At 70.2% G+C, this 57,671-nt stretch carries 46 protein-coding genes (2 of these 46 running past the window's edge); 9 read left to right on the top strand and 37 right to left on the bottom strand.

Annotated elements, in window-relative coordinates:
• The 12 genes from murC to ABYF38_RS08430 all read right to left on the bottom strand — a co-directional run.
• Nucleotides 1-2,248, bottom strand: the 5' portion of a protein-coding gene (murC, locus tag ABYF38_RS08485) for a UDP-N-acetylmuramate--L-alanine ligase (protein WP_371151951.1). 269 nt of this gene lie to the left of the window's left edge; only the first 2,248 of its 2,517 coding nucleotides appear in the window; its start codon is at nt 2,246-2,248; the stop codon falls past the left edge of the window.
• Nucleotides 2,249-2,253: 5 nt separating this feature from the next.
• Nucleotides 2,254-3,768, bottom strand: coding sequence for an FtsW/RodA/SpoVE family cell cycle protein (locus ABYF38_RS08480; protein ID WP_371151950.1), 1,515 nt, complete (start codon nt 3,766-3,768; stop codon nt 2,254-2,256).
• Complete coding sequence (gene murD / locus ABYF38_RS08475; protein WP_371151949.1) at nt 3,765-5,234, bottom strand: UDP-N-acetylmuramoyl-L-alanine--D-glutamate ligase; 1,470 nt, start codon at nt 5,232-5,234, stop codon at nt 3,765-3,767. The genes ABYF38_RS08480 and murD overlap by 4 nt, the downstream gene beginning before the upstream one ends.
• Nucleotides 5,231-6,322: a phospho-N-acetylmuramoyl-pentapeptide-transferase gene (mraY, locus tag ABYF38_RS08470; RefSeq protein WP_371151948.1), complete on the bottom strand. Its 1,092-nt coding sequence runs from the start codon at nt 6,320-6,322 to the stop codon at nt 5,231-5,233. Before mraY ends, murD begins: the two co-directional genes overlap by 4 nt.
• A 16-nt stretch (nt 6,323-6,338) precedes the next feature.
• Nucleotides 6,339-7,739, bottom strand: a complete 1,401-nt coding sequence (locus ABYF38_RS08465) for a UDP-N-acetylmuramoyl-tripeptide--D-alanyl-D-alanine ligase (RefSeq protein WP_371151947.1) — start codon at nt 7,737-7,739, stop codon at nt 6,339-6,341.
• On the bottom strand, nt 7,736-9,298 hold the full coding sequence (locus ABYF38_RS08460; protein ID WP_371151946.1) for a UDP-N-acetylmuramoyl-L-alanyl-D-glutamate--2,6-diaminopimelate ligase: 1,563 nt from the start codon (nt 9,296-9,298) through the stop codon (nt 7,736-7,738). The genes ABYF38_RS08465 and ABYF38_RS08460 overlap by 4 nt, the downstream gene beginning before the upstream one ends.
• A gap of 3 nt (nt 9,299-9,301) precedes the next feature.
• Nucleotides 9,302-11,179, bottom strand: coding sequence for a peptidoglycan D,D-transpeptidase FtsI family protein (locus ABYF38_RS08455; protein WP_371151945.1), 1,878 nt, complete (start codon nt 11,177-11,179; stop codon nt 9,302-9,304).
• Nucleotides 11,180-11,226: 47 nt separating this feature from the next.
• Nucleotides 11,227-11,613, bottom strand: a complete 387-nt coding sequence (locus ABYF38_RS08450) for a hypothetical protein (RefSeq protein ID WP_371151944.1) — start codon at nt 11,611-11,613, stop codon at nt 11,227-11,229.
• Nucleotides 11,613-12,698, bottom strand: a complete 1,086-nt coding sequence (gene rsmH, locus ABYF38_RS08445; protein WP_371151943.1) for a 16S rRNA (cytosine(1402)-N(4))-methyltransferase RsmH — start codon at nt 12,696-12,698, stop codon at nt 11,613-11,615. Before rsmH ends, ABYF38_RS08450 begins: the two co-directional genes overlap by 1 nt.
• Nucleotides 12,699-12,829: 131 nt before the next feature.
• Nucleotides 12,830-13,264 carry a division/cell wall cluster transcriptional repressor MraZ gene (gene mraZ / locus ABYF38_RS08440; protein ID WP_371151942.1) on the bottom strand — a complete coding sequence of 145 codons (435 nt, stop codon included), beginning with the start codon at nt 13,262-13,264 and terminating at the stop codon, nt 12,830-12,832.
• A 657-nt stretch (nt 13,265-13,921) separates the two neighbouring features.
• Nucleotides 13,922-14,413, bottom strand: coding sequence for a hypothetical protein (locus tag ABYF38_RS08435; protein ID WP_371151941.1), 492 nt, complete (start codon nt 14,411-14,413; stop codon nt 13,922-13,924).
• 210 nt (nt 14,414-14,623) lie between these two features.
• The gene (locus ABYF38_RS08430) at nt 14,624-16,012 is read right to left on the bottom strand and encodes a Y-family DNA polymerase (RefSeq protein WP_371151940.1); all 1,389 of its coding nucleotides are present in this window, start codon (nt 16,010-16,012) and stop codon (nt 14,624-14,626) included.
• 37 nt (nt 16,013-16,049) lie between these two features.
• Here ABYF38_RS08430 and ABYF38_RS08425 point away from each other — a divergent pair, with 37 nt between their 5' ends.
• The gene (locus tag ABYF38_RS08425; protein ID WP_371151939.1) at nt 16,050-16,907 is read left to right on the top strand and encodes a spermidine synthase; all 858 of its coding nucleotides are present in this window, start codon (nt 16,050-16,052) and stop codon (nt 16,905-16,907) included.
• Between the two features lie 36 nt (nt 16,908-16,943).
• On the opposite strand, the gene ABYF38_RS08420 is transcribed toward ABYF38_RS08425, so the two are convergent.
• Nucleotides 16,944-17,150, bottom strand: a complete 207-nt coding sequence (locus ABYF38_RS08420; RefSeq protein WP_371151938.1) for a cold-shock protein — start codon at nt 17,148-17,150, stop codon at nt 16,944-16,946.
• 263 nt (nt 17,151-17,413) lie between these two features.
• Entirely contained in the window at nt 17,414-18,553 is a 1,140-nt protein-coding gene (locus tag ABYF38_RS08415) for a PAC2 family protein (RefSeq protein WP_371151937.1), read from the bottom strand.
• Nucleotides 18,554-18,719: 166 nt separating this feature from the next.
• Between ABYF38_RS08415 and ABYF38_RS08410 the strand changes: the two genes are divergently transcribed.
• From ABYF38_RS08410 to ABYF38_RS08395, 4 genes are all read left to right on the top strand, one after another.
• Entirely contained in the window at nt 18,720-21,086 is a 2,367-nt protein-coding gene (locus tag ABYF38_RS08410) for a HelD family protein (RefSeq protein ID WP_371151936.1), read from the top strand.
• Nucleotides 21,087-21,282: 196 nt separating this feature from the next.
• Complete coding sequence (serA, locus tag ABYF38_RS08405) at nt 21,283-22,488, top strand: phosphoglycerate dehydrogenase (RefSeq protein WP_371151935.1); 1,206 nt, start codon at nt 21,283-21,285, stop codon at nt 22,486-22,488.
• A 263-nt stretch (nt 22,489-22,751) separates the two neighbouring features.
• A complete protein-coding gene (locus ABYF38_RS08400) occupies nt 22,752-24,581 on the top strand; it encodes an AMP-binding protein (protein WP_371151934.1) in 1,830 nt (609 codons plus the stop codon).
• A 274-nt stretch (nt 24,582-24,855) separates the two neighbouring features.
• Entirely contained in the window at nt 24,856-27,693 is a 2,838-nt protein-coding gene (locus ABYF38_RS08395) for a glycoside hydrolase family 3 N-terminal domain-containing protein (RefSeq protein WP_371151933.1), read from the top strand.
• A gap of 163 nt (nt 27,694-27,856) precedes the next feature.
• On the opposite strand, the gene nrdR is transcribed toward ABYF38_RS08395, so the two are convergent.
• Entirely contained in the window at nt 27,857-28,309 is a 453-nt protein-coding gene (nrdR, locus tag ABYF38_RS08390; RefSeq protein ID WP_371151932.1) for a transcriptional regulator NrdR, read from the bottom strand.
• A gap of 134 nt (nt 28,310-28,443) precedes the next feature.
• On the bottom strand, nt 28,444-28,935 hold the full coding sequence (locus ABYF38_RS08385; RefSeq protein WP_371151931.1) for a hypothetical protein: 492 nt from the start codon (nt 28,933-28,935) through the stop codon (nt 28,444-28,446).
• Between the two features lie 158 nt (nt 28,936-29,093).
• Here ABYF38_RS08385 and lexA point away from each other — a divergent pair, with 158 nt between their 5' ends.
• Entirely contained in the window at nt 29,094-29,960 is an 867-nt protein-coding gene (gene lexA, locus ABYF38_RS08380) for a transcriptional repressor LexA (protein WP_371151930.1), read from the top strand.
• A gap of 78 nt (nt 29,961-30,038) precedes the next feature.
• Here lexA and ABYF38_RS08375 read toward each other — a convergent pair whose 3' ends face one another.
• The 3 genes from ABYF38_RS08375 to hflX all read right to left on the bottom strand — a co-directional run bounded on the left by ABYF38_RS08375 (nt 30,039) and on the right by hflX (nt 34,691).
• A complete protein-coding gene (locus tag ABYF38_RS08375; protein ID WP_371151929.1) occupies nt 30,039-31,037 on the bottom strand; it encodes an L-lactate dehydrogenase in 999 nt (332 codons plus the stop codon).
• A 106-nt stretch (nt 31,038-31,143) separates the two neighbouring features.
• Complete coding sequence (locus ABYF38_RS08370; RefSeq protein ID WP_371151928.1) at nt 31,144-33,153, bottom strand: ATP-dependent DNA helicase; 2,010 nt, start codon at nt 33,151-33,153, stop codon at nt 31,144-31,146.
• On the bottom strand, nt 33,153-34,691 hold the full coding sequence (gene hflX / locus ABYF38_RS08365; RefSeq protein ID WP_371151927.1) for a GTPase HflX: 1,539 nt from the start codon (nt 34,689-34,691) through the stop codon (nt 33,153-33,155). The genes ABYF38_RS08370 and hflX overlap by 1 nt, the downstream gene beginning before the upstream one ends.
• 102 nt (nt 34,692-34,793) lie before the next feature.
• Here hflX and ABYF38_RS08360 point away from each other — a divergent pair, with 102 nt between their 5' ends.
• Nucleotides 34,794-35,408: a class I SAM-dependent methyltransferase gene (locus ABYF38_RS08360; protein ID WP_371151926.1), complete on the top strand. Its 615-nt coding sequence runs from the start codon at nt 34,794-34,796 to the stop codon at nt 35,406-35,408.
• A 96-nt stretch (nt 35,409-35,504) separates the two neighbouring features.
• On the opposite strand, the gene miaA is transcribed toward ABYF38_RS08360, so the two are convergent.
• A complete protein-coding gene (gene miaA, locus ABYF38_RS08355) occupies nt 35,505-36,461 on the bottom strand; it encodes a tRNA (adenosine(37)-N6)-dimethylallyltransferase MiaA (protein ID WP_371151925.1) in 957 nt (318 codons plus the stop codon).
• A 32-nt stretch (nt 36,462-36,493) separates the two neighbouring features.
• Between miaA and ABYF38_RS08350 the strand changes: the two genes are divergently transcribed.
• Nucleotides 36,494-37,522: a hypothetical protein gene (locus ABYF38_RS08350; RefSeq protein WP_371151924.1), complete on the top strand. Its 1,029-nt coding sequence runs from the start codon at nt 36,494-36,496 to the stop codon at nt 37,520-37,522.
• Nucleotides 37,523-37,550: 28 nt separating this feature from the next.
• Here the strand turns inward: ABYF38_RS08350 and miaB are convergent, their stop codons facing one another.
• From miaB to pgsA, 13 genes are all read right to left on the bottom strand, one after another.
• On the bottom strand, nt 37,551-39,068 hold the full coding sequence (miaB, locus tag ABYF38_RS08345; protein WP_371151923.1) for a tRNA (N6-isopentenyl adenosine(37)-C2)-methylthiotransferase MiaB: 1,518 nt from the start codon (nt 39,066-39,068) through the stop codon (nt 37,551-37,553).
• Entirely contained in the window at nt 39,065-39,601 is a 537-nt protein-coding gene (locus tag ABYF38_RS08340) for a CinA family protein (RefSeq protein ID WP_371151922.1), read from the bottom strand. The genes miaB and ABYF38_RS08340 overlap by 4 nt, the downstream gene beginning before the upstream one ends.
• Nucleotides 39,591-40,370 (bottom strand): regulatory protein RecX, encoded by a 780-nt coding sequence (locus ABYF38_RS08335; RefSeq protein ID WP_371151921.1) that lies wholly within the window; start codon nt 40,368-40,370, stop codon nt 39,591-39,593. Before ABYF38_RS08335 ends, ABYF38_RS08340 begins: the two co-directional genes overlap by 11 nt.
• Entirely contained in the window at nt 40,370-41,539 is a 1,170-nt protein-coding gene (gene recA / locus ABYF38_RS08330) for a recombinase RecA (protein ID WP_371151920.1), read from the bottom strand. The genes ABYF38_RS08335 and recA overlap by 1 nt, the downstream gene beginning before the upstream one ends.
• A 179-nt stretch (nt 41,540-41,718) precedes the next feature.
• Nucleotides 41,719-42,183, bottom strand: a complete 465-nt coding sequence (locus ABYF38_RS08325; RefSeq protein WP_371151919.1) for a MarR family winged helix-turn-helix transcriptional regulator — start codon at nt 42,181-42,183, stop codon at nt 41,719-41,721.
• On the bottom strand, nt 42,180-42,998 hold the full coding sequence (locus ABYF38_RS08320; RefSeq protein ID WP_371151918.1) for a CE1759 family FMN reductase: 819 nt from the start codon (nt 42,996-42,998) through the stop codon (nt 42,180-42,182). Before ABYF38_RS08320 ends, ABYF38_RS08325 begins: the two co-directional genes overlap by 4 nt.
• Nucleotides 42,995-44,293 (bottom strand): LLM class flavin-dependent oxidoreductase, encoded by a 1,299-nt coding sequence (locus ABYF38_RS08315; protein WP_371151917.1) that lies wholly within the window; start codon nt 44,291-44,293, stop codon nt 42,995-42,997. Before ABYF38_RS08315 ends, ABYF38_RS08320 begins: the two co-directional genes overlap by 4 nt.
• A 1,302-nt stretch (nt 44,294-45,595) precedes the next feature.
• Entirely contained in the window at nt 45,596-45,799 is a 204-nt protein-coding gene (locus tag ABYF38_RS08310; RefSeq protein ID WP_371151916.1) for a hypothetical protein, read from the bottom strand.
• Nucleotides 45,800-45,834: 35 nt separating this feature from the next.
• Nucleotides 45,835-46,794 (bottom strand): BsuBI/PstI family type II restriction endonuclease, encoded by a 960-nt coding sequence (locus ABYF38_RS08305; RefSeq protein ID WP_371151915.1) that lies wholly within the window; start codon nt 46,792-46,794, stop codon nt 45,835-45,837.
• Nucleotides 46,791-48,272 (bottom strand): Eco57I restriction-modification methylase domain-containing protein, encoded by a 1,482-nt coding sequence (locus tag ABYF38_RS08300; RefSeq protein WP_371151914.1) that lies wholly within the window; start codon nt 48,270-48,272, stop codon nt 46,791-46,793. The genes ABYF38_RS08305 and ABYF38_RS08300 overlap by 4 nt, the downstream gene beginning before the upstream one ends.
• Nucleotides 48,273-48,445: 173 nt before the next feature.
• Nucleotides 48,446-48,661: a DUF3046 domain-containing protein gene (locus tag ABYF38_RS08295; protein WP_371151913.1), complete on the bottom strand. Its 216-nt coding sequence runs from the start codon at nt 48,659-48,661 to the stop codon at nt 48,446-48,448.
• A 79-nt stretch (nt 48,662-48,740) separates the two neighbouring features.
• Complete coding sequence (locus tag ABYF38_RS08290) at nt 48,741-49,175, bottom strand: helix-turn-helix domain-containing protein (protein ID WP_371151912.1); 435 nt, start codon at nt 49,173-49,175, stop codon at nt 48,741-48,743.
• Between the two features lie 130 nt (nt 49,176-49,305).
• Complete coding sequence (gene pgsA / locus ABYF38_RS08285) at nt 49,306-49,890, bottom strand: CDP-diacylglycerol--glycerol-3-phosphate 3-phosphatidyltransferase (RefSeq protein WP_371151911.1); 585 nt, start codon at nt 49,888-49,890, stop codon at nt 49,306-49,308.
• 115 nt (nt 49,891-50,005) lie between these two features.
• Here pgsA and ABYF38_RS08280 point away from each other — a divergent pair, with 115 nt between their 5' ends.
• A complete protein-coding gene (locus tag ABYF38_RS08280; protein WP_371151910.1) occupies nt 50,006-51,292 on the top strand; it encodes a CapA family protein in 1,287 nt (428 codons plus the stop codon).
• Between the two features lie 20 nt (nt 51,293-51,312).
• Here ABYF38_RS08280 and ABYF38_RS08275 read toward each other — a convergent pair whose 3' ends face one another.
• From ABYF38_RS08275 to dapA, 4 genes are all read right to left on the bottom strand, one after another.
• A complete protein-coding gene (locus ABYF38_RS08275) occupies nt 51,313-53,919 on the bottom strand; it encodes a DNA translocase FtsK (protein ID WP_371151909.1) in 2,607 nt (868 codons plus the stop codon).
• Nucleotides 53,920-54,005: 86 nt separating this feature from the next.
• The gene (locus ABYF38_RS08270) at nt 54,006-55,016 is read right to left on the bottom strand and encodes a PfkB family carbohydrate kinase (RefSeq protein WP_371151908.1); all 1,011 of its coding nucleotides are present in this window, start codon (nt 55,014-55,016) and stop codon (nt 54,006-54,008) included.
• Nucleotides 55,017-55,182: 166 nt separating this feature from the next.
• A complete protein-coding gene (locus ABYF38_RS08265) occupies nt 55,183-56,817 on the bottom strand; it encodes a ribonuclease J (RefSeq protein WP_371153021.1) in 1,635 nt (544 codons plus the stop codon).
• Nucleotides 56,818-57,062: 245 nt separating this feature from the next.
• A protein-coding gene (dapA, locus tag ABYF38_RS08260) for a 4-hydroxy-tetrahydrodipicolinate synthase (protein WP_371151907.1) crosses the window boundary here: on the bottom strand, nt 57,063-57,671 show its 3' portion. It continues 285 nt past the right edge of the window; the window shows 609 of its 894 coding nt (coding positions 286-894); its start codon lies beyond the right edge, outside the window; it ends in the stop codon at nt 57,063-57,065.

Genomic DNA, 57,671 nt, shown 5'->3' with positions numbered 1-57,671 from the left:
TAACGGTGCGGGAGTACAGGTGGGGCTGGAACAGCACGCCCACCCGGCCCCGCGTGGCGCTGCGCGCCGCGCGCAAGGTGGCCTCCACCTCCGTGGGGTGGTGGGCGTAGTCGTCCACCACCTGCACGCCGCGCTCCTGCCCCCGCAGCTCGAAGCGGCGCCCGGTCCCGGCAAATCCGCTCAGCGACGCCGCCGCCCGCTCCAACGGCACCCCCAGCGCGCCCAGCGCCGCCACGGCGCCAGCGGCGTTCAGCTCCACGTGGTCGCCCGGCACCGCCAGGCGCAACTGCGCGCCCTGGCCGGCGAACTCCACGCGCGCCTGTTCGCCGTGCCCCGAGAGCAGCACGTGCTCCCCCGCCTGCGGGGTGCGCCCGTAGGTGACCACCCGCAGCTCGGGCGAGACGCGCTGGCGCAGCGCCACGCAGCCGGGGTCGTCTCCGCACAGCACCAACGTGCCGCCCGGCACCACCCGCGCCGCGAAGTCCACGAATGCCTGCTCGAACTTCTCCCTGGTGCCGTAGTGGTCCAGGTGGTCGGGCTCGATGTTAGTCACCAGCGCCACCGTGGGGGCGTAGTTCAGGAACGAGGCGTCGGACTCGTCTGCCTCGGCAACGAACACTCCCCCCTGCCCCAGGTGCGCCCCCGAGCCCACCCCGGCGATGCTCGAGCCCACCGCCCAGGAGGGGTCCAGCCCCGCCGCGCGCCCGGCCACCGCCAGCATCGCGGAGGTGGTGGTCTTGCCGTGCGCTCCGGCCACGGCCACGAAACGGTCCTGGCGGGCCGCGAAGGCCAGCGCCTGGGAGCGGTGCCACACGCGCTGGGCGCGCTCGCGCGCCACTGCCAGCTCCGGGTTGGACTCGCGCACCGCAGTGGAGACCACCACGGTCGCCTCGGCAGGCACCTGACCGGCCGCGTGGCCCACGTGCACCGTGGCCCCCAGGGCCCGCAGGTGGGCCAAGACCGCAGAATCGGCGCGGTCGGAGCCGCTGACAACAAAACCCTGGGCCAAAAGCAGCTCGGCGATCACGCTCATCCCGGCCCCGCCGATCCCGATGAAGTGGAACACGGGGCGGCCCTCCTCTTTGCCCGCCGGGGCGGCAGCGTCGTCCACCCGGGCGTCCTCAGCGGGGGCGGCAGCGGGGGCGCTCACCAGCGCCAGGCTCCGGGCGGCCATCTGCTCGGCGGCGTCGATGCGGCCCACGCTCGCGGCGGCGGCGCCCATCGCCTCCAGGCGGGCCGCATCCCGCACCAGCTCCTGCGCGCGCAGCACGAAGTCGACCCCCACCTGGGAGTCCTCCACCAGCAGGGCACCGCCCGCCTTGACGGCGTCGGCCGCGTTCAGCCGCTGCTCGCCGTTGCCGATCGGCAGCGGCACGTAGATCGCCGGCAGCCCCAGGGCGCACAGCTCGCTCACCGTGCCCGCTCCCGCCCGGCACACCACCAGGTCCGCCGCCGCCAGGGCCAGCTCCATCTGGGGCAGGTAGTCCAACACGTGGTAGTTCGCCCGGTCCGCAGCGGCCTGCCGCACCGGCGCGTCCTTGCCCTTGCCGGTCAGGTGCAGCACCTGCACCTCCAGCCGCGCGGCGGCGGCCGCGAAGGCGTCGTTGATGCTCTTGGCCCCCAGCGAGCCGCCGGTGACCAGGATGGTCGGCAGGGCGGGGTCCAGCCCCAGCTGCTCGGCCGCGCGCCGTCGCACCTGGGCCGCGCGACCGTGGGCGCGGTCCTCGGCCAGCTCCCTGATGGCGGGGCGCAGCGGCAGGCCGATGCACTGCGTCCCTCCCTTCCGGGCGCGCAGCGGCGTGGACGGGAAGGTGATCGCCACGAACTGCGCAAAGCGAGCCCCCCACTTGTTGGCCCAGCCCGGGCGGGCGTTCTGCTCGTGGATCGCCACCGGGATCCCGGCGCGCTTGGCCGCCAGGTAGGCGGGGGTGGAGACGTAGCCGCCCATGCCGATCACCAGGTCGATCCGCTCGCGCCGCAGCAGGGACTGCACGTCCCGGATGGCCCCGAGGAAGCGGGAGGGGAAGCGCAGCGCGTCCAGGTTGGGCCTGCGCGGGGCGGGCACCTTGGCGATGGTCTCCAGCCGCAGCCCGGCGGCGGGCACCAGCGTGGTCTCTAGGCCCTGGGCGGTGCCCAGCGCCACCATGTCCTGCCTGGGCACGCCCAGTTCCTCCAGGGCGCTGGCAACCGCCAGCATCGGGTTGACGTGCCCAGCGGTACCGCCACCGGCCAACAAAACGCGCACCATTTTCCCTAACTCCCCTTTCGGGCCACCACGGCACCGGACTTGCGGCGCGTCCACCTGCTTGCGCCCCCGGCGCCTTGCTGCTGGCTGCTAGCCCGGTTGATCGCGAAGAAGAAGCCCACCGCCCACAGTGATGAAACCAGAGAGGATCCGCCCTCGCTGATGAACGGCAGCGGCACGCCGATCACCGGCAGGACGCCGGTGGCCATGCCCATGTTGATGAAGCCCTGCACCCCCAGGTAGGTGGCCACGCAGGCGCCGAACACCTGGGCCGAGCGGTGGGGTGCGCGCGCCGCGATCCGGAACAGCGCGTAGATGAACAGGACGAAGAGGAACAGGAAGATGAGGGCACCGATGAGACCGTACTCCTCCCCCAGGATCGCGAATATGTAGTCGCTGCGGAAGTGTTCCAGGTAGCCCCACTTGAAGCGGGACTGGCCCGGCCCGGTGCCCTGCACCCCGCCGGTGGCCAGGGCCCACACGGCCTTGTCCTCCTGCTCCGGGTAGGTCCCCTCCGGGAACCCCACCCGCCCCCGGAACGAGCGGGCGAAGCGGGAGGCGCGTTCCGAGTCGAAGTAGACCACCAGGCCCATGACGGTGCCCGCCACGGCGCCCACGGCGGCAACAATGCTCATCCTCAGCCCGGACAGCCACATCCCCACCGCAGCTATCGCCACGAACATGAGGGAGGTGCCCACGTCCTTGCCGATCAAGACCGAGCCGATCGAGAGCAGCACCGGGCCGAACATGGCGGCCCTGCCCTGCCAGGTCTTCAGACTGAACCAGGGCTGGGTGATCAGCCAGCCGATGTATAGGGCGAAGACCACCTTGTGGAACTCAGAGGGCTGCACTAGGACGCTCCCGATGCGCAACCAAGCCCTGTTTCCGTTGATGTTGACGCCGAAGAACGAGGTGAACAGCTGCACCCCGATCGCCAGGGCCATGAACGCCGGCACCACGAACTTGTTGTTCCAGGTGCGCCACGGGATGGCCGCGGCCAAGAGCAGCAGGACCATGCCCGCGCCCTGGAACATGAAGTACTTGGGCACCCACTTGAACGGGCCCAGCTCCTCGTCTGGGGTGGGAACGGCGTTGACGGAGGTGCTCAGCAGCACCCCGACGATGAGGAATCCGACCAACGTGACCACCAGCAGCACCCGGTCGGTGCTGGGGCTGGAGGACGGCCGCGCCAGCAGCGCGCAGATCCTCTCCCACGTGGGCATGAGCCGGTCGCGCAGCCACACGAAGGGCGCGCTCAGCCACCTGCCCAGGGTTCGCAGGGCGTGCCTGTCGCTCGCCTGCCTGGTGGTACCGGCCTGCGGCGCCCCGCCTCCGTGTTCTTGCTCGGCCGCCCGGCGCGCATACCCGCCGTGGCCGACGTTGCCGCCCACCGCCCCGTAGCCGCCGGCGCGCGTGCTGCCCGCGCCCTGGGGCCGGGTGGCGCGCGCGGGGGCGGAGGCATGCCCGCGTCCCTGCCTGCGGCCCTGCCCGGGGCGCGGCGGCCTGGAGTTGGAGGGGTTCATCGCGTTTCGCCCATCTCGTGAACTGCGGCGGCGAACAGGTCGCCGCGCTGGCCGTAGGAGGAGAACTGGTCCCAGGACGCCGCCGCCGGGGCCAGCAGCACCGTGTCTCCGGGCTGGGCCATGCGCGCGGCCCGGGCCGCCGCCTCGCGGGAGACTGCCTCCGGTGAGCCGTGCGGCACCGCCTGGCAGTCAACGCCGTTGCGTTCCAGGGCGCCCACCAGGGCGGTGGTTTCCTTGCCGATCACCACGGCGCCGCGCAGGCGCCCGGCTACCTCGGCCACCAGGGGCGTGAGGTCCGTGCCCTTGGTGTCGCCCCCGACGATCCACACTGCGGTGCCCGGGGCCACCCCTGCCAGTGCGGCGCGCGCCGCGTGGGGGTTGGTGGCCTTGGAGTTGTCCACGTAGGTCACCCCGCCGCTGACCGCGACCACCTGGCCCCGGTGGGAGTCCAGCTGGAAGGAGCGCAGCACCGGGGCCACACTTTGCGGATCCAGCCCGGCGCTGAGCGCCAGGGCGGTGGCAGCGAGCACGTCCACCACCAGGTGGCCGGCGGGAACCTCCCCGCCGCTGAGCCCCGAAAGGTCTGCGAAGGTCGCCAGCTGGCGCGCCTCGCGGTGGCGGGCGTCCAGGAAGGCCCTGTCCACCAGGATGTCCTCCACCACGCCCAGCTCGGAGGGGCCGGGCACGCCCAGGGTGACGCCGATGGCGCGGGCCCCCTCGGTGACGTCGGCCTCCTCCACCATCGCGCGGGTGGCGGGGTCGGGGGTGTAGATCGCGGCGGCCCGGGTGCCCTCGTATACGCGCGCCTTGGCCGCCCGGTAGTGCTCAAGGCTGCCGTGCCAGTCCAGGTGATCTGGGGCCAGGTTCAGGCACACCGAACCCAGCGCCCCCAGGCGGCCGGTGTCCTGCAGCTGGAAGGAGGACAGCTCGAGCGCCAGCGCCTGCGCGCCGGTGGCGGAACCTAGCTCTGCGGCCACCCGGATCAGCGGGGTGCCGACGTTGCCGACGGCCACGGTGCGCAGCCCGGCCGCCTCCAGCAGGGCCGCAGTGAGCCTGACCGTGGTGGTCTTGCCGTTGGTGCCGGTGATGGCCAGCCAGGGGGTGTCCGGGCGCGAACCCGCCTCTTGGAGCCGGCGGGCCAGCTCGATCTCGGAGATCACGGGCACCCCGGCCTCGGCCAGGGCCAGGCGCACCGGCGTGTGCGGGGCGATCCCCGGGGAGGTGATGACAAGGCGGGGGGCGGCCGCGATGGCGCGGGCGGCCAGGTCTGCAGCGTCGGACGCCAACTGCACCTGGGCACGCGGGGCGGCGGCGCGGGCGCGCTCCACCGCCTCCTCAGAGGTGTCTAGGCCGATCGGGTGGGCTCCCAGGGTTGAGAGCACCTCCAGCACGGCCACGCCGGTGGTGCCCAGTCCAAGGACCAGGGGGCGGGACAGGCTGGAGACGTATTCGGCTAGCTCACTCACTCTCCAAATGCTGCCTTCACCCACTCGGCGTAGAAAACAACCACGCCGAGGCCCGCGAAGATTCCGGCGATGAGCCAGAAGCGAATCACTACCGTGATCTCCTTCCAGCCCTTCTGCTCGAAGTGGTGGTGCAGCGGCGCCATGCGGAATATGCGCTTGCCGGTGAGCTTGAACGAGCCCACCTGCAGCACCACCGAGATGGTGGTGAGCACGAACAGGCCGCCGATGATCGCGGCCAGCAGCTCGGTCTGGGTCAGGATCGACAGGCCGGCCACGGCGCCACCGAGGGCCAGGGAGCCGGTGTCGCCCATGAAGATGATGGCCGGCGGGGCGTTCCACCACAGGAAGCCCACCAGCGCGCCCACCAGGGCGGCGGAGACCACGGCCAGGTCGCGCGAGTCACGCACCTCGTAGCAGCCGGGCACCAGTCCGGTCTCGCAGGCCTGCGAGCCCTGCCAGAACGCGATGAGGGTGTAGGCGCCGAACACGAAGATAGAGGCGCCGGTGGCCAGGCCGTCCAGGCCGTCGGTGAGGTTGACGCCGTTGGACCAGGCGGAGATCAGGAAGTTGGCCCACAGCATGAACAGGACCATGCCGATTCCCGCTCCCCACGCGCTCAGGTCCAGGCCGGGCAGGTCCCGCGTGAAGGAGATGGCCATGGAGGCCGGGGTCTGCCCGCTGGCGTCCGGGAAGTAGAGCACCATGACGGAGAAGGCGATCCCGACCAGGGCCTGGCCGATCAGCTTGGCACGCGCGTTCAGCCCCAGCGAGCGCTGGTGGGAGATCTTGATGTAGTCGTCCAGGAAGCCGATGAAGCCGAGCCCGCAGACCAGGAAGAACAGCATCAGCGCCGACGCGCTGGGCAGCCTGCCCGCGTAGGCCAGCGCGATCCCGTAGCCCACCAGCGTGGCAACGATGAAGACCACCCCGCCCATGGTGGGGGTGCCTCGCTTAGTGAAGTGGGAGGTGGGACCGTCCTGCCGGATGAACTGGCCGTACTGGTTGCGCACCAGCAGCTTGGCGAACACACGGGTGCCCACAACCGACAAGGCCAGGGCCGCGCCAAAGGCCACGAGGATGGAAATCACTGCTGTCCTCCGAGCTTTAGTTCAGAGCTTCCGCAAGCCTATACGCGCCAGAGCCGTGCGAGCCCTTAATGAGAACAACGTCTCCAGGGCGCAAGGCCAGCAGCTCGCGCGCCTGCTCCGGGCTGGAGGCGTAGAACACCTGCGCTCCCCCGGCCGCCGCAGCCTGCCCCAGCGGCTCCGCCGCCTGGCCCAGCGCGATCACCACGTCCGCCCCGGCCTGCGCGGCGGCCTGGCCCACGCGGGCGTGAATCTCAGCGGAGGTCTCGCCCAACTCCAGCATCTCCCCGAGCACGGCCAGCGCGCGCCCGCCCTCCTCCCGCCTGGGGGCGGCGAGGTCTTGCAGCACGCGCAGGGCGGCGCGCATCGAGTCCTCGTTGGCGTTGTAGGAGTCGTCGATCACCAGCACGCCGTCGGCGCTTTGGCGCACGTCCATCCGGTGCGGGCTGGCCGGGCCGTGGGTGGAGAGCACGGCGGCCGCCTCGGCCACGCCCAGGCCCAGCTCCAGTGCGAAGGTGGCGGCGGCCAGCGCGTTGGCCACGTGGTGCGCGCCCACCAGCCGCAGGTCGACCCGCGCGCTCTGCGCCCCGGCGTACTCCAGGTCGAAGGAGGCGCGGCTGGTGGCGTCCAGCTTCACGTCCAGTGCCCGGCAGGTGGCTGCCCGCCCGCTGGCGGAGAAGGTCAGGCGCTTGGCGCCCGGGGCGCTCATGGCCGCAACCTGGGCGTCGTCTGCGTTGAGCACGGCCACCCCGCCGGGAACCAGCCCGGCCAGGATCTCCGCCTTGGCGGCGGCCACCGCCGCGGCCGAGCCGAATCCGCCCAGGTGGGCGGTGCCGACCATGAGCACACCGGCCAGGTCCAGCGGCGCGATCGCGGTGAGCTCGTCGATGTGGCCCGGGCCGGAGGCACCCATCTCCAGCACCAGGTAGCGGGTTTCCTCCGTGCACTTCAGCACGGTCAGGGGCAGCCCGATCTCGTTGTTGTAGGAGGCCTGCGGGGCCACCGTCGGGCCCAGTTGCGCGCACAGCACGGCCAGCAGGTCCTTGGTGGTGGTCTTGCCCGCCGAGCCGGTCACGCCCAGCACGGTCAGCTTCTCCCCGCCCGCCTCGGCCTGCTCCCGCAGCCGGGCCAGCACGCCGGCAGCCAGCCTGCCGAGCGCGGCCACCGTGTTCTCCACCCGCACGTGCGGCACCGGCAGTTCGCGCTCGGCCAGGGTCAGCACCGCGCCGGCGTCGTGCGCGCGCTGCGCGTAGGCGTGCCCGTCGTTGCTCTCACCGGTGATCGCCACGAAGAGATCGCCGGCCCCCACCTCCCGCGAGTCGCGTACGACGTTGCCGCCCACCACGATTTCTTCCCCCGCCGGGGCAAAGAGCTGACCGCCGGTCAGGGCCGCGACCTCGGCGGCGCCAAGCGCGATCACGCCTTGCCCCACTTCTCGATCACGGCCTCCCGCATCACGGGGGCGTCGTTGTAGCGGTGGAAGACGCCCGCGATCTCCTGGTAGGGCTCGTGGCCCTTGCCGGTGACGATCACGGTGTCGTCGGGGCCTGCCAGCTGCACGCCCTCGCGCACCGCCTCGGCCCGGGTGAGGGCCTCGTGGACGTCCTCCATGCCGGGGCGCACCTCCCGCACGCCGGCCAGGATTTCCTGGCGGATGGTGGCGGCGTCCTCAGAGCGCGGGTTCTCGTCGGTGACCACCAGGACGTCGGCCAGCTCGGCCGCCACCGCGCCGAGCATCGGGCGCTTGCCCTGGTCGCGGTCGCCGTCGGAGCCGAAGACGATGATGATCCGGCCCGGGGTGATCGGGCGGATCGCCTGCAGGGCGAGGCGCAGCGCGTCGGGAGTGTGGGCGTAGTCCACGATGCACAGGGCCCGGCCCTCCTCGCGTTGGCTGACCCGCTGCATGCGGCCGGGAATGTTGTGGGCGCCGGCCACCGCCGCCACCACGGTGGCCTCGTCGATCCCCAGCTCCAGGGCCATCACGATCGCCAGGGCCGCGTTTTGGATGTTGACGCGCCCGGGCAGCGGGCACTGGGCGGTGATCTCGCGGCCGTCCGGGCCGCGCAGCAGGAAGGTGGAGGCAGCCTCCTCCAGAGAGACCCGCTCGTCGTGGACCGTCCAGTCCGCCTCGGTGTCGCCGTCGTAGGCGCGCACCGTGGTCACCGGGATCGTGGCGATCTGGGCCAGCTTGCGACCGTACTCGTCGTCCACGCAGACCACGCCGGCGCGCGCGTGCTCCGGGGTGAACAGCTGGGCCTTGTCCAGCAGGTACTGGTCCATGGTGTTGTGGTAGTCCAGGTGGTCGCGCTGCAGGTTGGTAAAGCCCACCACGTCGAACACGATGCCATCCAGGCGCCCCAGGTCGATGGCGTGGCTGGAGGCCTCCAGGGAGGCGGCGTCCACGCCGTGCTCGCGGCCCATGCGCAGCAGCCGGTGCAGCACCGGTGCCTCCACGGTGGTGCGCGGAGACTCCACGGTCTTGTCCCCCACCCGCAGCTCCACGGTGCCCGCCACCACGCACGAGCCCCGGTGGGCCGCCAAGATGGCCTCCAGGAAGTAGGAGGTGGTGGTCTTGCCGTTCGTGCCCGTCACGGCCGTCTTGATCATCTCGCTGGCGGGGTCGCCGTACAGCTCCACGCTCAGCGGGCCGGCCAGCCGGCGCACGTCGGGGTGAACCAGCACCGGCACCCGCCCGGCCACACCGCTGTCCTGGCACAGCTGGGCGCCTGCCGCGTCGGTAATCACGGCCACCGCCCCGGCGTCCACGGCCGCCGGCGCGTACTGGGCGCCGTGCTTCTTCAGACCGGACAGAGCCAGGAACACCTCGCCGGCCCGCACGTCGGCCGAGTCCATCGTTGCGCCCGTGACTGCAACGTCGTCCACCGGCGCCTCATTGGCCGCCACCAACTCAAAGCGCTCCGCCAGCTTTGCCAGCGACTCGGAGCGCGGCTGCGGACGCATCTCAACCAGTTCCATCATTTCCTAGTTTTCCTCTGACTCGGCGGGCACGTCGGTGCGAAGCGGGTAGGGCTTAAAGGGTACGGCGGTGGGGCGCTGATCCAGAATCCGCATCGAGGCAGAACCGATCGTCTGGAACACCGGCGCCGCCACCGTAGAGCCCCAGATGTCCTTGCGCGGGTTGTAGATGACCACGGTGATGGCAACCACGGGGGCGTTGGCGGGCAGCAAGCCGGAGAACGAGGCCACGGTGCCGCTGACCTGCCCACCCGGGCCGATGATCTGGCTGGTGCCGGTCTTGCCGGCCGTCCGGTAGCCCTCCACCCGGCCGGCCGCGCCCGTACCGTCCCTGCTGGCGACGGATTCCAGCATCGTCACCAGCTCCTTGGCGTGGGCCTCCTTCATCACCTGCCGCTCCTCGGGGCGCGGGGCGGCGCTGTACTGGCCGTCGGCGTTCGTGTAACCGTCCACCAGGCGAGGGGCGCGGTAGATACCGCCGCCACCCACGGCCGCCATCATGGCGTTGAGCTGCAAAATCGTGCCGGAATAACCCTGACCGAACATGGTGGTGTAGCGCTGGCGGCCATCCCACTGGCTCGCGGCCGTGAGCACGCCGGCGCTCTCGCCGGGCAGCTCGATGCCCGTGATCTCGCCGAAGCCGAACTGGCGCAGGTAGTTCTCCCGCAGCGAGTCATCCACCCGGTCGCCCACCTGCACGGTGCCGGTGTTCGACGACGCCGCCAGCACGCCCGTGGCCGTGTACGGCATCGTCTCGTGCTCGTCCGCGTCGCTGAAGCTCTCCCCGTTGGGAGCCGTGTAGTAGTAGGGCGAGGTCACCGGCGTGGTGGGGGTGATCGCACCAGAGTCCAGGGCCGCAGCGAAGGTGACGATCTTGCCCGTAGAACCGGGCTCCACCGGCGTGGTCACCGCCCTCGACTCGATCGTGCGGCCCTCCCACTGCGAAGACGGGGCCGACGGATCGAAGGAATTGGAGTCCGCCAGCGCCAGGATGCGCCCGGTCGAGACCTCCTGCACCACGGCCGTGCCCCAATCGGCCCCGAACTTAGCGACCGTGCCGTCGATCGCGTCCTGGGCCACCAGCTGCAAGTCACTGATCAACGCGGTGTGGACGGTCTGGCCCGGGCGGGCCTCAGAGACCACCACCTTCTCGGAGCCGGGGATGTGCAGGCCACTGGCGGAACGCTCGTAGTAGAACTCCCCCTTCGTGCCCTGCAGGTACTCGTCCTGGGTCAGCTCCAGGCCGGTGGCACCAATGACCTCGTCCTCCTCGTCGCCCTTCATGGTCAGCCCCGTCACCGTGGAGCCCACGCGCCCCGCCGGGTACTGACGCACGTACGCGTCCTTCCGCTCGACGCCAGCGAAGTTCCACTCCTCGATCTGGCGCCACTGGGTGGGCAAAATCCCCCGCGCAACCGGGTGCCACACGGCGTCTCCGGCCAGCTCACCACCCAGTTCGATAGGGTCACGCCCCAGGATCGGCCCCAGGATCTGCGCCGCGCCGTGCGCGCCCTCACCGATCACCACACAATCGGTTTCCTTGCCGTCCTCATCCGTGCCCTTGACCCGCTCCAGCTTGCCGGTCTGCGGGTTAATCTCCCGCTGACACACCACGTCCTGGCTGAGCAGCTGCAGGTTCGCGAAAACATCGACCCGCTCCACGGAGGTGGCCAGCACCGCCCCGGAGGCGTCCAGGATGTCGCCGCGCGGCCCGAATTCCTCAAAGGAAACGGTGCGGGCAGACAGGGCGCGACTGTTGAACTCCTCCCGGTTCCACACCTGGGCGCGCAGCAAACCGAGCCCCACCACCAGCACCATCGCCAATGACAGAGAGATGAACGCCCCCCACGCGCTGCGCGGGGGGCGCTGCGTCGGTGCTGCCACAGCCGCCTCCTGAGAGCCTACGAACATGCCAGGTGGACCAGGCGGCCTCACTTAGCGGGCGAAGCCTCGGTCACCTCACCCACTGCCAGGGTAACCGTGCCGGGCGCCCCAGCCCGGACAAGCCCGAGTTCTGCGGCGCGCCGTGCCAGCTCCTGCGGGGACGCCGCAGACAGCGCGTCGCCCCGCAGGGACTCGAACTCGTCGTTCAGCACGCTGAGCTGGGACTCCAGGTCGTTGATCTGGTAGGTCTGCTCGGTGGACAAGGACGTGATCCCCACGGCCAGAGCCATGGCCGCAGCCACGATGGCCACACCGGTGGAGACCAAGAGCGTCATGAAGCGGCTCTTGGGAGCCGAGCGCACCATGCGCAGCTGCGCCCGCTCCGGACGGATGCGGACAGCAGGCCTGGTAGAGCGTACAGGTACGGCACTCATTACTTCCTCCTGTGGCGGGGGGTTGTGGATACGGCTGGGGCGGGGCGGGACGAAGACTTGGGGGCGGGGCGCAGCAGCTCAGCGGCCCGTAGGCGCACGGAGGCAGAACGGGGATTGCGGGCCAGCTCGGCAGCGTCGGCCACCTCCGCGCCACGCGTGAGCAGACGCAGGTAGGGGGCGTGCTCGGGCAGCACCACCGGCAGGCCGGGCGGGGCGGAAGACGTAGCCCCCGCCGCGAAGGCCTGCTTGACCATCCGGTCCTCCAGCGAGTGGTAGGACTCGACCGCGATCCGGCCACCCACGGACAGGGCGCCGATCGCCGCCGGCAGGGTGCGCTCCAGGATGCGCAGCTCGTCGTTGACCGCGATGCGCAGCGCCTGGAACGTGCGCTTGGCCGGGTTGCCGCCGGTGCGGCGCGCCGGGGCGGGAATGCAGTCGCGCACCAGGTCAGCCAGCTCGCCCGTGCGGCGCACCGGGTTCACCTCCCGGCGGCGCACGATCTCCCGGGCGATCGCCCCGGCAAAGCGCTCCTCGCCGTAGACGGAGATGATGCGGCGCAGCTCGGACTCGCTCGCGCTCGCCAGCAGGTCGGCGGCCGAGGGCCCGGTGTCCCCCATGCGCATGTCCAGCTCCGCGTCCTGCGCGTATGAGAAGCCGCGCTCGGCGTCGTCCAGCTGGAGCGAGGACACCCCCAGGTCCAGCAAGATCGCCTGCACCCGCCCGTCGCGGCCGTGCTTGGCAGCCACCTGCGCCACCGCGTCGTAGGTCGTCAGGACGCCGGTGAAGCGGTCGCCAAAACGCGCCAGGCGGGCGCTGGCCAGCTCCAGGGCGCGCGGGTCGCGGTCGATGCCGACCACCCGAGCGTTGGGACAGGCCTCCAAAATCGCCTCGGAGTGCCCGCCCATTCCCAGCGTGCCATCGATCGCCACCGCGCCCGGCTCCGCCAGCGCCGGGGCGAGCAGCTCCACGCACCGGTCGCGCAGCACGGGCGCGTGCAGGGCGGCCACCTCCGTCGCGGTCGGGGCGCCGGCGGCCAGCCCGTGACCGGGCGTCGCGGCGTCCTGCGCGGCGTTGTCCTGGATCATCTCGCCTCCTCTCGGCGTCTCATCGGATTCGTGTCGTGACTATTCGGTTCTTCCGGTTCCCTCAGGGCTCCCGCCGGCTCACGGCCCTGGGGAAGGCGGCCGCGAAGCGGAAGGAGGCCTGAAGGCACCGGTCACAGGAAGATCTCCTCCTGCACGTGGGCAAGGGCTTCGCTCTGCTCCACCTGGTAGGCCTCCCACCTGGGCACGGACCAGATCTCGAAGCGCTGGCCCACACCCGCCACCAGCAGGTCCTTCTCCAGTTCCGCCTTGTCCCGCAGGTGGGCCGGGATGGTGACCCGTCCCTGGCTGTCCGGGCGCTCCAGGTGGGCGCTGGAGAGCATGAAGCGCTCAATGTGACGAACCGCAGCGTTCGAGGAGGCCTGGGCACGCATCCGCGCGTGGATCTCCTGGAATTCCTCGTACGGGTAGACGTAAAGGCAGCCCTCCTGGCCGGGGGTAATGACCAGTTCGTCACTGCCGATGCGCTTGAGGACGTCACGGAAGCGAGCGGGCAGGATCAGGCGCCCCTTGTCATCCAGCCGCGGCGTGTAGTGACCAAGAAACATGCCTTCACCTCCCCCCTTAGCCCTCCACTTTACTCCACCATCTTCCAGATAAGGGCGTTTCAGGGGAAATGATCAAGGTTCTGATACCTAGTTTTCGTTGCAAAACAAGGCGGGGAGGAAAGTGGAGGGATTTTGTCCGACGCCGCCGCGCCCGCGCCCAAAAAGAGAGGCGCCCCTGCCCGACATACCGGGACAAGAGGCGCCTTTTGCGCAGAAAATCAACGGTTTTGCCGGCGCGCACGGGGCGGGCCGCCGGGGCGTGGATGGAAGTGGAGGGGGACCTGCCGGGTCACCGCGTGCCCGGGGCTCGCGACCCGCCGGAGCACCCCAAGCTCGCAAATGCTGCAACGGGGTACATCCGACCGACCGGTGCCACGCCCCCAAGCGGTCACACGTACCCCAACCGCACACTTGTACGCTCCGTGCCACCCAGCACCCAGCCAAACCAGCCCACTCCAGGGCTCGCACCCCCGAACCGGACCACCCCAGGGCTCGCGACCCGCCGGAGCACCCCGAGCTCGCAAATGTGACAACGGGGTACATCCGACCGACCGGTGCCACGCCCCCAAGCGGTCACACGTACCCCAACCGCACGCTTGTACGCTCCGTGCCACCCAGCGGGACCGCCGCCGGGCTGACTGTCAGGAGATCTCCCCGCTAGCGGCGGGTGGGACGGTTCCTCTTGCCGGAGACCGGGGCCGGGGTGACAGCGTAGAGAGCGCCAAAGAGCGCGCAGACGAAACCGGCCACGCCAACGACCACGGAAAGCGCGCTGGCCCCCATCGAGACCCCGGCGACTATCACGCCGAGCCCGACCACCAGCAGCAGCGCCCCGACCAGCATGTGCTGGATGGACAGGCGCTTAGCCTGAGCAACGGGCTTGACCACACGCTCCTGGCCTGCGGGACGCGGGCTTGACCGCTGGGACTCCCGGGCCCCGGCAGTGCCTGCATCGGAGCGGCCGGACTCGTCGGCGGGGCTGGAGGGAACGTCGTCCACGCCTTCGCCGGGCTGGGCGACGGACGAATCGGGGGTTACCTCTCCGGGGGTAGCCGCGTCGAAATCGGCAGAGGCGTCGGTGCCCATCTCGGCGCGTAGCTGCGCTTCGAGTTCTGCCAAGACCTCGCGTTCGCGATCGGACAGTGCCATTGCCGCCCCCTCCCCTTCCGTAAGGAATCGCTACCCCACAGAATACCGGTCCCGGAAGTGCGCCGCCTCACCCGTCTACACCCGGCGACGACGTGGCCAACCGCGAGCGCGGCGCGCACCGCCATCCGCCCGCACACCGCCAGCCGCGAGCGCGGCGCGCTAAGGACACACGCACGCTAGGTACACACGCGCGCTAGGGACACGGACCCGCTAAGGGGTGGTGGCCCCACCGCCGGGCGGCCTTTCCTGCTTTCCCGGTAGGGCGGTCGGGAGGAGGGCCGCCGGGAGCAGGGCGTCGGTGCCAAAGCGCCGGCGCACCTCGTCGACGCCGTGGGCGGAGGCGGAGTCGCGCGGGTCGTCGTCGAAGGCAGCCTGGTATCCGCTCTCCTGCCCTACCAGTCCCTCCACGCGCACGCCGAGCAGCCTGACGCCGGTGGGTGGCATGGGCAGCGTCTCCAGCAGGGCCAGGGCCGCATCGGTGATCTGCCCGACCGCGTTGCTGGGTCGGTCCAGGCTGCGCGAGCGGGTGACGGTGCGAAACTGCCCGTCCCTGACCTTGATCGCCACCACGCTGGCGCGCTGGTTCGCGGTGCGCAGGGAGGCGGCGCAGTGGTAGGCGAACTTGCGCACGTGCTGGGCGAGCTCGGCCTTGGTGCGCAGGTTGGTGGCGAAGGTGCGTTCCTTGCCCAGGGATTTCTCCTGGCGTTCGGGGCGCACCTGGCGGCGGTCGTTGTTGAAGACCATGCGCGCCAGGCTCTCTGCGGCCGACCTGCCCACCAGTCGCTCCAGTTCCCGCCCGCCCGGTAACAGTGGTAGCGCGGTGACGGGGACGACGCTGCCGCCGTGCCGCGCGGCCGGGGCGCCCGCAGCGTGTCCGGCGGCCGGGGCGCCCGCAGCGTGCCGCGCGCCCGGCAGGAGCCCGGTGAGCAGCAGGTCGGCTAGGTCCCCCACGGTGTGGAGCTCGCGGGCGGACAGTTTCCTTTGGGTCACCGCCCCGATCCCGGGGATGGCGCCCACGGGCAGGGAGTGGAGGAACTCCAGGGAGCGCTGGGCGGGGATGAGCAGGAGGCCGTCGGGTTTGGCGTGCGCGGAGGCCAGTTTGGCGATCAGCTTGGTGGAGCCCACGCCGACGGAGGCGGGCACCCCCACCCGTTCGCGGATCCGCTGGCGCAGGTGTGCGCCGATCTCCACTGGGCTGCCGCCGGTGCGCCGGGCCCCGGAGACGTCCAGGTAGGCCTCGTCCACGCTGACCTGTTCCACCCGGTAGGTGACCTCTGCGAGCAGCGCCATCACGGCGGCGCTGACCTCCCGGTAGCGGGAGAACCTGCCGGGCTGCAGTACCAGTTGGGGGCAGGCGGCAAGGGCCAGGTGGGTGGGCATGGCAGAGCGCACCCCGTACGCGCGCGCCTGGTAGTTGGCGGCGCTGATGACGCCGCGTTCCCGCCCGCCCACGGCGAGGGGCCTGCCGCGAAGGTGGGGGTAGTCCAGTTCCTCCACGGAGGCGAAGAAGGCGTCCATGTCCAGGTGGAGGATGGGCGTGCCGGAGTCGTCGTCACCCCAGTTGCGGCGCGCTGCGGCGCTGCGGGGAGCGTTGCTCATGGCGGCCTCCTTTACGCGCGCATATTACCTTTGGCGGGTGAGCCGCAAACGTTCCTCTACTTCCCGCGCCGCCGCGTCCCGGACGGCCTCCCGGGCCACCACCCCGCAGTTCGACCTGCCCGAGGGCCCGGTGCGCGGCCAGCACGCGCTGCTTGAGTGCCACCTGGACGATCGCGGGGTGTTGCTCTACGTGGACGGGGTGGAGTCCTCTTACCTGGATGCAGACCCGGCCCACCTGGAGTTCGAGTACATGCAGCAGATGACGGCGGCGCTGCGGGCGGCGCGCGGCGAGGGCCCGGTGCGGGCGCTGCACCTGGGCGGGGGTGGCTGCGCGCTGGCCCGCGCCTGGGACGCTCGCTTTCCGGGCTCGGCCCAGGTGGCCGTGGAGTACGACTCGGTGCTGGCCGCCAACGCCCGCCAGTGGTTCGACCTTCCCCGCTCCCCCCGCCTACGGGTTCGCCACGGTGAGGCGCGGGCCGTGCTCGCCGAGGGCAGTGCGCGCTTCGAGGCGATTACGCGCGATGTCTTTGTGGGGCGCGACGTGCCCGCCCACCTGCGCACCGCCGAGTTTGTGCAGGCCGTCCGGTCCCGCCTGGAGGAGGGCGGGCTCTACCTGGCCAATCTGGGTGCGCGCCCGCCCCTTACTGAGGCCAGGCGGGAGGTGGCCACCGCCCTGGAGGTGTGGGGCCGCCCCGAGTCGACGGCGCTGATCAGCCTGCCGGCCTTGTTGACCGGGCGCCGCTACGGCAACTTTGTGCTCGCGTTCGCGCCCGACGTCTGCTGGGAGCGCAGCGAGTTGACCCGCCTGCTCTTGCGCCTGCCGCTGCCGGCGGCGTTCATTTCCGGGGAGAAGCTGGTGGCCTTCGCGGCCGGCAACGAGCCCTACCGCGACTAGCGGCCCCGGTGCAGACCCGGCCCCGTGCTTAGGGGGTTAGAGCGGCACCACGTTGCTTGCCTGCAGCCCCTTGGGTCCCTGGGTGATCTCGAACTCGACGCGCTGGCCGCGCTCCAGGGTCCTGAAGCCCTCGGTCTGGATGGAGCTGTAGTGAACAAAGACGTCCGGCCCCTGGCCGTCGCTCTGCTCTAGGAAGCCCCACCCCTTCTCGGGGCTGAATCGCTTGACCACTCCCTGCACCATCTGAATTCACTCCCCTTGCTGCGGGCCTGGGGCTCTTCCCGCCGGCCTGCCCCGACCCCGATAGACAACGTCAGTATGTCACCTATCACACACCTGCGTGCGCATTTTTTGAATACAGGTAACAAATTGGACGAATTCGGTTGGGCGCTAATTCACCCCGCGTTCACTCGCCTGGCGGCCTGGCCGGCGGCCAAATCATCGGCGCCGTGGACGACGTTGCTCGCCCGCCTCACCGCGAGCGCGCCGCCCCCAGCCGGGTCCTGTTAGCTCTCCGGCTGCGGGTCCTCGGGGTGCCCGGTGGCGGCGTCGTCCCCCGGCGGCACCTCACCGGGGCCAGGCGCCTCGAATCGGCCGGTGGCGTCGTCGTCCCCGCCCTCCAGTACTCCCCCGCCACCGAAGAACTGGACGCTGACTGGGTCCTCGCGGCGGTGACGCGGGGCGCGCGGCGGGGCGGTGGAGTGCGAGGGTGCAGCGGGCGCAGGCTGCGCGGCGGCGGTGCGCGCGGCCGCGCCCTGCTCGCTCAGGGAGGCGAGGTAGCCCTGCATGGCCTGGGCGATCTCCTCGCCGGTGGGCAGCTCGCCGCTCTCCGCCTTCGCGGCGCTTTGCGCCATGGCGGGCAGGGCGTTGTCGTACTGCTTTTCCAGCATGGAGACGAACTCGCCGAACTGGCCGTCCTCGCCGCCGGCCAGTTCCAGGATGCTCTCCACCGGAGCGGCCTGGGAGGAGGCGGCCGCCTCCAGGTCCCCCACCGGCAGCTTCAGGCCGGTGACCTCGCTCAGGTGCCCGATCACGGCTGCGGCCGCCCCGGCGCTGGAGGAATCGCCCAGGTAGAAGGGCACGAAGGCAACCAATTGCAGCGTGTCGCCGCCGCGCTGGGCCTGGTCCACATCCAGCAGCATGTCCAGGGAGGCGGCGGTCTGCATCGCCCCGATCAGCGAGGGGCGCTGCAGGTGGGCGGCGGCCGTGCCGGTCGCGTGCACCGGGGTGGGGCGCGTGTGCGGCACCGGCACGGGCACGCCGAAGGCAGAGACGGTCAGTTCCACGCCCGCCTCCTTGACGATGCGCGCCACCTCGTCTCGAAACGCATTCCACTTGAAGTCCGGCTCCGGGCCGTGCAGCAGCAGGATCGGCGTGCCCTCGTAGTCGTGCACCAGGTCCAGCGCCAGTTCGGGCTCGTGGACCCCGCCCACCTGCCAGTTCTCCACCCAGACGGTGGGGCGGTGGGAGCGGTAGTCCAGCAGCGCGTCCGTGTTGAACGTGCCGATCCGGGTGGCGGGCAGGGCGGCGCGCAGCTGCTCGCTCACCAGCCGGCCCGCGTCGCCCGCGTCCATGCCACCGCTGAGGTGGTGGATCAAAACCGGCGCGCGGAAGCTGGCTACTTCGCGGGTGAAAAGGTCACTCATGCCGCCTCCCTTCTCTTTAGAGGGTAGAACGTCCCAGCCGCCCTGGCGATTCCAAACCAGCCTGCGGAGTGGGACTTTGCGCTCAGCGCAGCGGGCGCATCCGCTCCCCACGCGCCGCCTCGATTGGCCATAATGGATGGCCCCCTGTTGAAAGGTTGCCTCTCCGTTGACGAAACGCACCCCGGTTGTCCCGTCCGCTCCCCCCGCCCCCGCCGCCGCCCTGAGTGGGCAGGCCGGCCGCCCCGCCGCCGTGATGGCCGACGCCGCGCTGGGACAGGAAGGCGCTGAGGCCGCCGCAGTCGAGTTGGTGCGGGATGCGGAGATCGCGCGCGAGCAGGAGCGCGTGAGCGCCGCCTACCAGGCGTTGGATGCCCGCCGCGAGCACTACCGGGCGGAGCAGAGCCGCGTGCAGGGCGAGGCGGTGGCCGGCACGCCCCAGTCGCTCACGGAGCGCGACGCCCTGGCCGCCCACTACGGCGACGAGGCCCAGCGGCTCAGTCAGGTCGAGGAGCGCCTGGTGTTTGGGCGCCTGGACATGAGCGACGGCGAGGAGCGCTACGTGGGGCGCATCGGCCTGCACGACTCCGAGGGCAACAAGCTCCTGCTGGACTGGCGCGCCCCGGCCTGCGAGCCCTTCTACCGGGCCACCGCCGCCCACCCGCTCGGGGTGGCTCGCCGGCGTCACGTGGTCACGCGCCGCCGCCAGGTGATCGACCTGCAGGACGACCTGCTGGACACCTCCGGGGCGGTGGACCTGACCCAGGTGCGCGGTGAGGGCGCGCTGTTCGGTGCGCTGGCGGCCGCCCGCTCCGGGCGCATGAACGACATCGTGGCCACGATCCAGGCCGAGCAGGACGTGGTAGTGCGCGCCCCGCTGGACGGCGTGACCGTGGTCCAGGGCGGCCCGGGCACCGGCAAGACGGCGGTTGCGCTGCACCGCGCCGCCTACCTGCTGCACACCCACCGCGAGCGCCTGGCCCGCTCTGGGGTGCTGGTGGTGGGGCCATCGCGCACCTTCCTGCGCTACATCGAGCACGTGCTGCCCTCGCTGGGCGAGTCCGGCGTGGTTTCGACCACCATGGGTGACCTGCTGCCGGGCTACCGGGTGGGGGCGGTGGACTCGCGCCGCGCCGCAGAGATCAAGGGGCGCCCGCTGTGGAGCCGGGTGCTTGCCCGGGTCGTCGCCTCCTACCAGCGGGTGCCCGAGCCCCAGAAGCTGCGGGTCAGCGGCCTGACCATCGCCCTGGACCCGGGCGAGGTGAAGGCGGCCCAGACGCGGGCCAGACGCACGGGTTTCGCGCACAACGAGGCCCGGGTGAAGTTCGTGGAGGCGATGCTGGATTCGCTCTCCGCCCGCCTGGCCGTGGCCTACCGCCGCAGCGCGGACGCGGAGGTGGAGGACTGGATGCGGGAGGACCTGCGCCAGGACCGCGACGTGCGCGTGGCGCTCAACAAGTGCTGGATGCCCATCGACATCCAGTCGCTGCTGGCGCGCATCTACTACCACCCCCACTTCTTGGACACTTTTGCGCCCGAGCTGAGCGAGGACGAGAAGGCCCTGGTGTGGCGCCCGCTGGGCTCCCCGCTCACCGAGGCTGACATTCCGTTGCTGGACGAGCTGGCCGAGCTGGTGGGAGACACGGCGCTCGAGCGCACCAAGCGGGCCGAGGAGGCGCGCCGGGCGGCGGAGGTGGCCGCGGCGCAGGCCGCGCTGGAGACGGCGGGGCTGGAGAACGGGATCGTCTCAGCGGCCATGCTGGCCGAGCGGTTTGCGGAGACCGGCCCGGAGCTGACGCTGGCCGAGCGGGCCGGCCGGGACAGGTCCTGGACCTACGGGCACGTGATCGTCGACGAGGCCCAGGAGCTTAGCCCGATGGCATGGCGGGCGATCCTGCGCCGCTGCCCCGCCCACTCCCTCACCGTGGTGGGTGACCTGGCGCAGTCAGCTTCGGCGCGGCCCGCCGCGTCCTGGCGCCGGGCCCTGGGCAAGAAGCTGGCCGCCGAGCTGCGCGAGTTCGCGCTGACGGTCTCTTACCGCACCCCCTCTCGCATCATCGACGCCGCCACCTCCACCCTGGAGGTGCTGGGCTCCCCGGCGGGCTACCCGCTCACGGCGGCCCGGGACCTGCCGGACTCGCTGCTCACCGCCGAGGACGTGAAGCACAGCGAGCTAGAGGCGACCGTGCGCGGCGAGCTGGCCTGGCTGGACGGGCACAAGGGCACCGGCACGGGCACCCTCGCCGTGATCGCCCCGGCCGCCCAGGTGGCGGCCGTGCGCACCGCCCTTGCCAGCCACCTGAGCAGCGCCTCCCACGACCTGGACCTGCTCAACCGGGTGGTGGTGATGCCGCCGCTGGCGTCCAAGGGCCTGGAGTTCGACTCCGTGGTGCTGTGGGAGCCGATGGAGCTGGCCGCGCACCCGGCCGATCTCTACGTGGCGATGACGCGCCCCACCACGCGTCTGCTGTTGGCCAGCAGCGGCACGCTGCCCGCCTGGCTGCGTGAGCTGGTGGCGAGCCTGAGCGCCAGCTGACCGCGCCCGCGCGGGCACACCGGCGCTGCCCGGGCGCGCCATACGGGCGCACTGTGGCAGGGCGCGGGCGGGAGCAGGGGGTGGCCGGTGAGACGTCGGCCACGACGGGCCCCCACGTGGCGGTGTGTCCAACGCCAAGCGCCCAAGCAGTGACCGGGTGGGAGGCGCGGCGGTAATTGCAGGCACAATTACCCCCATGAGTCGCATTCTGTTGCTGGAGAACCCGCACGCCGTGGCAGACGAGGTCTTTACCGCCTCCGGTCACGAGGTGGTGCGCTACAAGGGTGCCCTGGACGAGGACGAGCTGATCGAGGCCCTGGACGGCATCGACGTGCTGGGCCTGCGCTCCAAGACCAACGTCACCGAGCGCGTGCTGCGCGCCCGCCCCGGCCTGCAGGCCATGGGCGCGTTTTGTATCGGCACCAACCAGATCGACCTGACCACGGCCGCCCAGATGGGCATCCCGGTGTTCAACGCCCCCTACTCCAACACCCGCTCGGTGGTGGAGCTGGCGCTGGCTGAGATCATCTGCCTCACCCGCCGCCTCACCCCGTTGAACGACGCTCTGCACGCCGGGGTGTGGGACAAGACGGCCGACGGCGCGCACGAGGTGCGTGGGCGCACGCTCGGGATCGTCGGCTACGGCAACATCGGCGCCCAGTTGTCGATCCTGGCCGAGGCCATGGGCATGAAGGTTGTCTACTACGACGTGGTGGAGAAGCTGGCGCTCGGTAACGCCCGCCCCATGTCCAGCCTGGAGGAGCTGCTGGGCGAGGCCGACGTGGTCTCCGTGCACATCTCCGGCTCGGCCGGTACCGAGGCGATCTTCGGCGACCGCGAGTTCGCCAAGATGAAGGACGGCGCCGTCTTTATCAACCTCTCGCGCGGCCACTTTGTGGACTACGACGCCCTGCACCGCGCCCTGGACAGCGGCAAGCTGTCCGGCGCGGCGGCCGACGTCTACCCGGAGGAGCCCAAGAAGAACGGGGATCCGTTCGAGTTCCCGCTGCGCGGCTACGACAACGTGATCCTCACCCCGCACATCGGTGGCTCCACCGAGGAGGCGCAGCACGACATCGGCCGTTTCGTGGCCGGCAAGCTGAACGAGTACCTGCGCAGTGCGTCGACGGACATGTGCGTCAACCTGCCGCAGCTGACCCTGCCCACCTCCGGGCGGGGCCGCCACCGCGTGGCCTACGTGCACCGCAACACCCCCGGTGTGCTGGCACTGATCAACCAGGCCTTCGCGGAGGCCGGGGCGAACATCGAGGGCCAGATCCTGGGCACGCACGGCGAGCTGGGCTACGTGATCACCGACATCGCCTCCGAGCTGCCCATCGAGGCGATCGCGGCGCTGAAGGAGATGGAGCAGACCGTCCGTCTGCGGGTGGTGGCGATCTGAGAAGCTGAGCGCCGGCGTCCCCGCGCGGCCCGGTGTGGGCGCGGCGGCGGGCGCGGGCCCGCCCCAGAGGGGCTGGGCAGCCCAGGTGGGCGGGGCAGGCCGGTGGGCGGGGTCAACACCCCGCCCACCGGCCTTTGCGCTCCCCGGAGCTGCGGAAATCTCACAGGTTTCTCCTGCGGTTTTGTCCGGCCCCTCCCAGTAACTTACGCCAGCGTAGGTTACGCTTGCGTAGGAAAGTCCTACTCCCAGAAAACGAAGTGCCGATGACCGTCACCTCCGCAACCTGGCAGCACTACGCGCCGGATGTGCCCACCAGTGTCGATGTGCCCAACACCGATCTATACGAGCTGCTGGCCAGCGCCGCACGCTCCTACCCCGATCGCGTCGCCACCGACTTCCTGGGGGCCACCCTCACCTACCGTCAGCTCCACCAGCGCGTCCTTGGTGCCGCGGAGGTGCTGCGCCGCATGGGCGTGGAGGCGGGCTCCACGGTCGCGGTGATCGCCCCCAACTGCCCGCAGCACGTGGTGGTGTTCTACGCCCTGGCCCGCCTGGGCGCGGTGGTGGCCGAGCACAATCCCCTGGCCCCCACCCAGGAGCTGGAGGACCAGATCCGCCGGCACGGCGCCCAGGTGGTGATCGCCTGGGAGCCGGTGGTGGCGCGCCTGGCGCAGGAGCACCCGGCCGGGGTGGGGCGCACCTACGTCTCCATCGACCTGACCGCCTCGATGCCCAAGCGCATCCGCTTCGCCCTCAAGCTGCCGCTGAAGGCCGCCCGCCAGAAGCGGGCGGAGATGCGCGCCGAGGTGCCGCTGGGCACGATCCCGCTGGACGAGATGATCGAGGGCAGCCTGCCGCTGACCGAGTCCCACCCGCGCCCGGTCCCGAGCGACCTGGCTGTGCTGCTGCACACGGGCGGCACCACGGGCTCGCCCAAGGCGGTGATGCTGACGCACGCGAACCTGGTGGCCAACGCCACGCAGGGGGCGGCCTGGCTGCCGGGCCTGTCCCGGCAGGGCGAGGTTTTCCTGGCCGTGCTGCCGTTCTTCCACGCCTTCGGCCTCACCCTGAACCTCACCTTCGGCATCTCCTCCGGCGCCACCTTGCTGATCCTGCCGCGCTTCGACGTGGAGTTGACGTTCTCCGCCAACCAGCGCCGCCCGATCACCTTCCTGCCGGCCGTCCCGCCGATCCTGGACCGCCTGGAGGCGGCGCTGCGGGACAAGCCGCAGGACTTCTCCGCCTGCCGCATCACGCTGGTGGGTGCGATGAGCCTGCCCAAGGAGGTGGCCGAGCGCTGGGAGAAGGTGACGGGCCACGAGGTGATCGAGGGCTACGGCATGACCGAGTGCTCCCCCGTCATCCTGGGCAACCCCGTCTCGGAAAAGCGCCGCCCGGGCGCGCTGGGACTGGCATTCCCGTCCACCGAGGTGCGCATCGTCGACCCGGAGAACCCGACGGTGGACGTGGCCGACGGCGAGGAGGGCGAGCTGATCGTGCGCGGCCCGCAGGTGTGCGCCGGCTACCTGAACGAGCCGGAGGAGTCCGCGGATCTCTTCACCTCCGAGGGCTGGCTGCGCACCGGTGACATCGTGCGCCTGGACGACGGCTTCATCGTCATGGCCGACCGCCGCAAGGAGCTGATCATCTCCGGCGGCTTCAACATCTACCCCTCCCAGGTGGAGAACGCCGTGCGTTCCATGCCGGGCGTGGTGGACGTGGCCGTGGTGGGTATGCCTGCCGGCTCCCTGGGCGAGCAGGTCATGGCCGCGCTGGTGCTGGAGCCGGGCAAGCAGGTGAGCCTGGAGGAGGTGCGCGCCTGGGCGGAGAAGTCGCTGTCCCACTACGCGCTGCCCCGCCAGATCGCGGTGCTGACCGAGCTGCCGCGCTCCCAGATCGGCAAGGTGTTGCGCCGCTCCGTCAAGGAGCAGCTGCTGAGCGCCTCTTCGAAGGTGACGCAGGCCGCGCAGGCGGCGGGACAGGCTGCCAGCCAGGCCGCTCACGCCGCGACCCGGGCCGCCGAGCACGCGGTTGCCGAGGCCAAGGAGAAGCTGCGCCAGCGCTCCATCGACAGGGCCGCCAAGAAGGACTAGCCGGGCGCCGGCACGCGACGCGGCCGCCACGCCGGGACACCTCGTCCCCGGCGTGGCGGCCGCGCTTTTGCCTGCGGTAGGGGCACGACGTCGCCCACCCGGCCGGTGCGCCAACCCGCCGCCTCTCCACCCACCGGGCACGACGTCGCCCACCCGCAGCGCGACAAATCGGCGCGGCCGATCTAATCGAGCGCCTCTATCCCTCCCCAAACTGCCCCACCGGCGGCAAAGGTTCTCTAGGCTGATGTGACGGCGCTAACATCAAGGAGGATTCATGCGACCGATGCTTTCCCTCGCTGCCGCAGCTGCACTGGTGTGCGCTGCGGCCGTCCCCGCACTAGGGGAAGACGTCACCCCCGCCCAGGGCACCGCCGGCGAATCCCAGCAGCTGGGCACGCCCGAACAGATCCTGGCCGGCATGAGCCTGGACGAGAAGGTGGGGCAGCTGCTGTGGACGCACGTCTACGGCGCCAGCGCAGACGACGCCTCCATGGCGGCCAAGAACCAGGCCGTCTTCGGCGAGGACGTCACCACCCCCGCCCAGGCCGTGGCCAAGTACCACCTGGGTGGCGTGCTCTACTTCAACTGGTCGGGCAACGTGGGCCGGCCCACCAACCTCGAGCAGGTCGCCACCCTCTCCAACGGCCTGCAGGAGGCGGCGCGCGGCAACGGCGCCCGCGTGCCGCTGGCGATCACGATCGACCAGGAGGGCGGCATCGTCGCCCGCATCACCTCCCCTGCCACGGAGTTCCCCGGCAACATGGCGCTCGGCGCCACCCGGGACAAGGACCTGGCCCGCAAGCAGGGCGAGATCCTGGGCCGCGAGCTGCGCGCCCTGGGCATCAACGTGGACTTCGCCCCCACCGTGGACGTCAACACGAACTGGCAAAACCCGGTGATCGGCGTGCGCTCCATCTCCAGCGACGAGAACCTGGTCGGTGAGCTCGGCACCGCGCAGATCCTGGGCATGCAGTCCCAGGGTGTCTCCGCCACCGCCAAGCACTTCCCGGGCCACGGCGACACCGTGACCGACTCCCACCTGGGTCTGCCCGTGGTGACCTACGACCGCGCCACCCTCAACCGTCACCTGGTGCCGTTCCAGAAGGCCATCGATGCCGGCGTGGACATGATCATGACCGCACACATCATCGTGAACGCCGTCGACCCGGAGATGCCCGGCACCCTGTCCAAGAAGGTCCTCACCGACCTGCTGCGCACGGAGATGGGATTCAAGGGAATCATCACCACCGACGCCCTGGACATGGAGGGCGCGCAACTGGCCGTCATGAGCGAGCAGGAGGAGGCGCGCTACCGCGAGCTGAAGGCGCTCATCGCCTCCCCGCCGCCGTCCGACGACCCGACGGCGCAGGACCAGTACCAGCAGGCCAACGCGGAGTACACCGTGTTCATGAAGGTGATTCGCGGGCGCGTGGCCGTGGCGGCGCTGAAGGCCGGTAGCGACATCCTGCTCAACGTCTACGACGCGGAGGCCGTGGTGAGCGCCGTCAAGGCGGCCGTCGCTGACGGCACGGTGCCGCTGAGCCAGATCGACGCCTCCGTGCTGCGCGTGCTGAAGTGGAAGCAGCAGCGCGGCGTGCTGGATGCCGCCCCGGTGGACCTGGCGGCCATCCCGAACAACGTGGGCACCGACTCCTCCCTGGCCACCGCCGCGCAGATCGCGGCGAAGTCCCTGACGCTGCTGCGCAACAACAACGACGCCGCCCCCTTCAGCCCGGTGCAGTACCCGAAGCTGCTGGTGTGCGGCTCCACCTACGGCAACCCCGAGCACCTCACCCCCGTCTTCGAGGAGGCGGGCTTCGCCGTCACCTTCAAGACCACGGCCAAGGCGCACCCCACCGACGCCGAGATCGCGGCGATGGTGAGTGCGGCCGGCGACGTTGACGCCGTGGTCATGACCAGCTGGAACGTGGGCACCGCGCAGGAGAAGATGGTCAACGACGTTGCCGCCGTTGGCAAGCCACTCTTCCTAATCAACACGCGCAACCCGTACGACATGGCCAAGTTCGATGGCAAGGACGCGCCGGTGACCGCCGTGGCCACCTACTCCAACCGCAAGGTTTCCCTGACCGCCGCCGCGAACATGCTGCTTGGGCGCACCTCGCCCTCGGGCAAGCTGCCGGTGGCCGTGCCGGCCCCGGACGGCTCGCGCGACGTCTACTCATTCGGCTTCGGCCTTGACTACGGCTGGGCCAAGCGGGTGGCGGGCGCGGACCGCTACGCCACCTCCGTCGCGGCGCTGCGGGAGGGCAGCTGGAACAACGTCGCCGTCCTTGCCACCGGCGAGGGCTACTCCGACGCGCTCGCCGCGGCCCCGCTGGCTTCCGTGCACGGCGGCCCGGTGGTCCTGACCCGGCCCGGTTCGCTGGACTCCGCGCTGAGCGCCGCGCTGAAGGACGCCAAGATCGGCCGGGTGATCCTGGCCGGCGGCACCGGCACGCTGCGCCCGGCCCTGGAGAGCCAGCTGAAGGCGGCGGGCTTCACTGTGGAGCGCGTCAGTGGCGCCAACCGCTTCGCCACGGCTGCGGCCCTGGCCCAAAGGGCGTTGGACGACGGCGGCCAGATCGAGCGGGTGTTCATCGCCGACGGCACGGACTTCCCCGACGCGCTCGCCGCTGGGGGCGCGGCCCGCTCCGCCAAGGCCGTGACCGTGTTGACCGTCAACGGCAAGATGCCGGCGGAGACGGCGCAGTTCCTGCGCAAGACCGCCAAGCCCGCCGTGGCCCTGGGTGGCAGCGCGGCGCGCGCCTCGCTGCCTGAGGCGCGCAACCTGGGCATCCGCGTCACCTCCATCGTGGGCGGTGACCGCTACGAGACGGCCCAGATGATCGCGCAGCGCTTCGCGCCGCACGCGAAGCGGGTGGTGGTCACCTCCGGTGTGGCCTACCCGGACGCGCTGAGCGGTGCGGCGTTGGCGAACACCGCCTCCGGCGCGCTCCTGCTGTCCGCGCCCGGTGGCTTGCCCGGTCAGGTGGAGTACTACCTGGAGGACAACAACAACTTCCCGCGCGCCATCGTGGTCGGTGGCACGGGAGCTGTTGGCGCAAAGGCGTTCGATGAGCTGGTCGCGGCGCTCAGCAAGCCCGCCCAGTAGCCGCCTCTAGGCGCAGGCGTGGGGGCAGGGAGCCGTTTGGCTCCCTGCCCCCACGCTCTTGTTTGCCCGTACTCCGCGCCGGCGCAATCACGGGTGGCCGCTGCCTCCCGCGCCTGCGGGTGCTGCCTGGCCGGGCGGGCCGCCCCGCGCCGCGCGGGTGTCGCTAGGCGCGGCGTTCCTTGCGCAGTGAGGCGATGGCGCTCTCGAAGTCCTCGAGGGAGTTGAAGGCGGAGTAGACGGAGGCGAAGCGCAGGTAGGCCACGACGTCGAGTTCCTTGAGCGGCTCCAGGATGGTGCGGCCGATCTCCCCGGTCTCCACCTGGGCGGCGCCGGTGGCGCGGATGGTCTCCTCGACCTGTTGGGCCAGGCGCTCGAGGTCGTCGGTGGAGACGGGGCGGCCCTGGCACGCCTTCGCCAGGCCCGCCACCACCTTGGCGCGGGAGAAGGGCTCTAGGGTGCCGGAGCGCTTGAGGACGAACAGCGCGGCGCTCTCGGTGGTGGTGAAGCGCTGCTTGCAGGCCAGGCACTCCCGCCTGCGCCGGATTACCGCGCCGTCTTCGCTTGCCCGGGAGTCCACTACTCGGGAATCTGAGTGTCGGCACAACGGGCAGCGCACGGAAAATCTCCTTAGGGACGACGACGGGGCTTCGCCCCGGGGACCCTTACCCTACCCGTTCACGCTTGACGAATGCTTGGAAATGCCCCTGTTGCCGCAAGCGGGGGCTCTCGGTTAACCGCCCCAGTGCCGACTCAGGGGCGCACCATCCCGAGCAGGGTGAAGGCGATGACCCCGGCGGCCAGGCAGATACCGCCAGCCACCAGGAACATCTCGGTGGTCTCGCGCAGCCACTGCCGCAGGCCCCCGCCCGCCGCCACAGCTGCGCCGGCGGGCCGCACAGAGGCGCCAGCAACTCGCGCCGCAGCCGAGGAACCGACCACTCGGGCCGCACCGGCGCGGGGGCCAGCGGCCCACCGCGCCTGGCCAATCTGGCCGCTCGCCCCGCCTAGGCTGACCGCACCGACGGGACGGGCAGCAGCACGAGAAACCGCAGCGCGCTCGCCCGCCGCACCACGGCGGGTTGCCCGCGCCGCACCGGCGCGTCCCGCCTCCATGCCGGCCAGGTAATCCGCGTTGACGACGCTGAGGTGACGACGCCCAGCCGCCGGGCGCTGCCCGGGCTTGCGCCCGTGCCGCGGCGCACCCTGAACCGGAACTACCGGGTGAACTGCCAATGCACTCATGACCACTCCTCGAACACTTGTTCGTCGAACGCTTGTTTGCAGCTTAGAACACTCGCCCCGCCTTGTCGAGGCTTTGATCGAACAAATGTTTGCCTTCTGTTCGATTGGCTCTTAAGCTGGGACCAGCCAAACATCGGGTACCAACATTTGGAGTGGGGATGGCTGCACGCAAGGAATCCGGGACTCGCGCCAACGATGGCGCCGGCCCGCAGGGCATCAACCAGCGCCAGCAGGAAATCCTCGCGTTCATCTCCGGGCAGGTGACCCAGACCGGCTACCCGCCCAGCGTTCGAGAGATCGGCGAGGCGGTGGGGCTCTCCTCGCCCTCCTCGGTCAAGCACCACCTCGACGCGCTGGAGAAGCTCGGTTTCGTGCGGCGCGACCCCCGTCGGCCCCGCACCATCGAGATCATCGCGCCGCAGAGCCCCCTGGACGCGGCTTCCCCGCCCCCCACACCGGCGGCTTCCCTGCCCGCTCCGGCGGGGACTGCCGCACCCACAGCTGACGCGGCAGGCACCCCGCCGGGCCAGCCGACCGGCTCGCTGGCCACCGTCACCCGCCTGGGGCGGGGCGCGGCTTCCGACGCGTTGCCGCCCGTGGGAGAGCAGGGTGTTCACTTCGAAACCAGCAGCGGCCAGGAGAGCGCGGCGCGAGCCGCCTACGTGCCGCTGGTGGGCCGCATCGCGGCCGGCGGCCCGATCCTGGCAGAGCAGGTGGTGGAGGACGTACTGCCGCTCCCCGAGCGCTTTACCGGCACCGGCGACCTGTTCATGCTGGAGGTGAGCGGAGATTCGATGATCGACGCCGCGATCTGCGACGGCGACTGGGTGGTGGTGCGCAGCCAGAACGTGGCGGAGAACGGCGAGATCGTGGCCGCGATGATCGACGGGGAGGCCACGGTAAAGGCCCTCTCCCGCAAGGACGGTCACGTCTGGCTCCTGCCCCGCAACTCCGCCTATCCCCCTATTTCGGGCGACGAGGCAACGATCCTGGGCAAGGTGGTCACCGTTATCCGTGCCATCTGATTCGCGCACAGGTTCCAACTAAGTGTGGGGCTGCCGGTGATCCACCGGCAGCCCCACACTCAACCCGTTTCGCGCAGCCTAGAAGCCCAGCGAACGGGCCACCTCGCGCAGCTGGAGCGCGGAGGCGGTCAGGGCGTCGCGCTCGATCATGGTGATCGGCGGGGCCAGGACCTTGCCGGCACCCTCGCGGGAGACGATGGTGGGCACGGCCATGCACACGTCGCTGATGCCGTTCCAGTCGTCCAGCAGCGTAGAGACCGTCAGCACCCGGTTCTCGCCGCGCAGCACGGCCTCGATGATCTTGGTGACCGCCAGGCCCACGGCGTAGTTGGTGGCACCCTTGCCCTCGATGATGCGGTAGGCGGACTGCACCACGTCCACGCGGATGCGCTCGCGCAGGTCGTGGTCAAAGCGGCCGCCGTTCGGCAGCTCCCACTGCAGCAGCGGCACGTTGCCGATCTCGGCGGTGGACCACAGTGGCACCTCGGAGTCGCCATGCTCACCGGCGATGTAGGCGTGGATGTTCTGCACCGCGATGCCCGTCTCCAGGGAGACCAGGTAGCGCAGGCGGGAGGTGTCCAGCACCGTGCCGGAGCCGAACATGCGCATCGGGTCCAGGCCGGTGATCTTCAGGGAAGCGTAGGTGACCACGTCGACCGGGTTGGTGACCAGGATGTAGACGGCGTTGGGGGCAACCTCCACCAGCGGCGGGAGGATCTTCTTCATCAGGTCCACGGTGGAGCCGGCCAGCTCCAGGCGGGTCTGGCCGGGGTTCTGCTTGGCGCCGGCGGTGACAACCACGACGTCGGCGTCGCGCACGGACTCGATGTCGTCAGAGCCGTACACCTTGTTCATGGGGGTGAACTGGATACCGTGGGCGATGTCGAGGGCCTCCGCCTCCACCTTCGCCTTGTTGATGTCGTACAGCACCACCTCGCGCGCCACGCCGCGGATGACTGCGGCGTAGGCCAGGGTGGAGCCGACAGCACCGGCACCAATGATCGCTAGCTTTGTGGGACGAGCCTCACCACGGGTCGGGTACAGGGATTGAGCGGCGTTTTCGGGGGCCATTGTCATTTTCGACTCCTAACAGGTGATGACCCTTACAACATTAATCGCCGCCCGGGGCTCGACAAGGGACGTTAGTTGGCAGCGAAATGATCAACTGCGCAGTTTTGATTCATTAACGGGTTGACGGATCCGTTCCAGCCAATCGGCCGAGCGCGCCGAGTACCACCCCCAGGTCGGTGGTGGGCCAGAAGTCCGGGAGGGAGGCGCGCAGGAAGGCGCCGTAGCCCTTGGTGGCCAGGCGGGAGTCCAGCACGGCCACCACGCCCCGGTCGGTGGAACGTCGTACCAGGCGGCCGGCTCCCTGCGCCAACAGCAGGGCGGCGTGGGGCAGGGAGACGGCGGCGAAATCGCTGCGGCGCTGCGCCTTGGCCAGGTCACCCAGCGCCTCGATCACGGGGTCGGTGGGGCGAGGGAAGGGGATTCGGTCAATCACCACCAGGCGGCAGGCGGGGCCCGGCACGTCCACGCCCTGCCACAACGAGAGCGTGCCCACCAGGCAGGATTCCTCCTCCGTCTTGAAGCGCTCGATGAGGGTGGGCAGCTGATCCTCGCCCTGGCAGTAGACGGGGTAGTCCACGTGTTCGCGCAGGAAGGCCGCAGCGTCCTCGGCCGCCTTGCGGGAGGTGAACAGGCCAAGCATGCCGCCGCCGCTGGCGCGCACCAGCTGCACCATCTCCTCGCTCGCCGCCAGCGCAGTGCCGTCCCGGGTGGGGGCGGGCAGGTGGCGGGCCACGTAGATGATGCCCTGCTTGCGGTAGTCGAACGGGGAGCCGACGTCCAGTCCCTCCCACGGCTCGCTCGCCAGGTTGAGGCCCAGGCGGTGGGCCACCGCGTCGAAGGTGCCGCCCAGGGAGAGGGTGGCTGAGGTGAGGACGGCGGCGCGGCCCTCCAGGAGGTGGTTGGCGACGTCGGCGGCCACCTCGATCGGCGAGATGACTAGCTGCGGCGGGTCCTCGCCCCGGCGGGGCCGCTCCACGTAGGCCACGTCGCGTCCCGCGCTCACGCTGTCCGACGTCGCCCGCTCGGCCACGTCGATTAGTTCGGTGAGCGAAGTGGCGGCCAGTTGGAGGGCGGCGGCCCGGTCCGGGCTGGCCTGGTTGGGCTTGTCGATACCGGCCAGGACGGTGCGCGCGGCTGCCGCCACCTGGGTCAGGGCCAGGGCGAGCACCTGGTCCGGCCCGTCGATCAGGCGCCCGTCCGGCACCTCCATTAGCGCTGCGGCCAGCAGGCCGGCGGCGTCCTCCAGCGGGGAGACGACGGCCTTGGCCTGCCTGCGCGCGGTGGAGGCCACGCGGGTGACGGCGCTGGCGGAGAGGGCGACCGTGTTTTGGGAGCGCACGCGTCCCTCCAGCTCGTGGGCCTCGTCCACCACGAGCGCGGAGAACTCCGGTAGCACGCGAGGATTGCCGGAGGCGGCCACGCCCAGCATGGCGTGGTTGGTGATGATCACGTCAGCCTCGAAGGCCTGGGCGCGCGCTCGCTCCGCAAAGCAGTCGGTGCGCACGGGGCAGGCGGTCTTCAGGCAGCGCGCGGTGTCGGTGGAGACCTGCGCCCACGCGCGCTCGCTCACGCCCGGCACCAGGTCGTCGCGGTCGCCGGTGGCGCTGGTGGCGGCCCAGTCGCGGGCGCGCAGTACCTGCTCGCCCAGCTCCGTGGTGGCGCCACCAAAGGCCTCGCTGACCGCGTAGCCCTCCCCCACGTCCAGCAGGGTGGCCTCGCTCGGGTAGCCTCCGCCCAGTTTGTGCAGGCAGGCGTAGTTCTGCCAGCCCTTGAGCACGGCCACCTTGGGTTGCAGGCCGGTGGTCTCCTCCACCGCCTGCGCCACGCGCGGGGCGTCGGAGAGCAGGATCTGGCGTTGCAGGGCCAGGGTGGCGGTGGAGACCACGGCCTTCTCGCCGCTTCGCGCGGCGTGCGTCATCACCGGGGCAAGGTAGCCCAGGGACTTGCCGGTGCCCGTGCCTGCCTGCACCACCAGGTGCGCGGAGCGGGCCAGGGCGTCTACCACCGCGCTGGCCATTTGTATCTGCCCCGCGCGCTCGGTGCCGCCCAGCTCGGCCACGGCGGTGGACAAGACTCGCAGGACCAGCTCTTCCTGGGTGGGTCCGGCGTCGTCCTGGCTCATCAGACCGAGCGGGTCAGCCGCTTCAGGCTCGGCGCCTTCTCCCAGCCGCTGGCCGGCACGGCGTGCCAGGTGCCGTCCACGCAGGCGTCGCGCAGCGCCACCGCCAGGGCGGCGTCCACCTGCGCCACCACGCGAGTGCCGGTGGCCAGGTGCTCCTCGTGCTCCAGCTCCCCGGTGTCGTGGACTCGCGCCACCAGGTCGCCCCGGTGGTAGGGCACCACGGCGTCGATGTGGACGCCGGGACGCGGCAGCTGGCGGGCGATCTCCTCTCGCAGCTCCTCCATGCCCTGGCCCGTGTAGGCGGAGACGGCCACGGCCTGCGGGTAGCGGGTGCGCAGGGCGATCAGGTCCTCCGCGCTGGCCAGGTCGGCCTTGTTCAGCACGATCAGCTCGGGCACGTCGCTGCCCCCCGGGATCGTCTCGATCACCTCCCGCACCGCCTCGATCTGGCCCACCGGGTCCGGGTGGGCTGCGTCCACCACGTGCAGCAGCAGGTCGGCCATCGCCACCTCCTCCAGCGTGGAGCGGAAGGCCTCTACCAGCTCGTGGGGCAGGTTGCGCACGAACCCAACGGTGTCCGCCAGCGTGTACTGGCGCCCGTCGGGCGTCTGGGCGCGGCGCACGGTGGGGTCCAGGGTGGCGAACAGGGCGTCGTGCACCATGACGCCGGCGTCGGTGAGCTGGTTGAGCAGGGAGGACTTGCCTGCGTTGGTGTAGCCGGCAATGGCGACGGCGGGGACGTGCCCGCGTTGGCGTTCCAGGCGCTGGGTCTGGCGGGCCGGCGCCATGGCGGCGATCTCTCGCTTCAGCTTGGCCATGCGCGTGCGGATGCGGCGCCGGTCCAGTTCGATCTTGGTCTCACCGGGGCCGCGCGAACCGATGCCCGCACCGGCCGCCACGCGACCACCGGCCTGGCGAGACATGGACTCACCCCAACCGCGCAGGCGCGGCAGCAGGTACTCCAGCTGCGCCAGCTCCACCTGGGCCTTGCCCTCGCGGCTCTTGGCGTGCTGGGCAAAGATGTCCAGGATCAGGGCGGTGCGGTCCACCACCTTGACCTTGACCACGTCCTCCAGGCCACGCCGCTGGGACGGGGAGAGCTCGGAGTCCACGATCACGGTGTCCGCGCCGCTGGCGGCCACGATCTCGGCCAGCTCCGCCGCCTTGCCTCGCCCCAGGTAGGTGGCCGGGTCCGGGGTGGCCCGCCGCTGCAGCAGGCCGTCGAGCACCTGGGAGCCGGCGGTCTCCGCCAGGGCAGCCAGTTCTCGCAGCGAGACCTCCGCCATCTCCGCGTTGCCGGTGGACCACAGGCCCACCAGCACCACCTTTTCCAGGCGGATCTGGCGGTACTCGACCTCTGAGATGTCCTCCAGCTCGGTGGACAGGGAGGGCACGCGCCGCAGCCGCTCGCGCTCCTCGCGTTCCAGCGCGCCCGCAGCGCTCTCCTGCACGCCCTCGGTGGAGGCGAGCGCGGTGCCCGCGCGCGCCAGGATGCGAGCTATGACGTCTTCTTCGGGGGCGGTGGGAGTGGGGTGCAAGGGCTTCCTCTAAACGGAACGGACGGGGTTTCCATTCTTCCACCCAGCCCGCCACTTCGGTAATCGCCGGGCCGTGTCCGTGGGCACGCTAATGTGGCTGGCGTGAGCCACTACTTCGACGCAGCGCCGGTAAGCGAGCGCCGCGAGCAGCGCACCGTGTCCATCCAGGGCCGCGACTTCGCGGTCACCACGGCCGGTGGTGTGTTCAGCACCGCCCGCCTGGACCCGGGCACCGCCGTCCTACTTGACCACGTCCCTCCGCCCCCGAGTACGGGGGTGTTGGCCGACGTCGGCTGCGGCTGGGGGCCGATCACGCTTGCCCTGGCGAGCGCCGCCCCGGGGGCGAGCGTGGTGGCCGCCGACGTCAACGCCCTGGCCCGCGAGCTGACCGCAGCGAACTGCGCTGCGGCCGGGCTGGGGAACGTGGAGACCCTGGGCCAGGACGCCCCGGCGGTGCTGCGAGGGCGCGGCGTGCAGCTGGCCGGCCTGTGGTCCAACCCGCCCATCCGCATCGGCAAGGCCGCCCTGCACGAGCTGCTGCTGGACTGGCTGGTCCTGCTTGCCCCCGACGCGAAGGCGCACCTGGTGGTGGGCAAGAACCTGGGGGCCGACTCCCTGCAGCGCTGGCTGACCGAGCAGGGCTTTGCCACCGAGCGCATCGCCTCCTCCAAGGGTTTTCGGGTGCTGGAGGTCGCCGCCCGCGCGGCGACGGGCTGAGGCGCTGGCCTGGCCTGGCCCGCTTGAGGCTGAGTGGGCGGCGGCCCACCTCGGCCTCAGGCGCCTGCCGCTAGCCGTCTATCGCGGTGCCTGCTCCTACTGACCGGCGCCTGCGGCCTGCTTGAGCAGGGCGTCGAGCTGGCGGGCGCAGGCCATCGGGTCCACGCCGCCCTCCCAGGGCAGCAGCTGGATGCGCGGGTCGCGGCGGAACCACTTGAGCTGCTTGCGGGCCAGCTGGCGGGTGGCCAGGGCGACGGCGTCGATGGCCTCCCGCTGCGTCATCCGCCCGGCGATCACCTCCATGGCCTGCGCGTAGCCGGTGGCCCGCGACGCGGTGGGGGCGCTGGCCAGGCCCTGGCGCATGAGCTCGCGCGTCTCCTCCACCAGCCCGGCTGCGAACATGGCGTCCGTGCGCCGCTCGATGCGGTGGTCCAGTTCGGCGCGCGGCACGTCGATCTGGAACTGGTAGGTGGGTTCGTGGTGGTAGGTGTGGGCCGGCAGGGCGGCGCTGAAGGGCCGCCCGGTCAGCTCGATCACCTCCAGGGCGCGCACCACGCGGCGCACGTTGGCCGGCTCGATCTGGGCGGCGGCCACCGGGTCGGCCTCGGCCAGGCGGCGGTGCAGGCCGCGCGGGCCCAACACGTCGGCCTCGGCCTCCAGCCTGGCGCGCACGGCCGGGTCGGTGCCGGGAAAGTCCAGTTCGTCCAGCAGGGCGCGGATGTAGAGCCCGGAGCCGCCCACCACCACGGGCAGTGCACCCTCGGCGCGGATGGCGGCAACGTCGGCCCTGGCGTGGCGCTGGTAGGCGGCAACGGAGGCCTCCTGGGCGAGGTCAAGCACGTCGATCTGCCGGTGGGTGATGCCTCGCCGCTCGCGCAACGAAAGCTTGGCGGTGCCCACGTCCATGCCGCGGTAGAGCTGCATGGCGTCGGCGCCCACCACCTGCGCCAGCTGCGGCGCCTTGACCTGGCGCAGCTCGGCCAGCGCCTCGATGACGTCCAGGGCGAGGTCGCTCTTGCCGCTTGCGGTGGGGCCGACGAATGCGATGATCACGCCAACAGCCTATGGCCTTTTAGGCTGGTGTCATGCACAATCCCTCCGCTTCCCCGCTGCCCAGCCTGCCCGCCGCCCTTGACCGCCTGGGCTTGGACTGGTTCCTTGACAGTTTCGGCAACTACGGCGTGGTGCTCCCGGGTGCCAGCGTGCGTTTTCACCGCGTTGACCTGGACGGGGTGGAAACGTTGCAGGCGCGGGCGGCGTGGGGGCGGCGCGCCAGCCTGGACCACCTGGAGAAGCTGCACGCCGTGCTGGCGACCTTGAACTTCGAGCGGCCCTTCCCCAAGGCCTACGCGCGAGTGTTGGACGACGGCGCCGTCGCCGTGGTGTGGGAGTCTCTGCTGGCCGGCCTGCCCGCCACGGCGGCGGAGGTGGAGACCTTCGTGGGCGCCTTCGTCTCCCGCACCGTCTCCCAGCTGCGCAAGCTGGACGCGCTGCTGCCCGATCCGCTGGGCGGCGTGCCGGTGACCGATGGGGCGCTGCTGGCTGACCCGGCGGCCGATTCGAGCGCTCCGGCCCTGGCACCGGCCCCCTTGCCCGCGCTGGTGAACGACGCTGCCGCCCGGCCGGGTGAGGACGGCGGCCGCCCGGAGGCCCGCGCCGTGGAGGGGGCAGACGCTGCCTTCCAGGCGGGCGGCGAGGCGGGCTTGGACGCGCGAGCGGGCGCGGACGCGGTGGACCTGCCCGTGCTGGCCGACCTGCTGCGCGCTCAGGGGCTGGGCGTGACCGAGTACCCTGGCGCGCTGGAGGTGGCGGTGGGCCAGGTAAGCGTGCGGGTGGAGGCCTACCCGGAGGTGGCGCGCGTGTGCACCGCCCTGGACGCGAGCGACTGGCTGGAGGTGGCCCCGGCGGTGGTCAACGACTGGAACCAGCACATGCTGGCCCCGGCCGCCGGGATGGACGCCCTGGGCGGGGGCAGCGAGGTGAGCGTGGAGCTCGTGTTCGACGCAGCCAGCGGTGTCACGGACTGCGCCGCGCGCCTGGCGTGGGCGCTCCACGCCGTGGCCCGCGGCGCCACCGCCCTGGAGCACTACGGCCTGGAGTCGGCCGGCGCCTAGCTAGGGAAGCACCTAGCTGGGCAAGCACCTAGCTGGGCCGGCGCATGAGGGGGATGCCCAGGCTGACCGGCGCGGTGTCCTTCTCCAGGCAGGGCTCGGCCTGCTCGGCCTCCCAGGCGTCGCCGCCCCGGGAGCGGCGCACCTCAAAGAGTCCACCGCTCAGGGCAGCGTCGGCCACCAGGTGGTGCGGGGCGCCGCGCGTGATCGTGGTGGTGACGAAGTCACCCGGGCGGGGCCGCTCGCTGGCCGGCATGTCCGGCGGCAGGCTCAGGTGCACCAGCCGGTTGTCGGGGGCGCGCCCGGAGATGCGGGCGGTGGCGTCGTCCTTGCGGCCCTCGCCCTCGGCCACCAGGATCTCCACGGTGCGGCCGGCCTGCGCGGCGTTCTCCTCGGCGGAGATGCGCTCTTGCAGGTTGACCAGGCGCTGGTAGCGGTCGGCCATCACGTCGGCCGGCAGCTGGCCCTCCAGGTCCGCCGCCGGCGTGTTGGGGCGCGGGCTGTACTGGAAGGTGAAGGCGCTGGAGAAGCGGGAGGCCTCCACCACCTCCAGGGTGCGCTGGAAGTCCTCCTCGGTTTCTCCCGGGAAGCCCACGATGATGTCGGTGGTGATCGCGGCGTGCGGCAGGCGCTCGCGCACCTGGGACAGGATGTCCAGGAAGCGGGCCGAGCGGTAGGAGCGGCGCATGGCGCGCAGGATCCGGTCCGAGCCGGACTGCAGCGGCATGTGCAGGGAGGGCATCACGTTCGGCGTCTCGGCCATCGCGTCGATCACGTCCGTGGTGAAGGCGGCCGGGTGCGGGGAGGTGAAGCGCACCCGCTCCAGCCCCTCGATCTGGCCACAGGCGCGCAACAGCTTGGCGAAGGCACCCCGGTCACCGAAGGAGACGCCGTAGGAGTTGACGTTCTGGCCTAGCAGGGTCACCTCCACCACGCCCTGGGAGACCAGCGCCTCGACCTCTGCCAGCACGTCGCCGGGGCGGCGGTCGCGCTCCTTGCCGCGCAACTGGGGCACGATGCAGAAGGTGCAGGTGTTGTTGCAGCCCACGGAGATGGACACCCAGCCGGAGAAGGCGGAGTCGCGTCGCGTGGGCAGCGTGGAGGGGAAGACCTTGAGGGATTCCTCGATCTCCACGGCGGCCCGGTGGTTGTGGCGGGCCCGCTCGAGCAGGGTGGGTAGCACGTCGATGTTGTGGGTGCCGAAGACGACGTCCACCCACGGCGCCTTGTCCAGCAGCGTGCCGCGCAGCTGCTGGGCCAGGCAGCCACCGACGGCGATCTGCATGCCGGGCCGCTCCCGCTTGACGGCGGCCAGCTGCCCCAGGTTGCCGTAGAGGCGGGTGGCGGCGTTCTCCCGCACGGAGCACGTGTTGATGACCACGACGTCGGCGCCACCGTCGCCTGCGGCGGTGGCGCGCGCTGCGGCCTCTGGGACTTCCTCGACCGGGACCATGCCGGCCTCGAATAGCAGGCCGGCCATGCGCTCGGAGTCGTGGACGTTCATCTGGCACCCGAGGGTGCGGACGTGGTAGGTGCGTGGAGTGCTCATCGCGGCAAGCATATGAGCGCGCCGGCGCGCTCCAGCACCAGGGCGCTAACCCGTTCGCGCACCTCGTTTCTGTCCCCCTCGACGGCGAAGGCCTCCACCCGGGTTTCGTCAGGCAGGGTGTTGCCAAAATGCAGCGCGATGAAACCGGTGCCGGGCGCGTGCCCGTCGTGGGGGCCCGGGCCGGCCACGCCGGTGGTGGCCAGGGCCACGTCGGCGGCAAAGACGCGGGCAGCTCCCCGCGCCATCTGCGCGGCCACCTCCGGGTGTACCGGACCGTGCCGCTCCAGCAGGGCGGGCTCCACCCCGAGCAGGCTGGCCTTGGTGTCCGTGGCGTAGGTGACCGCGGCGCCGCGCAGCGTGCCGGAGGCTCCGGCCACGCTGGCGATGCTGGCGCTGACCAGCCCGCCGGTGAGGGACTCTGCGGTGGCCACGCTCAGCCCGCGTGCCAGCAGCGCGGCCACGAGCCGCGCGGCGGCCCGGTCCAGCGCGCCGCCCGCAGCGGGGCGCTGCGGGGTTGCCTTCTCACTGGTCATCTGCGCGGTCCCATTCCTCGGCCAGCGCGGCGCGGGCTGCGCTCAGCGCTACCTCACTGTTGTACCCCTTGCGCCCCAGGTGCGCCACGATGCGGCGCAGCCGCACGGGGTAGTCCAGGCGGGCGGTGGCGCGGGCCTTGGCCCGCGCCAGCCCGAGCGCCGTGGCACGCTCGTCGTCCTCGCTGAGCTGATCCAGCGCCGCCGCAGCATCTTGGCGATCTATGCCCTTGCGGGCCAGCTCCACCGCGATGGCTTTGCGCGCCAGGCCCTTTTCCTGGGCACGGGTGCGCACCAGGGCCGCCGCGTAGGCGGCGTCGTCGATCAGACCCACCTCGGTGAGGCGGTCCAGCACGCTCTCCACTGCGGGCTGGGCAAATCCCTTGCGCCCTAGGCTCTGGGTGAGCTGCTGGCGCGTGCGGGCGCAGACGGTCAGGGACTTCAGCGCCGCCTCGCGGGCCAGGTCCACCTGCTGCTCCAGGGGCAGTTCCCCCACCGGGGTTTGCGTCCCGTCGGCCGCGGTGCCCGTGGTCTTGGCCCGCCCGCCCGTGGTCTTGGCCCGCCCACGCGGGGGCGGGGCCGCCTTGCCGGCGGCCCCCAGCCCGTCTGTGCCCAGTTGCACCAGGCCGCTGCGCAGCAGTTCCTCTAGCGAGGCGGGGGCGCCGCCGGGCTCCCGCCCGGCTCTCTCGCGCCCGGCTCTCTCCCGCCCGGCGCGCCTCGGAGCGGGCTTCCCGCTCCCCGGCTTCCCCGCCTCGTTCGGGTCGGGGCGCACTAGAAGCCTCCGGCGTCCTCGCTGTTGCGGGCGGCCTTGCCGCGCGCGGCCCCGGCCTTCCCGCGCACTCCGGCCACGGCCTTGGCGGCCGCTGCGGCTGCGGCGTCGGCCTCCCCGGAGCCCCCGGCGGCCTGGGCTTCGGCGGCCGCCTTGGCGGCCCGGCCGGCCTCCCCGACTCCCAGGTGGGCCAGGATCTTCTGCTCGATCTCGTTGGCGAGCTCCGGGTTGTCCTTGAGGAAGTTGCGCACGTTCTCCTTGCCCTGCCCCAGCTGGTCGCCTTCGTAGGTGAACCAGGAGCCGGACTTGCGCACCACCCCGGTCTCGACGCCCAGGTCGATCAGGCCGCCCTCGCGGGAGATGCCCTGGCCGTAGAGGATGTCGAACTCGGCCTGCTTGAAGGGCGGGGCCATCTTGTTCTTCACGATCTTGGCGCGGGTGCGGTTACCGATGGGTTCGCCGCCCTCCTTGAGGGTCTCGATGCGGCGCACGTCGATGCGCACGGAGGCGTAGAACTTCAGTGCCTTTCCACCGGTGGTGGTTTCGGGGGAACCGAAGAACACGCCGATCTTCTCGCGGAGCTGGTTGATGAAGATGGCGGTGGTGCCGGAGGCGGAGAGCGCGCCGGTGATCTTGCGCAGGGCCTGGCTCATGAGGCGGGCCTGCAGGCCGACGTGGGAGTCGCCCATCTCGCCCTCGATTTCGGCCTTGGGCACCAGGGCGGCCACGGAGTCGATGACGATGATGTCCAGGCCGCCGGAGCGGATCAGCATGTCCGCGATCTCGAGGGCCTGCTCGCCGGTGTCGGGCTGGCTGACCAGCAGGTTGTCCACGTCCACGCCCAGCTTGCGGGCGTACTCGGGGTCCAGGGCGTGCTCGGCGTCAATGAAGGCGGCGTTGCCGCCGGCGCGCTGGGCGGAGGCCACCGCGTGCAGGGCGACGGTGGTCTTACCGGAGGACTCGGGCCCGTAGATCTCCACGATGCGCCCGCGCGGCAGGCCGCCGGTTCCCAGGGCGACGTCGAGGGCGACGGACCCGGTGGGGATCACGGCCACGGGCGGGCGGGAGTCGTCTCCCAGGCGCATTACTGAGCCCTTGCCGAACTGCTTGTCGATCTGGCTGAGCGCCAGTTCCAGTGCCTTGGCACGGTCGGTGCCACCAATTTGCGCCATGGGGTTTCTCCTTGTGAGTCTCGGGCAGAACTGGCCTTTGCCGTCAGGCCCTCTCCGGGCCCGCGGTAGCGAGACTATGCGCGGCCACCAACATTTACTCCAGCCCCCTGCGCACGGTGCGCGAGCAGTGGGCCGGAGCCTCGCCTGAGCACACCCTAGCCGAACAGTTGTTCGATCGCCTACTCGGCCTCGGTTCGGCGTGTCGCCTGCTCCAGGCGCCCGGCGAGCCGCGTGAAGATGGCGTCCATGGCGGCCACCTCTTCCTCGGTGAGTTCTTCCATCACGAGCTCGCAGACGTCTTCGAGGTGCGGCCCGGCTGCCTCGCGGAACAGCTGGCGACCGGCCTCGGTGAGCTGGACGGCGGCGGCCCGACGGTCGTTCGGGTCGGCTTGGCGCTCCACCAGGCCGCGAGTTTCCAGCCCGCTAACCGCGTACGTCAGGCGGGAGGGCGCGAAGGCGATGCGCTGCGCGATGGTGCCCATACGCAGCGGCTCTCCTGCCTCGTAGAGCACCAGGAGGATGTTGTAGTCGCCGCTGGAGAGACCAGAACGCGTGCGCAGTCTGTATTCGAGCACGCCGGTTACGCGGGCCGAATACTCGTAGTACGCACGCCATGCCCGCAGGCGCTGTTTTCTTAGTCTCATTGATTGACCTGGGCTAACAATTCCTCGAAGGGGGTGAAGGTGGCGAGCTGATCGCCGCGCACACTAGCTTTCCAGGCGGCGGCGGTTTGCGCCTGCTGGACGGGGGTAGTATCGACCACATCCGCGCCGCTCTCCGCCTCGTCGGTGGCCGACGTTCCGCCCGCCGCCCCCACACCGTGGGCCATGGCCCCGCCCACCGCGCTTTGAGCAGGGGACGACGTTCCGCCAGCCTCCCGGCCAGCCACGCCGCCCTCTGGCCCGCCCTGGGGTTGCGGGGCCTTGGCCGCGACCGCAGCGGCGAGCTGGCGGGCCGCGCGGCGCACGCGCCGCCCCAGCCCGCCTTCCTCGTCTCCGCTGGAGTCCGCGGCGGTGACGCCCCAGTCCTCTGCGGCGGCGTAGATCCCGGCGGGTACTACCTCCGCGCGCAGGTAGGTCAGCAGGGGACGCAGGGAGTGGTCCACGGCCAGGGCGTGGCGGGTGCTGCCGCCGGTGGCGGCGGCGATGACCGGCACGCCGGCCAGGGCACCCTCCGGCAGCAGGTCCAGGAACAGCTTGAGCAGGCCGGAGTAGGAGGACTGGTAGATCGGGGTGACCACGACGGCAGCGTCGGCCATTCCCACCGCCTCGTAGGCGCGTTCCAGGGTCGGCGTGGCAAATCCCACCAGCAGGGAGTCGGCTAGGTCGCGGGCTAGGGGGCGCAGCTGGATGTGGGTGCGTTGCCAGTGCGCGGGCAGGTGGCTCCACAATTCGCGGGCCAGGCGGGTGGAGGAGCCGGACTCGGAGAGCGAGGCGTCGATCACGACCAGGCGCGTCATTGGTTGTTACCCTCCCCCGCCAGCAGGTCGTCCACGCGGCGCAGCGCGGCCTCCTCGGAGGCGGCCTGCGGGTAGAACGAGGAGCCGGTGGCGGTGTCCTGGCTGGAGCGCACGCGGGGCCCGAAGTGGTCCGCACCCGCCTCCAGTACGCCGAACTGGCCAGTGGAGCCACCGGCGGCGCTGAGCTCGACCGCCTCGGGACCGTCCGACTGCCCGCTTGCCGCCTGGGCGGCCACGCGGGCGGCGTGGGTGGGGGCGGCCGGCACACCAGGGGCGCGGCGCGCATCGAACTCCGCGCGCAGCGTGGGCAGGATCTCGCCCAGAAAGTCCAGCTGCTCCAGCACGGTGGCCAGGGGCAGGCCGGCGTGGTCGATCAGGAAGAGCTGGCGCTGGTAGTCGCCCACCACGTCGCGGAAGGACAGGGTGCGGTCGATGACCTCCTGCGGGCTGCCCACGGTGAGCGGGGTCTGGGATGAGAACTCCTCCAGGCTGGGGCCGTGCCCGTAGACCGGGGCGTTGTCGAAGTAGGGGCGGAACTGGCGCACGGCGTCCTGGGAGCGGCGGGCCATGAACACCTGGCCGCCCAGCCCGACGATTGCCTGCTCCTTGGTGCCGTGCCCGTAGTGGGCGAAGCGGGTGCGGTAGAGCTCCACCATGCGCGCGGTGTGGTGGGCGGGCCAGAAGATGTTGTTGTGGAAGAAGCCGTCCCCGTAGTAGGCGGCCTGCTCCGCGATCTCCGGGCTGCGGATGGAGCCGTGCCACACGAAGGGCGCTACTCCGTCCAGCGGCCGGGGCGTGGCGGTGAAGCCGTGCAGCGGGGTCCTGAAGCGCCCCTCCCAGTCCACCACGTCCTCGTCCCACAGGCGCCGCAGCAGCGCGTAGTTCTCTACCGCCAGCTGGATGCCGTTGCGGATGTCCTGGCCGAACCAGGGGTAGACGGGCCCGGTGTTGCCGCGCCCGAGCATCAGGTCCACGCGCCCGTCAGCCAGGTGCTGCAGGGTGGCGTAGTCCTCCGCGATCTTCACCGGGTCGTTGGTGGTGATCAGGGTGGTGGAGGTAGACAGCACGATGCGCTTGGTCTGGGCGGCGATGAATCCCAGGGAGGTGGTGGGCGAGGAGACCATGAAGGGCGGGTTGTGGTGCTCACCCTGGGCAAAGACGTCCAGCCCCACCTCCTCCGCGTGGACGGCGATGCGCACCAACGCCTTGAGGCGGTCGTGCTCGGTGGGGGCCACGCCGGTGGTGGGATCCACGGTCAGGTCCCCTACGGACATAACGCCGAATTGCATGTTCATGGCGACCTCCAGGTCGGGACGGGAGTTGAACTGCCGACAGTCTTTCAAATTTGAACTATCGACGCAAGGGGTAGCCTCCCCCGCCCTAGCGGCGCCTGTTGACCGCGCCCCGGTGGGCCCACTTCGCGTCGGGCCGCTCTAGCGCGTCACACAGGGCGTGCCACACCTCCAGCGGCTCCGCCCCCGCTGGTCGAGTTGATCACCGGACGGGCACAAACATACCTCGGGGCCAAATTACCTCCCCATCCGCCACCGATGGCGACCACAGAGTTGCACTTCGTGGGCCGACCCCAAAACCAGCCAGGCGCGTGCGCCTATCCCCCATGCGCTCAGCCTGTAATGCCGCACACCAACCACTCCGCGCTGGATACCGAGAAGATTCCCAAGCCACTATCGAGCCCAGCATTTCCGGCTCTTCACAGGTGGAGGTGGGGGCGGTGGTGGGCGCTGGCGCATTGCCCCCGAGCGCACAAGCGTGCGGTCGTATGTACCCCGTTGCAACATTTGCGAGGCAGGGGTGAGTCGGTCGCGCTCGCGCACACCTCTGGCCAGTGGACGGTAGCGGGCCGGGGCCGGGGGTGAATGCCGCCTCCGCGCGCATGCCACTGGCCCTGGGGAGCGGAGGCGGGGGAGGAGTTCCGCGCTATCAACGGACTGGACAGCTCTGGCCCCGGGGAGCGCAGGCGGGGACACTTCAGCGTTGCCCCTGCCCGGCTGGTTACCTGTCTGGCCCCGGGGAGCGCAGGCGGGGACTGCGGGTTCTGCCCCGAAAGCCTCAGCCAGGCCGGCGGCATTCGGCGCGTGCGCGGGAAACCTCACCCCGCGCGAGGAACCTTAGCCCGCCCGATCCGCTTCCTTGCCTCTCTACAGGGAAACGCCACACGAGCCTCGCGACACCGGTCCTCTTCTTCCGCGTGTCAGTGGCGAACTCTGCGGGGCTCGTTGGTGTTGGGCGGGCCGATCGCGCGCGCCGCGCCTGATCGCTTTGGTCTCATCCGTCGCGGGGCGGCGGGTGGCTTGCGGCCCGGGGCTTGCACAAGCGGTTGAGCCTTTGTTGCAGCTCTTGGGCCCTTGTTGTTCCTCTTGCGCCTTTGTGCAACCTATTGAGGCGTTAACCGGCCCCGTAGCGCTACAAGAGGTGCCATAAAGCCACAAGCGCTACAACAAGGGCCAAACAGGAACCATAAAGGCGCAACCGTTTGCGCAACGACCACCGGCACGGTCCGCTTCCACCTGCCCGGCACGCGCCGACCAGGAGCCCACGGCACGCTCCCGCCGGCCAGGAGCCCGCAGCCCGCGTCCCTACGTGCTGCCGAGTAGGCGCTCGCGCATGCCGTCCACCACCTGGCCCGTGTACTGGCGCTGCTCCCGCTCCCACTCAACACCGCCACCGCTCCACCAGGACGGCGCCCCAAGACAGCCCCAGGACCGAGCCACCAGCGATCCCAACAGCACAGGCACCACGGAGGCAACAGAGCCGCCACCACGCGCGAAGACCACCCTCACCCCAGCAACACCCTCGCCTGTAAGGAGCCGGAAAATCAGTCGTAGGGACCAAGAAACCGCTCTCCATTGAGGTGCAACATGTGAGTTGGCTCATCGGCGAACCAAACCTCAGATTCCCACGCAATCTTATCGGCGTAACGCCGGTACACCGCACGGCTTGGAAAACATGACACAAAAACAAGGCCAACTGCCGCGTTGACAAAAAGTTCTTCCAGTTCCCGCTTTCGCTTTGCATCGACGGGGCCATGAGATATCACAGCCTCCATCAAAAGAAGCCACCCTCTATCCGGGAGATACACAACTAGATCGGGCATCTTGCCGTGCCGGTCAATGTCAACACCTAGAGCTTTAAGATCATTCTGCGCGAATATAGCCCACTTACTGTCCGCATCCCCAACATATAGCACCACACCTCCCGGGGCATAGCGAGGACAGAACTCTTCCACCATTGACCTAATAAGTTCGTTCTGCCCACCAGGCGATAGAGCAACTAAATCTCCATCCGGAAGCGCGACGGGGATCTTTTCCATCTCTCGCTCGGCGGCATAAAGCGCTATCAGCCCAGGCCGCTCAACAAGATAGTCCCGAAGGCGACTCTGCCAAGCATCGCTACCGTAGCTTGCCAACAGGGTTCTTACTGGCATGGACAGACTGTAGTTCCAATAAGGAGAGTTCACTGGACGCTGCGGATCATCCACATTCTGCACAACAATTCCAGCTTCCACAAACTGATGAAGCGTGAATCGGCGCACAGTTTCTCGAGTATTGGGGGCGTACTCCCTAGCAAATTTATCGCGCATGAAGTCCATGATGGCGCGAGTACCTAAGAGGGGACTTTCTACCTCGGCCCAGGACATGCCGGGCGAGAGATTTGACAGCGCGAGGAGCACCAACGCAGAACGTTCATTGCTGCGTTCTCTATCCATGCCTAGTAGCTCTAGAATATGTCGAGCATCCTCCACAAGGTCGTACGCCTGACCGGACAACTGATTCATGCAACCTTCACCCCACCCTTTAAATTGCGCTCGCTCCCTTCGACTTCTTCGGGCATGCACCCCATCGCAAGCAGGTCTTCCCTGCCGGGAAAACGCAAACATCTCAAATCTGTAGCATTAACCTGGGTATGCCCAGAAAAAGTTCTAAAGAACTTGTCGATGGTGGCGGAGTTTAGCCACGCACAGATCCCCAGGGCTAAGTCTCTTGTCAGCCCAGCACCGCCACAATGAAGAACATTGAGATGATTTTCAAAAGCGATTTCTCCAGGAAAGTCATCCGGAGAGAGAACTGATGCCACAATGCGCCGCTTCTCTTCCTTTGAGCTAAACCTTTTGACCAAGACATACCACCCAGCAGGGAAAAGCATTGCGCGCTCTTTCGCACCAACAGGAACAAACCACTGCGGCTTGCGAATGTCACTGGGCCACGAGACGCCACCGGACTTGAGATTGCCAGGATACAAAAGAGGAACTGCCCCCGACCGCTCAACGGTACTCAGCGCCTGTCTGGATCGATAGTCTACGACTCGCCCAGTCGACACCTGCACACCTAAGTCGCTGAGCACGCACGGCTGTGAGAGAACCGTTGCAACTGCTGCGTTGTCTGAGTTCTCTGCAGCAATCCTGATGAATCGATGGGTGTCACTCGGCATAACTACAGACGTGTAGGGGACGGTCTTAGACTCAATTTCTCCCAGATGGTCCTTACTTGCAGACAACTGCACGTTGGACGCGTCCCCACCCCGCCTCGCTACGAAGACCACGTTTTCTTGCAAAACCCCTGTGTCCGAGAAGACAGATGACCTAGAATCAAAAACGTGAATACGCTCCAGGGCAACATGCTCTAGAAAATGGCGCCGGAATGCCTCAAAGTACGGACCATTGAAAAAGGACCTTGGCGTGATCGCAACAAGCTGTCCACCTTGCTTCAACGCAGCTATGCCGATTACGAGGAATGCCGCATATAGATTGGGAACATCCACGCCGCTTTGCTTCAACGCAAGCCTATGACTACTTTTTGCCGCAAGCTTGCCATATGGCGGGTTTTGTATTACCAAGTCGAACGTACCGTTTATGTCTATTTTTGGAGCGATGCCTGTTGAATCCAAAATGAAGTCTGCCTTGAGTACGGTTGTTTGCACTCTTCCATCCGAGGCTTGTTCGCAGGCCGCCATCGTGGCACGAAGGTGGGGAATCACGCACGGATCTCGCTCGATGGCGACCACTTCAACGGTTACATCGGGACGCTCAACTAGGACACGGTGCACAAACGCGGCTGTGAGAGCACCAGAGCCCGCGCCTGGGTCTAACAGCCGGAGATGTCCTGTGATAGGTAAGGCGGGGAAGCCAGCGATCAACTGGGCGGCGGAAACCGGGGTGAAGAACTGTCCCAAGGCCCCCTGCGTAGTTGAATCGATGCGTGCGAGGGCCGCTGCCCGCTCACGCTCAGCTACATCTAAGACGTCACTGACGAACATTCATCAATCGTATCTAGCGGCACTAACAACTCAAGTTCAGCTCTCGGACCTCCGGCAGCCCGGCTGCCCGCGCCCGTTCAGGCATTGCCTCGCTACAACCGCGACGCTGTTAGCAGGTTCACGCAGAACACATCCATTGTCACCACCGTCGGGCCGGCGGGGCTTGTCTGCTGTCACTTGCGGGCCCTGCCCCGGTGGGCCCACTTCGCGTCGGGCCGCTCCAGCGCGTCACACAGGGCGTGCCACACCTCCAGCGGCTCCGCCCCCGCCTCCAACGCCTGCGCCGCCGTGGCCCCAAAGCCCGGCAGGTGCACGTCCTGGGCGTAAGAGGGCCCCAGCACGTCCCCGAAAGTCAGCGCCAACGCCGCCCGGAACTCGCTCTGCTTCAAAACCCCGCCCTTTCCCAAAACAAAAGCCTGCGGGCCACGAGACTATCTCGTGGCCCGCAGGCGCGTCGCCCGCCCAAGCTCAGCTGAAACGAGCAACCTCAGGCATGAATGCATCCGGCACGGTGTCAGGAACCTGCACGCCCTCGATCGCGGCGATCCGGTCGCTCACCTCGCGCAGCAGCAGGGACAGCGGCACCCCCAGCGCCACGCAGATCGCGCCGAGCAGCTCGGAGGAAGCCTCCTTCTGCCCGCGCTCCACCTCGCTGAGGTAGCCCAGCGACACGCGCGCGTCCGCAGAAACCTCCCGCAGAGTCCGGCCCTGCTTCAGGCGCAGATCGCGCAGCACGTCGCCGATCTCGCTGCGAAGGATCGGGGTCGCGGCCGCCGAAGCTGGAGTCTGATTCACAGGCCTACCGTACCTTGCCGCCGCAGGGGTAGCCATCGGCGTCCGTCCCGTCAGACGGCGCTGAACGTTGCTGGAGCCAGAGGACATCGGAGCACTGTTCGTGTTCATGAGTCCAACCTTACCGACGTTATATGAGTGTTGGCTGAATACCCACAGGCGCGCGCTGCGGCCGCCGCCCGCCGCGAGGTCCCGCTGCGACGTCGGCCACCCCGCCCCGACCGGGCGAAAATCGGCCCGTTCACGCAGCGCGGCGCCCGCGCGCAGACCGCACGGCGGCCACCACGTACTGCCCGCCGCTCCACAGGGTCAGCGCCACCGCCACCACAATCAGGGCGCGCGTCAACCACGCCATCCCCACCACCGCGCCGGGCGCGGCGAACGTGGACCACGGCACCAGCAGGAAGGTGATGAAACCCAGCTGACAGACCGTCTTGAGCTTGCCCATCCAGGAGGCGGCGATCACCTCCACCCTCGCCAGGAATAGGCGCATCAACGTGATCCCCAGCTCCCGCACGATGATCACCGGGGCCACCCACCACCACAGGCTGCCCTCCCACGTCAGCAGCACCAGGGCGCCGATCACCAGCGCCTTGTCCGCGATCGGGTCCGCCAGCTTGCCGAAGTTGGTGATCCAGTTGTAGCGGCGCGCCAGGTAGCCATCCGCCATGTCGGTGAAAGCGGCCACCACGAACACCGCCACCGCCCACCAGCGCGCCTGCGTCGTGCCCACCAGGAACAGCCACACGAACACCGGCACCATCACCAGCCTGGCCATCGTCATCAGGTTGGCGGGGTTCCACATTGAAACTGGGCGGGAAGTCATGCAGCCACGATAGCGCGCCGCCACACACCGGATTACCACTCCACGGTGGGGCGCGCCACCAAAGCGAGGGGCGAGCCCCTACCGTTGGCCTGTACACCCCCGATTAGGAGGATCAATGACCAGCTCTCGCGGCCGGCTCGCGCAGACCATCGCCATCGGCGTCGTGGCAGGACTAGCGATCGGCACCGGCCTGACCTTCGCCCTGCAGGGAATGCTGGGCGAGGGGCCGCTGCCCCCTAGCGCGGCGCCCAGCACTGCGGCCCCCTCCTCCGCCGCTCAGGGGACGACGACGCCCGCCCCCGCCGCCGCCACCAGTACCGCCCCCTCACCAACCGCGCAGAGCGTGAGCTTCACGATCGGCTACGCCGGGGACGTGCTCACCCACATGCCGGTCTACGACAGCGCCCCAGACGGCGACCTCAGCGGCATCATGGCCCCCTTCGCGGCGTGGACGGCCGGGGTGGACCTGGCGCTGTGCGGGCTGGAGGTGCCGCAGAGCCCACCGGGCTGGGAGGTGAGCGGCTACCCCATGTTCGGCATGGACCCCGACGTGATCCCGAGCCTGAAGAGCGCCGGGTGGGACGGGTGCGCCACGGCCTCCAACCACTCCCTGGACCGGGGCTGGGAAGGGGTGGTCACCACCCTGGACGCCACGGACGCCGCCGGGCTCGGTGCCGCCGGCACCGGGCGCAGCGAGGCCGAGGCCGCCGCGCCCCAGCTCTACCAGCTGGAGCGCGGCGGGCGCACCGTCACGGTCGCCCAGTTCTCCTCCACCTACGGCACCAACGGCATCCCCCTGCCGGAGCAGGCGCCGTGGTCCGTGGTGCTCAACGACACGGCCACCATGGCGGAGCGGGCCCGCGCGGCCCGCGCCGCCGGCGCCGACGTGGTGGTGCTGCAGATCCAGTGGGGCGCCGAGTACGTCAGCGAACCCACCCCGGAGCAGCGCGCGGAGGCCCAGGCCCTGGCCGAGACCGGGCAGTTCGACGCGATCTTCGGCAACCACGTGCACGTGCCCCAACCCATCGAGAAGGTGGGTAACACCTGGATCTCCTACGGCAGCGGCAACTACATCTCCAACCAGACCCCGGAGTGCTGCGCGCCGCTCTCCCCCGTCGGGCTCTTCCCGGTGCTGGAGGTGACGCTGCCCGCCGGCGGCGGCCCGGCCCAGACCAACATGACCTGGACGGCGCACACCACCGACACCGACGGCGGTCACCGCGTGCACCCGCTGCCGCAGCTGGCCGCCGGGGAACGCCCGGAGGGCCTGACCCTCTCCGAGGGGCAGATTCAGGCCCGCTGGGAGGGGCTGCTGGAGGTCATGGGCGGCGACGCGCTGCTGCGCACCGAGCCCTACACCCCCACTGGGCCGGCCCCAACGCCGCTGCCGCGCCCGCGCTGAGCGAGCGTGGGCGGCGGGGGCTACTCCCGCCCGGTCAGGCCCCAGGCGTCCTCGCTCTCCTCGCCCTCGTCCTCCTCGGCGTACGCCCAGGCGTCCTCGAAGCTCGGGGCGGGCACGCTCTGCCCGCGCAGGCGGGCCAGGGTGGGCTGCAGGTCGTCCACCGGTACCAGCACGGCGCGGGCCTTAGCACCCTCGGAGGGGCCCACCACGCCGCGCGACTCCAGCAGGTCCATGAGGCGACCGGCCTTGGCAAATCCCACCCGCAGCTTGCGCTGCAGCATGGAGGTGGAGCCGAACTGGGAGGAGATGATGAGCTCGGCGGCCTGCAGCATCAGGTCCAGGTCGTCGCCCACCTCCTCCTCGATCTTTTTCTGCGCGGCGGGCGCGATCACGTTCTCCACGTACTTGGGGCGCAGCTGCTGCTTGACGTGCTCCACCACGGAGGCGATCTCGTCCTCCCCCACCCAGGCGCCCTGCACGCGCATCGGCTTGGAGGCGTTGGCGGGCTGGAACAGGGCGTCGCCCTGACCGATCAGCTTCTCCGCGCCCGGGGAGTCCAGGATGACGCGGGAGTCGGCCAGCGAGGTGGTGGCGAAGGCCAGGCGGGCGGGCACGTTGGCCTTGATCAGGCCGGTGATGACGTCCACGGAGGGGCGCTGGGTGGCCAGCACCAGGTGGATGCCGGCGGCGCGCGCCAGCTGGGTGATGCGCTGGATGGAGGCCTCCACGTCGCGCGGCGCCACCATCATCAAGTCGGCCATCTCGTCGACCACCACCAGGATGTAGGGGTAGGGCGTCAGCACGCGCTCGCTGCCCGGCGGGGCGGTCAGGGAGCCGGAGCGGATCGCCTCGTTGAGCTGGTCGACGTGCCTGAAGCCGAACACCTGCAGGTCCTGGTAGCGCGAGTCCATCTCCTTGACCACCCACTCCAGGGCCTCGGCGGCCTTCTTGGCGTCGGTGATGATCGGGGTGATCAGGTGCGGGATGCCCTCGTACGCGGTCAGCTCCACGCGCTTGGGGTCCACCAGGATCAGGCGCACCTCCTCCGGGGTGGAGCGCATCAGCACCGAGACGATCATGGAGTTGACGAAGCTGGACTTACCGGAGCCGGTGGAGCCGGCCACGAGCAGGTGGGGCATCTTGGCCATGTTGGCCACCACGAAGCCGCCCTCGACGTCCTTGCCGACGCCCACCAGCAGCGGGTGGTCGTTGCCGAGCGCGATGGAGGAGCGCAGCACGTCGCCCAGCGCCACGGTCTCGCGGTCGGTGTTGGGGATCTCCACACCGATGGCGGACTTGCCCGGGATCGGGGACAGGATGCGCACGTCCGGGGAGGCCACGGCGTAGGCGATGTTCTTGGACAGGGCGGTGATCCGTTCCACCTTCACGCCCGGGCCCACCTGGAGCTCGTAGCGCGTCACGGTCGGGCCGCGGGAGAAGCCGGTTACCTGCGCGTCTACGTTGAACTGCTCCAGCACCTGGGTGAGGGCGTCCACCACCTGATCGTTGGTGGCGGTGCGCTCCTGGTGCGGGGTGCCGCGCTTGAGCAGGTCGTCGGCCGGCAGGCTGTAGGTGACCCCCGGGTTTTCCGCGAGCTCCACCTCGCCGCCGGGCAGGGAGGCCAGGGGCAGCTGCTCCTGCTTCTCCTGCCGCCCCACCAGGCTGATCGGCTCCGTGGGCAGCTGGTCGTTCTCCCGGGGGCTCTGGCGGGTGGGGCGTCCCTTCGCGGCCGCCCGCGCCGAGGCGAGCTGCTGGGTGGGCAGGCCGGCGCCCATTACCTCGGTGGGGCCGACGTCCTGGCCGGCCGCGCCGTCTTCCCAGTCGCCCTCAGGGCCGGCCTGCTCGACCTCGGGGGCCGGGCCCTTCGGCTTACCTCCCCGCTTCATCTTGTCAAAGAACGACTCGCGGGCCTCCTCCGTCACGACTGCGGTGTCATAGGGCACGGTGTTGGGCGGCAGGGCGGCCGGGTCTGCAGCGTCGTCCACCTGGCCACGACCGGTCACGGCGGCGTAGGCGGCGCGCAGGCGGGCGGGGATCTGGGCCACCGGAGTGGAGGTGGCCAGCAGCAGGCCGTAGACGGTCAGCAGGATCAGCACCGGCACGGCCGCCCAGTTCGAGAGCAGCAGGCCCAGGGCGTGACCGAACACGAAACCCAGCAGGCCCCCGGCCGCCTCCCAACCGGCCAGGGTGGCGGGCGAGCCCACGGCGATGTGCGTGATGCCGGTGACCCCGGCGGCCATCCCGATCCCGCCCAGGGTGGGGGCCAGCAGGGAAGTCGCCGACGGGCGCAGCATCATGCGCAGCGCCCCAAAGCCCAGCAGCAGCGGTAGCAGCACCGCGTACAGGCCAACCGCGCCGGCGGCCACGTGGTGCAGGGCCACCCCGAGGATGCCGGAGAGCTGGAACCACTCGCGCAGGCCGATCACGATGGCCAGGGCCAGCAGGATGAAGGCGATGCCGTCGCGGCGCAGCGCGGGGTCGGCCGCCTCGCCGCGCCCGATGGCGCGCACTACTGAACCGAAGGCGCCGGTGAATCCGCCCCACATGCGCACCAGCAGGTTGCGGCGGGGCGGCGGGACCGGGTCGGCTGACTTCTTCTGGGAGGTGACCTTGTTGGGCTTTCGCACAGCACTCATAGTGGACCCAACCTATCCTGCACGGCCCGCCGGGACCGGGAGGCCGGGCCGCGTGGGGGCAAGCCCGCGCGGCCCGCTCAGCAGGCGCGTTCCCGCAGCATCTCCTTGTAGGCCACCATCGTGTGGTCGATCTCATCGCGGGTGGGGCACGTGGCCGGCCCCTGGCGCTGGCAGGTGATCGCCGCAGCCACGTTGGCCCGCTCGGCGGCGCTAAGCACGTCCATCCCGTCCATCAGGGAGGCCACCAGCACGCCGGTGTGCGCGTCCCCCGCGCCCGTGGTGTCCACGGCGTGCGCGATCGGGTAGGCCGGCACCGTGGTGACGTCCACGCAGCCGTTTTGCAGCACCTCGCAGCCGAACTCGCCGGTGCGGCGCACCAGCAGGCGACCGGGCCGGATCAGGGTGCTCAGCTCGCTCCAGTCGGACATGCCAAAGCGCTCCTGCAGCAGCACGGCCTCGCGCCGGTTCATGGTCAGCACGTCCACGCGGCACAGCACCTGGCGCAGCAGCTCCGGGTCGATCTCGTCCACGATCGGGCCGGTGTCTATCACCAGCACCACGCCCTCGGGCAGGGTCTCCAGCCAAGGGGCCAGCACGGGGGCGGAGGAGGCGTAGGCCAGGTCGTAGCCGGAGACGTACAGGTAGTCGCCCGCAAAGAGCCGCAGCGCGTCCAGGTCCTCCCGCTGGGGCTCGGCCTCCACCCCCAGGGTGGTGATGAAGGTGCGCTCGCCGGTGGACTCCACCAGCGCGATGCACTGGCCCGTGTCCCCCACCATGTCGTCAAAGAGGGTGCTGATGCCCTCCTGCGCCAGGGCCACGCGCACCTGCGCGGAGTTGGGGCCTGTGCCCAGCGGGGAGGCCAGCGAGACGGACACGCCCTGCCGGGCGGCGGCGGAGACGACGTTGAAGCCGCCTCCCACCACCGTGCCGGGCGAGGTGGCCAGCACGTCGGCGCCGCGTTCGGGCAGGTGGTCCACCCACATCGGCAGGTCGATGACCACGGACCCGGTAGAGATGAAGCGCGGGGAAAATAACGCGCGCGGCAGGGGAGCCTGGCCTATGTCAGAAGGCTGGGCTTGCACCGGCATTTCTTCTCCTCAAAAGCAGTTATGCGCGGGAACGCACGCCAGAAGTATCGCAAGGCAACATTGGCTTGACCAATACCTCTTGGGCACTGTGACCGGTACCGCGAGGTTCGATCAGCAGCGACTCTCATTTTCTATCACATTGATGAGCGAAAACTGCGGCGGATGATCAAGCCTCCACCACGAATGGCACGATCATTGGGCGGCGGCGCAGCTCCCTGCTGACAAAGCGTCCCAAAACCCGCCGCAGTGCCTGCTGGGCGTGGTACACCTCTGCGCCGCGCGAGGAGACCGCCTCGCGCAGGGCGCGGTCCAGCTCCGGCAGGATCGGGTCGAAGGCGGAGTCGTCCTCCGCCATGCCGCGGGCCTGGATGTGGGGGCCGGAGAGCACGGTGCCGCTAGAGAAGTCCACGGCCGCAAACACTGACACGAAGCCCTCCTGGGACAAGATGCGCCGGTCCATCAGCTCCGCTTCGCTGATCTCCCCCACGCTCGAGCCGTCCACGTAAACGTGACCGCACGGCACCTGGCCGGCGATGCGCGCCTTGCCGCCGGAGACGTCCACCACCACACCGTCCTCGGCCAGCATCACGTTGGCGGCGGGGATGCCGGTCTTGACCGCGAGCGCGCCGTTGGCCACCAGGTGGCGGATCTCGCCGTGGATGGGCATGACGTTCTTGGGCTGGACGATGTTGTAGCAGTAGAGCAGTTCGCCGGAGCTGGCGTGCCCGGAGACGTGGACGCGTGCGTTGGCCTGGTGGACCACCTTGGCGCCCAGGCGGGTCAGCTCGTTGATGACCCGGTAGACGGAGTTCTCGTTACCGGGAATAAGGGAGGAGGCGAAGATGACGGTGTCCCCCGGCCCCACCTCAACGGTGGAGTGGGTGCCGTGGGCGATGCGGGACAGGGCAGCCATGGGCTCACCCTGGCTGCCGGTGGCCATGTAGACGCGCCGCTCCGGGGGCAGGGCGCTAACGGTCTTGAGGTCGCTGATCACGCCGTCGGGGACCGTGAGGAAGCCGCGCTCGGCGGCGATGTTCATGTTGCGCTCCATGGAGCGGCCGATCAGGGCCACGTGGCGGCCGTGCTTGTGGGCGGCGTCCAGCACCTGCTGCACGCGGTGGACGTGGGAGGCGAAGGAGGCCACCACGATCTGGCCGGTGGCGGCCGCGAACACGGAGTCCAGCACCGGGCCGATCTCCCGCTCCGGGGTGGTGAATCCGGGCACCTCCGCGTTAGTGGAGTCCGTGAGGAAGATGTCCACGCCTTCCTCGCCCAACCGGGCAAAAGCACGCAGGTCTGTGATGCGCCCATCCAGCGGCAACTGGTCCATTTTGAAGTCGCCCGTGATGAGGGCGGTGGCCGCACTGGTGCGCACCATGACCGCCAGGGCGTCCGGGATGGAGTGGTTTACTGCCACGAATTCCAGGTCAAAGGGGCCAAGCTTGACTCGCTCGCCTTCCTCTACCACTCGCTTGGGGGGCGAGACTTTGTGTTCCTCGAGCTTGGGGGTGACGAAGGCCAGGGTGAGCTCGCTGCCCAGCAGCTCGATGTCCTCGCGCAGCCTCAGCAGGTATGGCACAGCGCCGATGTGGTCCTCGTGGCCGTGGGTGAGCACCACGCCGACCACGTCATCCATGCGGCCTTCGATGTAGCTGAAGTCCGGCAGGATCAAGTCAACGCCGGGCTGGGCCTCCTCTGGGAAGAGCACGCCGCAGTCAACCACCAGCAGCTTGCCGTCCACCTCCAGCACGGTCATGTTGCGGCCCACCTCGCCGAGTCCTCCAAGCGCGACTATGCGCATGGTGTTGGCTGGCAGGGGTCCCGGGGCACGCATAGAGGTAGTCACGCCTCCAATTGTCCCACCTATTGCCCGGCGGGCACTAATCATGTCCGGCCGGTTGCCACCCGCTGAGCCGGCGCGGCGGCCGCATGGACGACGTCGGCCCCCCGCCCCTCCCAGCGCACGCGGCCGGTACTAGCGGCGGTCCTGGCCGGCGACGTCGGCCACCCACCCCAAGCCGAGCTGCGGCCGGAGCGCGCGGCGGCCTAGAGCATGGAGTGGGCGCGCAGGACGTCGGCCAGGTTGTCCACGTCCGCCTGGGGGGCCTCCACCAGCGGCAGGCGCAGCGTGGGGGTGGGCAGGATGCCCTGCAGGTGGAGGGCGTGCTTGGCCATGACGGCGCCCTGGCCGGTGCCCATCACGGCGGCCACGACGTCGCGCAGGTCGCGGGCCACGGCCCGCGCTCCGGCCAGGTCGCCGCCGTCCACCAGGGAGACCAGCTGCTTGTACTGGGCGGCGGCCACGTGCCCCACCACGGAGACCATGCCGGCGGCGCCGTGGGCCAGCCAAGCGAAGTTCAGGCCGTCGTCGCCGGAGTAGTACTCCAGGCCGGTGCGGGCGATCGCGTCGAAGCCGTGGGCCACGTTGCCGGTGGCGTCCTTGACGGCCAGCACCGGCTCCAGGGCGGCCAGGCGGTCCAGGGTCGCATCCTCCAAGCGCACGCCGGTACGGCCGGGGATGTCGTAGAGCATGGCGGGCAGCTCGGCGGCCTCGATGACGGCGCGCATGTGCCGGTAGACGCCCTCCTGGCTGGGGCGGTTGTAGTAGGGCGGCAGCACCAGCACACCGTGGGCGCCGCTGCGCTTGGCCCCTTT

The organism is Buchananella sp. 14KM1171 (genome assembly GCF_041380365.1).
In the GTDB taxonomy this organism is placed as follows: domain Bacteria; phylum Actinomycetota; class Actinomycetes; order Actinomycetales; family Actinomycetaceae; genus Buchananella; species Buchananella felis.
Note: the sequence above shows the minus strand (reverse complement) of the source record. Positions and strands in the feature narration are given on the sequence as shown.

Bases quoted from the DNA above. Each gene is read 5' to 3' on its own strand.
- ABYF38_RS08480 (WP_371151950.1), bottom strand. From the start codon at position 3,768: ATGAACCCCTCCAACTCCAGGCCGCCGCGCCCCGGGCAGGGCCGCAGG.
- ABYF38_RS08460 (WP_371151946.1), bottom strand. From the start codon at position 9,298: ATGATGGAACTGGTTGAGATGCGTCCGCAGCCGCGCTCCGAGTCGCTG.
- ABYF38_RS08450 (WP_371151944.1), bottom strand. From the start codon at position 11,613: ATGAGTGCCGTACCTGTACGCTCTACCAGGCCTGCTGTCCGCATCCGT.
- rsmH (WP_371151943.1), bottom strand. From the start codon at position 12,698: ATGATCCAGGACAACGCCGCGCAGGACGCCGCGACGCCCGGTCACGGG.
- mraZ (WP_371151942.1), bottom strand. From the start codon at position 13,264: ATGTTTCTTGGTCACTACACGCCGCGGCTGGATGACAAGGGGCGCCTG.
- ABYF38_RS08435 (WP_371151941.1), bottom strand. From the start codon at position 14,413: ATGGCACTGTCCGATCGCGAACGCGAGGTCTTGGCAGAACTCGAAGCG.
- ABYF38_RS08430 (WP_371151940.1), bottom strand. From the start codon at position 16,012: ATGAGCAACGCTCCCCGCAGCGCCGCAGCGCGCCGCAACTGGGGTGAC.
- ABYF38_RS08420 (WP_371151938.1), bottom strand. From the start codon at position 17,150: ATGGTGCAGGGAGTGGTCAAGCGATTCAGCCCCGAGAAGGGGTGGGGC.
- ABYF38_RS08415 (WP_371151937.1), bottom strand. From the start codon at position 18,553: ATGAGTGACCTTTTCACCCGCGAAGTAGCCAGCTTCCGCGCGCCGGTT.
- serA (WP_371151935.1), top strand. From the start codon at position 21,283: ATGAGTCGCATTCTGTTGCTGGAGAACCCGCACGCCGTGGCAGACGAG.
- ABYF38_RS08400 (WP_371151934.1), top strand. From the start codon at position 22,752: ATGACCGTCACCTCCGCAACCTGGCAGCACTACGCGCCGGATGTGCCC.
- ABYF38_RS08395 (WP_371151933.1), top strand. From the start codon at position 24,856: ATGCGACCGATGCTTTCCCTCGCTGCCGCAGCTGCACTGGTGTGCGCT.
- ABYF38_RS08385 (WP_371151931.1), bottom strand. From the start codon at position 28,935: ATGAGTGCATTGGCAGTTCACCCGGTAGTTCCGGTTCAGGGTGCGCCG.
- lexA (WP_371151930.1), top strand. From the start codon at position 29,094: ATGGCTGCACGCAAGGAATCCGGGACTCGCGCCAACGATGGCGCCGGC.
- ABYF38_RS08375 (WP_371151929.1), bottom strand. From the start codon at position 31,037: ATGACAATGGCCCCCGAAAACGCCGCTCAATCCCTGTACCCGACCCGT.
- ABYF38_RS08370 (WP_371151928.1), bottom strand. From the start codon at position 33,153: ATGAGCCAGGACGACGCCGGACCCACCCAGGAAGAGCTGGTCCTGCGA.
- ABYF38_RS08350 (WP_371151924.1), top strand. From the start codon at position 36,494: ATGCACAATCCCTCCGCTTCCCCGCTGCCCAGCCTGCCCGCCGCCCTT.
- miaB (WP_371151923.1), bottom strand. From the start codon at position 39,068: ATGAGCACTCCACGCACCTACCACGTCCGCACCCTCGGGTGCCAGATG.
- ABYF38_RS08340 (WP_371151922.1), bottom strand. From the start codon at position 39,601: ATGACCAGTGAGAAGGCAACCCCGCAGCGCCCCGCTGCGGGCGGCGCG.
- recA (WP_371151920.1), bottom strand. From the start codon at position 41,539: ATGGCGCAAATTGGTGGCACCGACCGTGCCAAGGCACTGGAACTGGCG.
- ABYF38_RS08325 (WP_371151919.1), bottom strand. From the start codon at position 42,183: ATGAGACTAAGAAAACAGCGCCTGCGGGCATGGCGTGCGTACTACGAG.
- ABYF38_RS08320 (WP_371151918.1), bottom strand. From the start codon at position 42,998: ATGACGCGCCTGGTCGTGATCGACGCCTCGCTCTCCGAGTCCGGCTCC.
- ABYF38_RS08315 (WP_371151917.1), bottom strand. From the start codon at position 44,293: ATGAACATGCAATTCGGCGTTATGTCCGTAGGGGACCTGACCGTGGAT.
- ABYF38_RS08305 (WP_371151915.1), bottom strand. From the start codon at position 46,794: ATGAATCAGTTGTCCGGTCAGGCGTACGACCTTGTGGAGGATGCTCGA.
- ABYF38_RS08300 (WP_371151914.1), bottom strand. From the start codon at position 48,272: ATGTTCGTCAGTGACGTCTTAGATGTAGCTGAGCGTGAGCGGGCAGCG.
- ABYF38_RS08290 (WP_371151912.1), bottom strand. From the start codon at position 49,175: ATGAACACGAACAGTGCTCCGATGTCCTCTGGCTCCAGCAACGTTCAG.
- pgsA (WP_371151911.1), bottom strand. From the start codon at position 49,890: ATGACTTCCCGCCCAGTTTCAATGTGGAACCCCGCCAACCTGATGACG.
- ABYF38_RS08280 (WP_371151910.1), top strand. From the start codon at position 50,006: ATGACCAGCTCTCGCGGCCGGCTCGCGCAGACCATCGCCATCGGCGTC.
- ABYF38_RS08270 (WP_371151908.1), bottom strand. From the start codon at position 55,016: ATGCCGGTGCAAGCCCAGCCTTCTGACATAGGCCAGGCTCCCCTGCCG.
- ABYF38_RS08265 (WP_371153021.1), bottom strand. From the start codon at position 56,817: ATGCGCATAGTCGCGCTTGGAGGACTCGGCGAGGTGGGCCGCAACATG.